The 41724-nt window shown below is 67.6% G+C and carries 34 protein-coding genes; 22 read left to right on the top strand and 12 right to left on the bottom strand.

Annotation, left to right across the window (positions count from 1 at the left end):
* The 3 genes from ACQG3P_RS17310 to ACQG3P_RS17300 all read right to left on the bottom strand — a co-directional run.
* Positions 1-1995, bottom strand: a 1995-nt coding sequence (locus tag ACQG3P_RS17310) for an EAL domain-containing protein (RefSeq protein WP_426805746.1), incomplete at its 3' end; no start/stop codon positions are given.
* 90 nt (positions 1996-2085) lie between these two features.
* Entirely contained in the window at positions 2086-3270 is a 1185-nt protein-coding gene (locus ACQG3P_RS17305) for an NAD(P)/FAD-dependent oxidoreductase (protein WP_426805745.1), read from the bottom strand.
* 10 nt (positions 3271-3280) lie between these two features.
* Positions 3281-3835, bottom strand: coding sequence for a YaeQ family protein (locus tag ACQG3P_RS17300; RefSeq protein ID WP_426805744.1), 555 nt, complete (start codon positions 3833-3835; stop codon positions 3281-3283).
* 42 nt (positions 3836-3877) lie between these two features.
* Here ACQG3P_RS17300 and ACQG3P_RS17295 point away from each other — a divergent pair, with 42 nt between their 5' ends.
* The 16 genes from ACQG3P_RS17295 (at position 3878) to pcaC (ending at position 19752) form a co-directional block, all read left to right on the top strand.
* On the top strand, positions 3878-4762 hold the full coding sequence (locus tag ACQG3P_RS17295; protein WP_426805743.1) for a pseudouridine synthase: 885 nt from the start codon (positions 3878-3880) through the stop codon (positions 4760-4762).
* A gap of 321 nt (positions 4763-5083) precedes the next feature.
* Positions 5084-5293 (top strand): cold-shock protein, encoded by a 210-nt coding sequence (locus ACQG3P_RS17290; RefSeq protein ID WP_068851222.1) that lies wholly within the window; start codon positions 5084-5086, stop codon positions 5291-5293.
* 103 nt (positions 5294-5396) lie between these two features.
* Complete coding sequence (locus ACQG3P_RS17285) at positions 5397-6089, top strand: glutathione S-transferase (protein WP_320458529.1); 693 nt, start codon at positions 5397-5399, stop codon at positions 6087-6089.
* A gap of 37 nt (positions 6090-6126) precedes the next feature.
* Positions 6127-7692: a protein adenylyltransferase SelO gene (locus ACQG3P_RS17280; RefSeq protein ID WP_426805742.1), complete on the top strand. Its 1566-nt coding sequence runs from the start codon at positions 6127-6129 to the stop codon at positions 7690-7692.
* A gap of 299 nt (positions 7693-7991) precedes the next feature.
* A complete protein-coding gene (locus ACQG3P_RS17275) occupies positions 7992-9494 on the top strand; it encodes a right-handed parallel beta-helix repeat-containing protein (RefSeq protein WP_426805741.1) in 1503 nt (500 codons plus the stop codon).
* Between the two features lie 22 nt (positions 9495-9516).
* On the top strand, positions 9517-10812 hold the full coding sequence (locus ACQG3P_RS17270) for a carbohydrate porin (protein WP_426805740.1): 1296 nt from the start codon (positions 9517-9519) through the stop codon (positions 10810-10812).
* Between the two features lie 35 nt (positions 10813-10847).
* The gene (gene aroD / locus ACQG3P_RS17265; protein WP_426805739.1) at positions 10848-11702 is read left to right on the top strand and encodes a type I 3-dehydroquinate dehydratase; all 855 of its coding nucleotides are present in this window, start codon (positions 10848-10850) and stop codon (positions 11700-11702) included.
* Positions 11703-11745: 43 nt separating this feature from the next.
* Positions 11746-13065: an MFS transporter gene (locus tag ACQG3P_RS17260; protein ID WP_426805738.1), complete on the top strand. Its 1320-nt coding sequence runs from the start codon at positions 11746-11748 to the stop codon at positions 13063-13065.
* 140 nt (positions 13066-13205) lie between these two features.
* Positions 13206-13895, top strand: coding sequence for a 3-oxoacid CoA-transferase subunit A (locus ACQG3P_RS17255; RefSeq protein WP_426805737.1), 690 nt, complete (start codon positions 13206-13208; stop codon positions 13893-13895).
* A complete protein-coding gene (locus tag ACQG3P_RS17250) occupies positions 13892-14539 on the top strand; it encodes a 3-oxoacid CoA-transferase subunit B (RefSeq protein WP_426805736.1) in 648 nt (215 codons plus the stop codon). Before ACQG3P_RS17255 ends, ACQG3P_RS17250 begins: the two co-directional genes overlap by 4 nt.
* 7 nt (positions 14540-14546) lie before the next feature.
* Positions 14547-15755: a 3-oxoadipyl-CoA thiolase gene (gene pcaF, locus ACQG3P_RS17245; RefSeq protein WP_426805752.1), complete on the top strand. Its 1209-nt coding sequence runs from the start codon at positions 14547-14549 to the stop codon at positions 15753-15755.
* A 106-nt stretch (positions 15756-15861) separates the two neighbouring features.
* Positions 15862-16572, top strand: a complete 711-nt coding sequence (pcaH, locus tag ACQG3P_RS17240; RefSeq protein ID WP_426805735.1) for a protocatechuate 3,4-dioxygenase subunit beta — start codon at positions 15862-15864, stop codon at positions 16570-16572.
* A 4-nt stretch (positions 16573-16576) separates the two neighbouring features.
* Complete coding sequence (gene pcaG, locus ACQG3P_RS17235) at positions 16577-17140, top strand: protocatechuate 3,4-dioxygenase subunit alpha (protein ID WP_426805734.1); 564 nt, start codon at positions 16577-16579, stop codon at positions 17138-17140.
* A 68-nt stretch (positions 17141-17208) separates the two neighbouring features.
* Entirely contained in the window at positions 17209-18552 is a 1344-nt protein-coding gene (locus ACQG3P_RS17230) for a 3-carboxy-cis,cis-muconate cycloisomerase (RefSeq protein ID WP_426805733.1), read from the top strand.
* Positions 18553-18573: 21 nt separating this feature from the next.
* A complete protein-coding gene (gene pcaD, locus ACQG3P_RS17225) occupies positions 18574-19350 on the top strand; it encodes a 3-oxoadipate enol-lactonase (protein WP_426805732.1) in 777 nt (258 codons plus the stop codon).
* Between the two features lie 18 nt (positions 19351-19368).
* Positions 19369-19752 (top strand): 4-carboxymuconolactone decarboxylase, encoded by a 384-nt coding sequence (gene pcaC / locus ACQG3P_RS17220; RefSeq protein ID WP_426805731.1) that lies wholly within the window; start codon positions 19369-19371, stop codon positions 19750-19752.
* A 27-nt stretch (positions 19753-19779) separates the two neighbouring features.
* Here the strand turns inward: pcaC and ACQG3P_RS17215 are convergent, their stop codons facing one another.
* Together ACQG3P_RS17215 and ACQG3P_RS17210 are read right to left on the bottom strand one after the other, a co-directional pair.
* Positions 19780-20634: an IclR family transcriptional regulator domain-containing protein gene (locus tag ACQG3P_RS17215; RefSeq protein ID WP_426805730.1), complete on the bottom strand. Its 855-nt coding sequence runs from the start codon at positions 20632-20634 to the stop codon at positions 19780-19782.
* Positions 20635-20733: 99 nt separating this feature from the next.
* The gene (locus ACQG3P_RS17210; protein WP_426805729.1) at positions 20734-23157 is read right to left on the bottom strand and encodes a membrane-bound PQQ-dependent dehydrogenase, glucose/quinate/shikimate family; all 2424 of its coding nucleotides are present in this window, start codon (positions 23155-23157) and stop codon (positions 20734-20736) included.
* Positions 23158-23449: 292 nt separating this feature from the next.
* Here ACQG3P_RS17210 and ACQG3P_RS17205 point away from each other — a divergent pair, with 292 nt between their 5' ends.
* Positions 23450-23986, top strand: coding sequence for an adenine phosphoribosyltransferase (locus tag ACQG3P_RS17205; RefSeq protein WP_426805728.1), 537 nt, complete (start codon positions 23450-23452; stop codon positions 23984-23986).
* Here the strand turns inward: ACQG3P_RS17205 and dbpA are convergent, their stop codons facing one another.
* Both dbpA and ACQG3P_RS17195 read right to left on the bottom strand, forming a co-directional pair.
* Positions 23987-25363, bottom strand: coding sequence for an ATP-dependent RNA helicase DbpA (dbpA, locus tag ACQG3P_RS17200; RefSeq protein ID WP_068851234.1), 1377 nt, complete (start codon positions 25361-25363; stop codon positions 23987-23989).
* A 16-nt stretch (positions 25364-25379) separates the two neighbouring features.
* On the bottom strand, positions 25380-26444 hold the full coding sequence (locus ACQG3P_RS17195; protein ID WP_426805727.1) for a YeiH family protein: 1065 nt from the start codon (positions 26442-26444) through the stop codon (positions 25380-25382).
* A 114-nt stretch (positions 26445-26558) separates the two neighbouring features.
* Here ACQG3P_RS17195 and ACQG3P_RS17190 point away from each other — a divergent pair, with 114 nt between their 5' ends.
* Together ACQG3P_RS17190 and ACQG3P_RS17185 are read left to right on the top strand one after the other, a co-directional pair.
* Positions 26559-27461, top strand: a complete 903-nt coding sequence (locus tag ACQG3P_RS17190) for a LysR family transcriptional regulator (RefSeq protein WP_426805726.1) — start codon at positions 26559-26561, stop codon at positions 27459-27461.
* Between the two features lie 36 nt (positions 27462-27497).
* Positions 27498-29387, top strand: coding sequence for an ATP-binding cassette domain-containing protein (locus ACQG3P_RS17185; protein ID WP_426805725.1), 1890 nt, complete (start codon positions 27498-27500; stop codon positions 29385-29387).
* A 340-nt stretch (positions 29388-29727) separates the two neighbouring features.
* Here the strand turns inward: ACQG3P_RS17185 and ACQG3P_RS17180 are convergent, their stop codons facing one another.
* Together ACQG3P_RS17180 and ACQG3P_RS17175 are read right to left on the bottom strand one after the other, a co-directional pair.
* Positions 29728-30189 (bottom strand): c-type cytochrome, encoded by a 462-nt coding sequence (locus ACQG3P_RS17180; protein WP_068851246.1) that lies wholly within the window; start codon positions 30187-30189, stop codon positions 29728-29730.
* A gap of 8 nt (positions 30190-30197) precedes the next feature.
* Positions 30198-30593 (bottom strand): c-type cytochrome, encoded by a 396-nt coding sequence (locus tag ACQG3P_RS17175; RefSeq protein WP_068851249.1) that lies wholly within the window; start codon positions 30591-30593, stop codon positions 30198-30200.
* 206 nt (positions 30594-30799) lie between these two features.
* Here ACQG3P_RS17175 and ACQG3P_RS17170 point away from each other — a divergent pair, with 206 nt between their 5' ends.
* The 3 genes from ACQG3P_RS17170 to ACQG3P_RS17160 are packed head-to-tail and all read left to right on the top strand — an operon-like array spanning position 30800 to position 38552.
* Positions 30800-31948, top strand: a complete 1149-nt coding sequence (locus ACQG3P_RS17170; protein WP_068851252.1) for an efflux RND transporter periplasmic adaptor subunit — start codon at positions 30800-30802, stop codon at positions 31946-31948.
* Complete coding sequence (locus ACQG3P_RS17165) at positions 31945-35460, top strand: efflux RND transporter permease subunit (protein WP_426805724.1); 3516 nt, start codon at positions 31945-31947, stop codon at positions 35458-35460. The genes ACQG3P_RS17170 and ACQG3P_RS17165 overlap by 4 nt, the downstream gene beginning before the upstream one ends.
* A complete protein-coding gene (locus ACQG3P_RS17160; protein ID WP_426805723.1) occupies positions 35457-38552 on the top strand; it encodes an efflux RND transporter permease subunit in 3096 nt (1031 codons plus the stop codon). Before ACQG3P_RS17165 ends, ACQG3P_RS17160 begins: the two co-directional genes overlap by 4 nt.
* 118 nt (positions 38553-38670) lie before the next feature.
* Here ACQG3P_RS17160 and ACQG3P_RS17155 read toward each other — a convergent pair whose 3' ends face one another.
* From ACQG3P_RS17155 to ACQG3P_RS17145, 3 genes are read right to left on the bottom strand one after another with little or no spacing between them, the layout of a single operon-like run.
* Positions 38671-39906 (bottom strand): TraB/GumN family protein, encoded by a 1236-nt coding sequence (locus ACQG3P_RS17155; protein ID WP_068851262.1) that lies wholly within the window; start codon positions 39904-39906, stop codon positions 38671-38673.
* Positions 39899-40429, bottom strand: coding sequence for an N-acetyltransferase family protein (locus tag ACQG3P_RS17150; protein WP_426805722.1), 531 nt, complete (start codon positions 40427-40429; stop codon positions 39899-39901). The genes ACQG3P_RS17155 and ACQG3P_RS17150 overlap by 8 nt, the downstream gene beginning before the upstream one ends.
* Positions 40430-40452: 23 nt before the next feature.
* Entirely contained in the window at positions 40453-41340 is an 888-nt protein-coding gene (locus tag ACQG3P_RS17145) for a carbon-nitrogen hydrolase (protein ID WP_095364215.1), read from the bottom strand.
* Positions 41341-41724: the final 384 nt, after the last annotated feature.

The raw sequence follows: 41724 nt of genomic DNA, 5'->3' as shown, positions 1-41724 counted from the left end.
TAACAACAGACTCATCGAGCCATTGTCGGCGACGAACTCGGCGATCGTGCGGATGTTGGCTTCCTGCGCGCGCGTGGTGATTTCGGCGATCTTCTCGCTGTTCTCGCGGGTGCGGGCGAAATCGCTGGTGAAGTCGCGGTCGAGCTTGAGGAACTGCGGCTGGAAGTGCGCCAGCAGCTGGAACGAATCCAGGCCCGAGCCGAACTGCTCCAAGCCGATCCGGCAGCCCAGCGGTGCCACGTCGGCCAGGAACTGCTGCGCGTTGCGCAGGTGGGTGAACACCTTCGCTTCCGGTGCATGCAGCCACAGCCGCTCGCCCGGTACGCCGTGCGCCTGCAGCTCGCGGCGGATGGTGGCCACCATCTGCGGGTCGTTGAACGACTCCGGCGTGATCTTCACCATCATGTGCGTGGCATGGCCTGCGCGCTCGCGCTCGCCCAGCACGCTGATCGCATGCGCCACCACCCAACGGTTGATGTCCGCCAGCAGCCCGTGTTCCTCGGCAATGCCCAGGAAAGCGGTCGGGCTGAGCAGCTCGCCGTTGTTGTCCAGGCGCAGGTACGCCTCGTACAGCTCCAGCGGTTCGCCGCCCAGGTTGAGCACCGGCTGGTAATGCAGCTGGAAGCCGTCGCCGGCCAGCGCCTCGTTGATCCGGGCCACCCAGCGCTGGATGCGTTCTTCTTCCACGCGGTCCACTGCCGCCGGATCGAAGATCCGGCTGGTGTTGCCCAGCTCCGATGCGGCCTGCTGGCATTCGGTGGCGCGCGCCAGCACCTGGCCGATGCTCGCGATCTTCTCGCCGACCTGCACACCGCCAATGCTGACCGTGACCGTGGCCGAACGCTCGCCGATGCTGAACACCTGCGCCGCGAACGCCTCGCGGATCCGGTCCGCCAGTGCCTCGGTCTGGGCGAACGCACCTTCGGTCAGCACCGCCAGGCTGTGCTCGCCGAAGCGGGCCAGCTGCGCGGTGTCGCCGACGGTGTCGGCCAGCACCCGCGCCAGCGCTGCGATCAGGGCATCGGCCGAGTCCAGCCCGATGTCCGGCAGCAGGCGCGCGTAGTGGTCCGGTTCGATCAGCAGCAGCCCGAACCGGCCCTCGCTGCGGCCGGCCTGGGCCACCGCGTTTTCCACGTGCAGCATGAAGGTCTGGCGGTTGAGCAGGCCGGTGACCTGGTCGCGCTGGCGCAGGTCCTCCACCTCGCGGGCCAGCTCCGGGTCGAATTCCATGCGGCGGCGGAACACCACCTGCAGGCAGCTTTCGCCTTCATAGGTGGCCGGGGTGAATTCCATCGTGGCGGCGAACACCGCCCCGTCCTGGTTGCGCGCGTCCACCTGGTACTGCGGCGGCGGCGCTTCGCCCTTGCTCAGCGACTTGAGCAGCTGCTTGAAGCCGTCCACGTGCTGCGGGGCGACCATGTCCAGCAGCGAGATGCCTTCCACGTCGTCAAACGATTCGAACCCGAACATCTCCAGGTACGCCTCGTTGGCGCGGATGTGCATGCCTTCATGGACGTAGGCGATCGGGTCACGCGAGGAGGAGATCAGCGCGTCGCAGCGGCGCTCGGTCTCGCGCATCTGCGCCTCGATGCGGCGCAGGCCACGGCGCGCGTGCAGGTCGGTCCACTCGTTGCGCACCACCGCCAGCAGGTGCTCGGGGCGGCTGCGCAGGGCCACCGCGCGGATGCCGTTGGCACTGGCTTCCACCCATTCGGTTTCGTTGATGGTCTCGGCCAGCAGGATCATCGGAATGTCCTTGCCGCTGGCCGCGATCTGCTGGGTGACCTGCAGCAGCGGGATGCTCTGCGCGGGCGCGGCCAGCACCAGGTCGATCGGCTGGCCGCCGATGATCTGGCCCAGCTCCTCGACGTTCTGCGGGCGCGCCGGGCGCACGGCAATGCCGCTGTTGCGCAGCATGCTGACGATGGTTTCGGCGTTCTCGCCGCTGTCATCCACGATCAGCAGGCGGACGGTAATGTCATTCGCGTTCTGCATTCACTACTCCCCGGACTGCAAACTTGATACACGATGCATGTGACTTCGTCCATGCCGGCGGCGGGCGCCGATCACGGAATGAAAGGGCCGCTACACGACCTGGCCGGCGGCATGGCCGCTGGCCCAGGCCCACTGGAAGTTGTATCCCCCCAGCCAGCCGGTGACATCCAATACTTCGCCGACGAAATGGAGCCCCGGCACCAGCTGCGACTCGAACGTGCTGGACGACACCTTGCGGGTGTCCACGCCCCCCAGCGTGACCTCCGCGGTACGGTACCCTTCGGTGCCGCTGGCCACCAGTGGGAAATCCTGCAGCAGGGCGGCGGCCTGGCGCAGTTCGCGCTCGTCGATCTGGCGCACCGGGCGGTCCGGCAGCCAGTGTTCGCACAGGCGCAGCGCCAACCGGCGCGGCAGCACCTCGGACAATACCGTGCGCAGCTCGGCCGCGCCCCGGTCGCGTTTCATGGTGCGCAGCCAGTCTTCGGCATCCTGTCCGGGCAGCAGGTCCAGGCGCAGGTCGTCGCCCGGTTGCCAGAACGAGGAGATCTGCAGGATCGCCGGGCCGCTGATGCCGCGATGGGTGATCAGCATCGAGTTGCGGAACTCCATGTCGTTGCAGCGCGCCGCGATCGGCAGCGCGACCCCGCTCAGGTCATGGAAGCGCTCCTGGTGCTTGCCGCTCAGGGTCAGTGGCACCAGCCCGGCGCGGGTCGGCAGCACGTCGTGGCCGAACTGGCGGGCCAGCTCGTAGCCGAAGCCGGTGGCCCCCAGGCTGGGGATGGACAGGCCGCCGGTGGCGACCACCAGCGAGGCGGCATGGAAGCGGCCCTGCGCGGTCTGCACGTGGAAGCCGTCCGCACCGCTCTCGACCTTCTCCACCGCGCAGTCGGTCCGGATCTGCGCGCCGGCGGCGGTGCATTCGTCCACCAGCATGCGCACGATCTGCTTGGACGAGATGTCGCAGAACAGCTGGCCCAGCTCCTTCTCGTGGTAAGCGATGCCGTGCCGCTCGACCATGTCGATGAAGTCCCACGGCGTGTAGCGCGCCAGCGCGGACTTGCAGAAGTGCGGGTTGGCCGACAGGAAGTTGGCCGGGGTGGTGCCGGTGTTGGTGAAGTTGCAGCGGCCACCGCCGGACATCAGGATCTTCTTGCCGACCTTGTTGGCATGGTCGATCACCTGCACCATGCGCCCGCGCCGGCCGGCGGTGAGCGCGCACATCAGCCCGGCAGCGCCGGCACCGATCACCAGGACATCGCAGCGGATCGTACTCATCGGCGCTGGATCAGGCCTGCGGCTTCTGCTTGCGCCAGGTCGGGGTGAAGGTCAGTTCCTTCGTGTCCGAGATCAGCCGCACTTCGCCGTCCTGGATCATCACGTCCCAGCGCATGGTGCGCTCGATCTGCTCGCCAAGCTCGGTGACGAGGTCGCCCGGCAGGTCCATGACCTCCAGCGACGACAGCTTGTTCAACGCCGCGCTGTTGCGCTTCCACCAGGTGTCGGTGAGGTTGCTGCTGCCGTACATCACCAGCTGCACCGCGCGGGCACGCCCACTGGCCTTGCGCAGGCGGGATTCGTCCGGTTGACCCAGGTCGATCCACAGCTCGATGTCGCCGGTGTAGTCCCGGCGCCACAGGTCCGGCTCGTCGTCCACGCTCAGTCCGCGGCCGAATTCCAGCCGTTCGTCGGCGTTCAGGGCAAAGGTCAGCATGCGCACCATCAGGCGCTCATCGGTTTCCGACGGGTGCTGGGCCAGGGTCAGGTTATGGGTGGCGTAGTAGCCGCGATCCATGTCGCTGATCTGCAGTTGGGCCTTGCGGATGGTGGCGGTGAGGGCCATGGGGGTACCGTAAACAAAGAGCACCATGATAATGCGTGGGGTATGCACCCGTCCGATCCGATTACCGGCCACGTTGCCGCCAGCCGCCTGCAGTTGCCCCCGGGCGACTGGCGCTGCCTGCTGGATGGGCTGTGTGCGCGGTTCCCGCGCATCGACCGTACCCAATGGCAGGACCGGTTCGCGCGGGGCCGGGTGCGCGATGCGCAGGGCAGGGCGCTGGCGGCCGACCACCCCTGGCAGGTGGGGCTGGAGATCCACTACTTCCGTGAGGTGGCGGACGAGCCGGTGATTCCGCACCAGGAGGCCATCGTGCATGTCGACGCGCACCTGCTGGTGGCCGACAAGCCGCATTTCCTGCCGGTGACCCCGGCCGGCGGGTACGTGCAGCAGACCCTGCTGGCGCGGCTGGTGGCGCGGACCGGCAATTCCGACCTGGTGCCATTGCATCGATTGGACCGATTGACGGCCGGTCTGGTGCTTTTCTCTACATGCCCTGAGACGCGCGATGCATACCAGCGGCTGTTCCGGGAGCGGCGCATCGTAAAGACCTATGAGGCCATTGCGCCGGGACTGCCCGGGCGGGCGTTCCCGCTGGAGCGGCACAGCCGGCTGGTGCCGGGCGAGCCGTTCTTCCGGATGAGCGAGGCCCCGGGCGAGCCGAATGCGCGGACGCGGGTCGAGGTGATCGACGCGGCGGGCCCGTTCTGGCGCTATCGCCTGCATCCGGAGACCGGCCGCAAGCACCAGCTGCGCGTGCATATGGCCGCGCTGGGGGCGCCGATCTGCGGGGATGACCTGTATCCGGAACTGAACCCGGCCGGGCAGGGCGCTGCTGCACCTGTGCTTCAGCTGCTGGCGAACGCCCTCGCGTTCGAGGACCCGCTGACCGGCGAGTCAAGACAGTTCAGCAGCGGGCTGAACCTTTAGGGCCGCTGGGCCTGCCGTTTGGCTTCAATTAAGGCGGAAAATACATGAATAGGGTGTCCGAATTCGTGTAGCATTCCCCAATCCCTTGTCCTGTCAGGCGGGAGGGGGGAGGTGGCTGAATAACCCAGCTATCGCTTTTTCGGTAAAAGACGCGTATCGTCCCCCACACTGTGTTTGCTAGGGTCACCGTGAATCGTGGCCTGATGCGGTTGATCTCACGATCCGCTCATCGATCCGCTTTACCAACGCCTGCAACTCAGTCTCGGCTCCGGAAATCCGGTGGTCGCGATTATTTCAACTTATGTTTCAGGAGTTAGTTACATGTCTGATCGTCAGAGCGGTACCGTCAAGTGGTTCAACGATGCCAAGGGCTTCGGCTTCATCACCCCGGAAAGCGGCCCGGACCTGTTCGTGCACTTCCGTGCCATCCAGGGCACCGGCTTCAAGTCGCTGCAGGAAGGCCAGAAGGTGACCTTCGTCGCCGTGCAGGGCCAGAAGGGCATGCAGGCTGACCAGGTGCAGGCCGCCTAATAGGCTCCTGCCACCGCAAGGTGCCAATAAACGCCGGAAGCGAAAGCTTCCGGCGTTTTTTATTGCGGGTAGCATGGGCGTTTGCCCCCCTGCGGACCTGCCGATGATCAAGGTGCACCATCTGGACCACTCGCGCTCACAGCGCGTGCTGTGGATGCTTGAAGAGCTGAACCTGCCGTACCAGCTGGTTACCTACCAGCGTGACCCGAAAACCTGGCTGGCCCCGCAGGCGCTGCGCGACATCCATCCGCTGGGCAAATCGCCCGTGCTGCAGGACGATGCCCTGGTCCTGGCCGAATCCGGCGCGATCCTGGAATACCTGGCTGACCGCTACGATAGTGGCCGCCAGCTGTCGCCCGAGCCGATGCCGGCGCAGGCCGCCGAGCGCGTGCGCTATCGCTACTGGATGCATTACGCCGAAGGTTCGGCGATGCCGCCATTGCTGATGAGCCTGGTGTTCGCGCGGGTACGCAAGGCACCGATGCCGTTCTTCGCCAAACCGATCGCGCGCGGAATCGCCGACAAGGTGATGAAGGGTTTCGTAGGCCCGCAGCTGAAGCTGCACCTGGACTGGATGGAGCGCGAACTGGCCAGCTCGCCCTGGTTCGCGGGTGAGCGCTTCACCGCCGCCGACATCCAGATGAGCTTCCCGATCCAGGCTGCGGCCGCGCGCGCCGGCAGCATGGAGCGCTACCCCAAGCTACAGGCATACCTGGCCCGGATCGCACAGCGCCCCGCGTTCCAGCGTGCCGTGGAGCGCGGTGGCCCGCTCGACCTGGGCGCGGGCGCGGCCTGAGCTTGCGGGGGCGTTCCGACGCCCCCACCTTGTCGTGATGAGCACTGAACCGCTGCGCTTCGACAACCGATTCATCCGGGATCTGCCCGGCGACGACGAAACCGGCCCCCGCGTGCGCGAGGTGCGCGGCGCGGCGTGGTCGGCAGTGATGCCCACGCCGGTAGCCGCGCCCAGGCTGCTGGCGTACTCGCCTGGACTCGCGGAGCAGTTGGGTCTGGACCAGGATCTGCTGGACAGCCCCGATTTTGCCCGCGTGTTCGGCGGCAACGCCCTGTATGACGGCATGCAGCCCTGGGCCGCCAACTATGGCGGGCACCAGTTTGGGCACTGGGCCGGCCAGCTCGGCGACGGTCGCGCCATTTCACTGGGCGAGCTGGTCGCGCCGGAGGGTGCGCGCTGGGAGCTGCAGTTGAAGGGGGCGGGGCGCACGCCCTATTCGCGCGGCGCCGACGGCCGTGCCGTGCTGCGCTCGTCGATCCGCGAATTCCTCTGCAGCGAAGCGATGCATCACCTGGGCGTGCCGACCACGCGCGCGCTCAGCCTGGTGGCCACGGGTGACAGCGTGGTGCGCGACATGTTCTACGACGGCCATCCCGAAGCGGAACCGGGTGCGGTGGTGTGCCGGGTGGCGCCCTCGTTCCTGCGCTTTGGCAGCTTCGAGCTGCCCGCGTCGCGCGGTGACGTGACGTTGCTGCGGCAGCTTGTAGACCTGTGCATCGCGCGCGATTTTCCCGAACTGGACGATGCCGGCGAACAACGGTACGCCGCCTGGTTCGCGCAGGTCTGCGAGCGCACGGCGGTGCTGGTGGCGCACTGGATGCGGGTCGGCTTCGTGCATGGGGTGATGAACACCGACAACCTGTCCATCCTCGGCCTCACCATCGATTACGGCCCATATGGCTGGGTGGACGACTACGATCCCGACTGGACCCCCAACACCACCGATGCGCAGGGCCGCCGTTACCGCTTCGGCACCCAGCCGCAGGTGGCGTACTGGAACCTGACCCGGCTGGCGCAGGCGCTGTCGCCGCTGTTCGAGGACGTGGCCCCGCTGCACGAAGGTCTGGCGCGGTTCCAGGCCGTGCATGCGCGCTGCGAGCGTGACGACATTGCCGCCAAGCTCGGCCTCGCCGAGTGCCAGGATGCGGACCTGGCATTGATGGCCGACTGGCTGACGCTCCTGCACGACGGCGAGATGGACATGACGCTCGCGTTCCGTGGCCTGATCGACCTCGATCCGCAGGCGCCCCGGCTCGCCGTACTGGAAGAAGCGTTCTACAGCGATGCGCGACGTGAGGCCGTGCTGCCTGCGCTCCAGCAGTGGTTGCATCGGTATGCGGCCAGGCTGCAGGCGGACGCCCTCGACCCAGTGCAGCGCCGGGAGCGCATGGCCGCGGCCAATCCGCTGTACGTGCTGCGCAACTGGCTGGCGCAGGAAGCCATCGAGCTGGCGGGGCAGGGCGACCTCAGTGGCGTGCACACCCTGCAGGAAGTGCTGCGTCGTCCGTATGAGGTCCAGCCCGGGCGTGAACACTATGCGGCCAAGCGGCCGGAGTGGGCGCGCAACAAGGCCGGCTGCTCGATGCTGTCCTGCAGTTCCTGAGGGGCACCTACGCGCCGCAGAGCAGCCCGGACATGGCACCGCCGCAGTGGCGGCTGTCCGGTGGGGCGCGTCTGACAGGGCCGCGCGCGCGCGGCGCTTACTACCATGGTAGTACGCTGAAAGTTCGATAATCGCACGCGTAGTCGATAACCGCACTTGAATGGTGCGGTGCGATAAACCTACTTTCGTTCCTGTTCCACGCGATCCACCCCTGACGGGCGAGGGCAGCGCCAACACGGTGCTGAAGTCAGGTGCAGGGGAGACCGCCGGATTTCCCTTCCCCTGCGCGGAGTGCTGGCATGCGCTGTCGTCTGTACGATCTTTCCCTGTCCCTGTTTGCCGTGTTCCCGTCGCTGGCGCTTGCGTATCAGGCCGAGCCGCCGCGCGAGGCGCTGCAGCTGCTGCGCGTGGACCGCTACGCCGACGACGCCAATCCCGGCTCGCTTCGCTGGGCGATCACCACCGCCAACCAGGCGCCGGGCCGCTACCGCATCGAGATCGCCGCTGTGGGCGATGCGCCTTATGTGATCCGCCCGTCCTCGCCGTTGCCGGAAATCATCGGGCCGGTGCAGCTCGTGGGTGCGCCCTGGGCCAGCGAAGGAAATTTCGTGGCGATCGATGGCGCCGGCTACGTGCCCAGCACCGGCACCGATGCCTGCCCGGGTGCAGAACCGGGACAGTCCGGTACCAATGTCCGCACCACCACGCTGCCGGGCCTGGTCCTGCGCGATACCCGGGGCGTGGAACTGGTCGGGCTTGAGATCCGCAACTTCTGCATCGGAGTCCTGCTCAATCGCACCCGCGACAGTGAGATCCACGACAACCGCATCGTCGCCAACAAGGGCGGCGCCGGCATCATGCTCACCGGCGACGATGGCAAGGGCCAGTCCACCGCCACCACCACCGTCCACAACCGCATCGTCCGCAATGTGTTCCTGGACAATGGCGACGGCCTGGAACTGACGCGTGGCGCGGCATGGAACCTGGTGGCCGACAACGTGTTCCAGTCGACCCCGGCCAACCCGGAGCCGTCTCAGGGGATCGAGATCCTGTGGGGCAACGACAACACGGTGGTGCGCAACCGCTTCCTCGACTATTCCGATGGCCTTCAGATCAACTGGGGCAATCGCAACTACATCGGGGCCAACACGTTCAGCGGCAACTCGATCGGCGTGAGCGTCACCGGCAGCGGCAACGTCGTCGATGGCAACATCATCCAGGGCAATGGCATCGGCATCGCCGTGCGGCCGCAGCCGATCAGCGCGCCGAACCGGTTCAGCGCCAACCAGATCAGCGGCAATGTCCTGCCGATCACCCGTTGCGAAGCGGGTGGTGCCTGCGCCGACGGGCAGCCGCGAGGTGCCATTGTGTTCGGCGTTCCCGGCCTGGAGCACGCCGGTTTCGTCGGCTCGCGCGGTCGCGGGGTCGACGCCGATCCGGCCAAGCGCGCACGCATCTGCGGCGGTGCGGACGCCACTGATTGCCAACCTGTCCCCAACCTCGGCCAAGCCGCACCCCGCCTGCAGGCCGTGCAGGGTCACGGCGCGGCGCGGACCGTCAGCGGGACCTTCAGCGGCGTGCCCGCACAGCGCTACCTGCTGGAGGTCTTCGGCAACCGTGCCGCGCGCGGCAACGAGGCTGAGCGCCTGCTCGGGACGCTGGCCGCCGTCACCGATGCGAACGGGCAGGGCAGCTTCACCCTTGAGCTTCCAGACACCGCCGACATCACCACGCTGACTGCCACGGCGACCTCTGCCCAGGGCGCCACGTCGCCGCTGAGCGCGCCGCTGCCGCTGCGCTGACTTTCCGATCACGAGAGAACCGATGGGTATTCCACACCGCACTTCCCTGGCCGCGATCATTGCCGGCACGATGCTGCTTCCTGCCGTGGCGTGCGCGCAGGCCGCCAACCGTTACACCGGCAACACCCTGACCGGTGACTGGAGCGGCACGCGCACCGATCTTGCCGACCGCGGCGTGACCTTCCGTGGCGATTACGTGGGTGAGGCAATGGGCGTACTCGACGGGGGCTATGGCGAGACCGGCGCGCGCTACGCACAGCAGCTGCGCGTGGGCATGGACCTGGACATGGGGCGGTTGGCTGGCTGGGAGGGCGGCATGTTCCATTTCACTCTCAACGACCGGCGCGGCAACAGCACCTCGGCTGATCTGGTGGGCAACCGCTTCCCCATCCAGGAAGCGTACGGTGGCCAGTACACCCGGCTTACCGAGCTGAGCTATGACCAGACGTTCAACGCCGGGCAGTCCTATTTCAAGCTGGGCTTCTACGCGATGGGCAACCAGTTCGGCCTGCACAGCCTGCTGACCCATTTCGTCAACGCGGCGTTCTGCGCGCACCCGCTGGCGATGTCCGGCAACAGTGGCTGGTACAACTATCCGACTGCGCGCTGGGGCGGTGAAGTGGCCCAGCAGGTGAGTCCGGCGCTGAACGTGCGCACTGGCTGGTTCCAGGTCAATCCAAACCTCGGCGGCAACATCGAACGCAATGCGTTCCGTCCGTTCGTCTCGGGCACCACCGGTTCGCTGATTCCCCTCGAGATGACCTGGACACCGGACAAGGGCGGCGCCCGCCCAGGGGTGTACAAGTTCGGCGGCTACTACGACACGTCGCGGGTGAACCAGCGTGGGCTCGATACCTCGCCCACCACCGGCCGCCACGGCGTGTACCTGCTTGCCGAGCAGCGCCTCACCCGCGAGACCGGCGACCCTCAGCGCGGCCTCACCGGCTTCGCGCAGTACATGGTCTCCGACACCGACACCGCGCAGATCCGCCGCTGGTATGCGCTGGGCGGTGTTTACCAGGGCATTGGTCCGCGCCCGCAGGACAGCATTGCGCTGGGCTACGTCGGCGCGGACATCAACCGCCGACTGATCGATGCGCGCCGCGCAGATCTTGCCGGGATGGGCGTGCCTGCCGATTCGCCGCTGTACAACCTCAGCCAGGCCGAGGAGCTGTTCGAACTCTCCTACAGCGTCCAGGTCAATCCGTGGCTGATGATCCGCCCCGACCTGCAGTACATCGTCAATCCCGGCACGTTCGCCTACACCCGCACCGACAACGCGTGGGCGTTCGGTGTGCAGGCCAAGGTGATCTTCTGATTCACCGTCTTCTTCTCTCAACCGTGGTGACCCGCATGCGCGTGCTGACTCCCTTCATGATCGCCGCCGTCCTCGGCAGTGCCGCCGCCGTGGCACAGGCCGCGCCCACTGTTGCGGTGACCCCGTTGCAGGTCGGCGCGCTGCGCATTGGCGAGGGTGCTCCGCGCACCATCGTGCCGATCACCGGCGCCATCGCCGAGCAGGCCCTGCAGCAGGCTACCGCCATCGCCGCCAGCCACGCCACGGACCTGGCCGAGTGGCGCATCGACTACCTGGACATCGCCACCGACGCCAAGGCACTGGTCGCGCTGGGCCAGCGCATCGAACGCACGCTGGGTGGCAAGCCGATGATCGTCACGTTCCGCACCAAGGCAGAGGGTGGCAGCAAGGCAATCAGCGATGCCGACTACGGCGCATTGAATGCGGCGCTGCTGCGCGGCGGCTTCGCGCAGCTGGTGGACGTGGAAATGTTCCGCGACCCGGCGGTGGTGGCAGCGCTGGTTGCACAGGCGCACCAGGCCGGGGTCAAGGTGGTGATGTCCAGCCATGATTTCCACGCCACCCCGGCGCGCGAGGAAATCGTTGCGCGGCTGCTGCGCCAGGAGGCGCTCGGGGCCGACGTACTGAAGATCGCGGTGATGCCGCACGACGCCGGCGACGTACTGACGCTGCTCGATGCCACTTGGCAGGTGCGCCAGCGCAGCAGCAAGCCGCTGCTGACCATGTCGATGGGCGGAACCGGCGTGGTCTCGCGCCTGGCCGGCGAGACCTTCGGCCAGGCGATGACCTTCGGCATGATCGGCACGCCGTCCGCGCCGGGTCAGGTCGAGGTCGAACAGCTGCAGTCGGTACTCGGGGTCATCCACGCCTCCAGCCAAGTCGGCCGTTGAAACCCCCGCGGCTTTTCCGCACCACCTCGTCGCAGGACCTGTCATGACCCACGCTTCCGCCGCCGCCTCGCCGCTCGTGCTTGAACGCATGAGTCCCTTCCAGTGGACCGCCATTGCCGTCTGCGTGCTGCTGAACATGCTCGACGGTTTCGACGTGATGGTGATGGCGTTCACGGCCCCGCACGTGTCAACCGCATGGGCGCTGTCGGGCAAGGTGCTGGGGATCATGCTGAGCGCCGGGCTGGTGGGCATGGCAATGGGATCGTTCCTGCTGGCTCCGCTGGCCGATCGCTGGGGCCGGCGGCCCATGATCATGTGCTGCCTGGTGATCCTGACGCTGGGCATGTCGCTGTCCGCACTTGCGGCCAATGCCTGGCAGCTGGGGGTACTGCGGGTGTTCACCGGCATCGGCATCGGCGGCATGCTGGCCGGGGTAGGGGTGATCTCTGCCGAGTACGCCAATGCGAAATGGCGCAGCACCGCCGTGGCGCTGCAGGCCACCGGCTACCCGATCGGCGCCACGCTGGGTGGCCTGCTGGCGGCATGGATGCTGAAGCACTTCAGCTGGCATAGCGTGTTCCTGGTCGGTGCCGGGGCATCGCTGCTGTGCATCCCGCTGGTGCTCGCGTGCCTGCCTGAATCGCTGGATTTCCTGGTCGCGCGGCGCCCGCGCAATGCGTTGCCACGGCTGAACGCGCTGCTCCAGCGCATGCACATGCCGACACTGCAGGCGCTGCCCATCGCGGCACCGCGCGATCGCCGGCGCAGCGGCTATGCGGCGCTGTTCGTCGGCGACCTGCGGCGCGTCTCGATCCTGATCGCGGTGGCGTTCTTCCTGCACATGTTCGCGTTCTACTTCGTGCTGAGCTGGACGCCGAAGCTGCTGGTGTCGGCCGGCGTATCGGCCCAGCAGGGCATCACCGGTGGCGTGCTGCTCAACCTGGGTGGAATTGTCGGCGGCAGCCTGTTCGGTTGGTTCGCCTCGCGCTGGGCGCTGTCGCGGTTGACCGGTGCCAGCCTGCTGCTGGCGATGCTGGCGATGCTGGTCTTCGCTGGCTTCAACACCGACCTGGGCATCGCGTTCCCCGTTGCCTTCGTGATCGGCGCGGCGTTGTTCGGGGGGATGGCAGGGCTGTACGCGGCGGCGCCGGTGGTCTTTGCCGCCGACGTACGCACGACCGGGCTGGGTTGGGCGATCGGTATCGGCCGGGTCGGCGCCATCCTGTCGCCGCTCAGCGTGGGTCTGCTGGTGGACGCCGGCTGGTCCGCTGCAGGGCTGTACGTGCTGTGTGCATTGCCGCTGGCACTGGCGGCATGGGCGTGCATGGGCCTGCGGGTCGGCATTGGTCAGGCGCGAACGTAGGAGGTTCGACGAGACGTGCGATTATCGAACCATGTATCCGATTATCGGATTGACGTTGGAGGGCCCGGTGCCCACCATGGTCGGGTCCGGATTTCCAATGTGCGTCGCCGGGCCGTCCGGGCCCGGCAAGGAGCAATGCAGTGATCGACAAGATCGTGGCCAGCGCTGAAGCAGCGGTAGCCGACATCCACGACGGGGCAACGGTGATGATCGGCGGGTTCGGTACCGCCGGCATGCCCGATGAACTGATCGATGCCCTCATCGCGCAGGGCGCGAGCGGGCTGACCGTGATCAACAACAATGCCGGCAACGGCGATGCTGGGCTGGCCGCGCTGATCCGCCACGGCCGGGTCCGCCGCATCGTCTGTTCGTTCCCGCGCCAGGCCGATTCGCAGCATTTCGACGCGGCCTACCGCGCCGGTGAGATCGAGCTGGAACTGGTGCCGCAGGGCAACCTTGCCGCGCGCATCCACGCGGCCGGCTCGGGACTCGGCGCGATCTTCACTCCCACCGGCTACGGCACCGAGTTGGCGCACGGCAAGGAAACGCGCGAGATCGACGGCCGCCATTATGTGCTCGAGTATCCGCTGCATGCTGATTTCGCGCTGATCAAGGCCGATCGGGGCGACCGCTGGGGCAACCTGGTGTATCGCAAGACCGCCCGCAACTTCGGCCCGCTGATGGCGATGGCCGCGCGCTGCGCGATCGTGCAGGTGCGCGAGGTGGTGGCGCTGGGAGAGCTTGATCCCGAAGCGGTGGTGACCCCCGGCATCTTCGTGCAGCGCGTGGTCGAACGTGCCGATGGTGCCGCTGCTGGAGCGCACGCATGAACCGCCTGAGTCGTGAACAGCTTGCCGCGCGCGTCGCGCGCGATATCCCCGAGGGCGCCTACGTGAACCTGGGCATCGGCCTGCCGACGACGGTTGCCAACTTCCTGCCCGCCGACAAGGAGATCTTCCTGCAATCGGAGAATGGTCTGCTCGGGATGGGGCCGGCACCGGCGCCGGACGCCGAGGACCCCGACCTGATCAATGCCGGCAAGCAGCCGGTGACGCTGCTCACCGGCGGCTGCTATTTCCACCACGCCGATTCGTTCGCGATGATGCGCGGCGGCCATTTGGACATCTGCGTGCTCGGAGCCTTCCAGGTCTCGGCGCAGGGCGACCTGGCCAACTGGAGCACCGGCGCCGCCGACGCGATTCCGGCCGTAGGCGGGGCGATGGACCTGGCCATCGGGGCCAAGCAGGTGTTCGTGATGATGGACCTGCTGACCCGGCAGGGCGAAAGCAAACTGGTGGCCGAATGCAGCTACCCCTTGACCGGCCTGCGCTGCGTCTCGCGCGTGTATACCGACGTGGCGGTGTTCGACCTGGGCAAGGACGGCGCACGCGTGCGCGAGATGGTCGAAGGGGTCACCCTGGACCAGCTGCGCGAACTGACCGGCCTGCCGCTTCAGTTGCTTGAGGAAACCTGACATGCACCTGCACGAGACGTACCTCATCGACGGCATCCGCACGCCGATCGGCCGTTACGGCGGCGCGCTGTCGGGCGTCCGCGCCGACGACCTCGGTGCGATTCCGCTCAAGGCGCTGCTCGCGCGACACCCGCAGCTCGATCCGGCGCGGATTGACGAGGTGTACCTGGGCTGCGCCAACCAGGCCGGCGAAGACAACCGCAATGTGGCCCGCATGAGCCTGCTGCTGGCCGGCCTGCCGGTGACGGTGCCTGGCAGTACCGTCAACCGCCTGTGCGGCTCGGGCTTGGACGCCATCGGTACGGTGGCCCGTGGTATTGCCGCCGGCGAGCTTGGCCTGGCCATTGCAGGTGGCGTCGAGTCGATGTCGCGCGCGCCGCTGGTCATGGGCAAGGCGGCCACGCCGTTCGCGCGCGACCAGTTGCTGGAAGATACGACCATGGGCTGGCGTTTCATCAACCCACGGCTGCGTGAGCTGCACGGCGTGGAAACGATGGGCCAGACGGCGGAAAACGTGGCCGAACGCCATGAGATCTCCCGAGCCGACCAGGATGCCTTTGCGCTGCGCAGCCAGCAGCGCGCCGCCGCCGCGCAGGCACGCGGTTTCTTCGAAGGCGAGATCGTCGCGGTCGACGTGCCCGGCCGCAAACGCGGCGAGACCCTGACAGTGGACCGCGATGAACATCCGCGCGCGGACACCACGCTGGAGGCGTTGGGCCGGTTGAAGCCGTTGTTCCGCGATCCGGGTACCGTGACGGCAGGCAACGCGTCGGGCATCAATGACGGCGCGGCAGCCCTGATGCTGGCGTCCGGCGCGCAGGTGCAGGCACTGGGACTTACCCCGCGTGCTCGCATTCTGGGCTTTGCCAGCGCAGGGGTCGAGCCGGGGCTGATGGGCATGGGCCCGGTGCCGGCCACCCGCAAACTGATGGCGCGGCTGGGGCTGTCGATCAACGACTTCGACGCGATCGAACTCAACGAGGCGTTCGCATCGCAGGGACTGGCGTGCCTGCGCCAACTCGGCCTGGCCGACGATGCGGCGCACGTCAACGTCAATGGCGGCGCCATCGCCCTCGGGCACCCCTTGGGCATGAGTGGCGCGCGCATTGCGCTCACGCTGCTGCGCCAGCTGGAGGCCAGTGGCGGTCGCCGTGGCCTGGCGACCATGTGCATCGGGGTAGGGCAGGGCGTGGCCCTGGCCATCGAGCGCGTGTGAGCCGCCCCCGCCTTCTTTCCATTCACGGCGGCTGCCACGCCCGCGTGGCAGCGTGCCGGTGCACGTCAGCCGCGGCCGCAGGGTCGCCCGCCATCTGGAGTACGCCATGAGCGATCCCACCGACCTGCGCGGTTACCGCAGGCCCTACCCCGGCAGCCAGCCGGCGCGCATCCACCTGCCGTATGCGTCCACCCGCCTGCGTGGTCCCAGCCGCGATCCGATCCACATTCCTGCTACGTTGTCGGAAGTAACCGGACCGACCCTGGACCGGCTGACGCTGGGTCCACATGCGGCCGACCTCACCGCGGGCTTCCCGGGCCAGCCGCTGGGCGAGCGCATCGTGGTCAGCGGCCGGGTGCTTGACGAGAACGGACGCCCGGTCCGCAACAGCATCGTCGAGGTGTGGCAGTGCAATGCCGCCGGCCGTTATCTGCACAAGGGCGACCAGCACGATGCACCGCTGGACCCGAACTTCAAGGGTACCGGCCAGGTCCTTACCGACCAGGAAGGCCGCTACCGCTTCACCACCATCAAGCCGGGCGCCTATCCATGGCGCAACCACTACAACGCGTGGCGGCCGGCGCATATCCATTTTTCCCTGCATGGCGACGGCATCGGCCAGCGCCTGGTCACGCAGATGTACTTCCCCGGCGATCCGCTGCTGGAGTACGACCCCATCTACAACTGCGTGGATGACCCCAAGGCGCGCGCCCGCATGGTGTCCTCGTTCGACTGGGAAAACACCGCCAACGAATTCGCGCTCGGCTACCGTTTCGACATCGTGTTGCGCGGTCGCAAGATGACTGTGTGGGAGTAACCAGATGAGTTTCCAATCCACTCCGTGGCAGACCGTGGGCCCTTATTACCGGCTGGGCCTGGAACCGTTGTACCGGGTCGAGATTGCACCGGCCGCCGCTCTGGGCGAACGCATCGAGGTGCGCGGCCAGGTGTTCGACGGCGTTGGCGTGCCGGTCTCCGATGCCGTGCTGGAGATCTGGCAGGCGGACGCGCAGGGCATCTACGCCCATCACGAAGACCCGCAGCATGCGCAGCACGACCCCGCATTCCAGGGTTGGGGACGGGTGCCGACCGACGCACAGGGCGGGTTCTGCTTCACCACCGTGAAGCCTGGCCGCGTGCCAGGCCCACGTGGCGAACCGCAGGCACCGCATCTGATGGTGCTGGTGTTCATGCGCGGCCTGCTGCGCGCGGCGAGTGCGAGACTGTATTTCAGAGATTCGCCGGACAACGTCAGCGACCCGATCCTGGCGCAGGTGCCGGCGGCGCGACGCGACACGCTGCTTGCGCACCCCACCGGCATGGGCCAGTACCGCTGGGACGTGCACATGCAGGGTGACCAGGAAACGGTGTTCTTCGACTATTGAGGACTGCGTCCACGCCCGGTTCTGCCGGGTGCGGATAAGCTGTTCCCACTCTGGATGGAAGCTGGTTGATGCGCGATTCCCATGCCCTGCTAGGTAGCCTGTTCGGCGATCCCGAGGTGGACGCCTTGTTCACCGATGCGGCGCGGCTGCAGGCGATGCTGGATGTCGAAGCCGCGCTGGCGCGCGCGCAGGCGCTTTGCGGGGTGATCCCGGCCGAGGCGCTGGCGCCGATCCAGGCCGCTTGCAAAGCCGAGCTGTACTCGATGGATGCACTGGCCGCCGGTACGGCGCTGGGCGGCAATCCGGCCATTCCGTTGGTCAAGGCGCTCACTGCGACGGTCAGGCAGCACGACGCCGATGCCGCGCGTTGGGTGCATTGGGGCGCGACCAGCCAGGACATCATCGACAGCGGCGCGGTCCTGCAGCTGCGCGCCGCGCTGGACCATGTGCAGGCACGTGTGCAGGTGTTGTGCGCCGCGTTGGCCGGGCTGGCCGATGCCGAGCGCGGCACCGGGTTGCCTGGGCGCACGTTGCTGCAGCAGGCGGTGCCGGTAACCTTCGGACTTAAGGCGGCCGGTTGGCTGGACGCGCTGCAGCGCAGCCAGCGACGTCTGCAGGCGCTGCGGAGCGACACATTGGTGCTGCAGTTTGGCGGCGCTGCCGGAACGCTGGCCTCGCTGCAGACGCGCGGGCTGGAGGTGGCTGAGGCGCTGGCTGCGGAGCTGCAGCTGCCGGTGCCGGCGCTGCCTTGGCACGCCTCGCGCGACCGTATTGCGGAACTGGGCAGTGCCTTCGCGTTACTGACCGGCACGCTGGGCAAGATCGCCACCGACATCGTGCTGTTGATGCAGTCCGAAGTGGCCGAGGCGTTCGAGCCGACTGCAGAAGGCAAGGGCGGCTCATCGGCGATGCCGCACAAGCGCAACCCGGTTGGCTGCGTGGCGGCCATCGCGGCGGCCACGCGTGTTCCCGGGCTGCTCTCCACTCTGTTCGCGGCGATGCCGCAGCCCCATGAGCGTGCGGCCGGACAGTGGCATGCCGAATGGGAAACCGTTCCGGAGATCGTGCGCCTGTGTGCCGGCAGCCTGGCCCAGGTCAGCTTGGTGGTGCAGGGGCTGCAGCTGGATCGTGCGCGCATGCTGGCCCATCTGGACAGCCACGGCGGCCTGCTCTACGCCGAGGCGGTGGCCGTGACCCTGGCCGAGACACTGGGCAAGTCCGCCGCGCATGCGCTGGTGGAAGACGCATCGCGCGGCGCGCTGGCCGGATCGCGGCATCTGCGCGAGGTGCTGCAGGAAATGCCCGAGGTCACCGCGGAGCTTTCCGCCGCGCAACTGCAGGCCTTGTTCGCACCGGACAGCTGGCTCGGCATGACCGATGCCTGGATCGACCGCGTGCTGGCGCGCCGTTGACCCTTTCACCTGGAGCACTGCATGGCCTTTCTCGCACTTGACCAGCATCGCCTTCATTACCGCGTCGACGGTCCAGGCGATGCGCCGTGGCTGACGTTCTGCAACTCGCTCGGCACCGACCTGAGCATGTGGCACCCGCAGGTCGAGGCATTGTCGGCACACTTCCGGATCCTGCGCTACGACTGCCGCGGCCATGGTCTGTCCACTGCACCGCCGGGACCCTACGATATGACGGCACTGGGCGCCGATGTTATCGCGCTGTGGGACCATCTGGGCGTGCAGCGCAGCCACTTCTGTGGTCTTTCCATCGGCGGGTTGACCGGACAATGGCTGGGGATCAACGCGGGCGATCGCCTGCAGACGCTGACGGTTGCCGCCACCGCTGCGAAGATCGGCACGCCCGAAAACTGGCAGGCGCGCATCGCCCAGGTCGAGCAGGGTGGACTGGCGCCCCTGCGGGCCGGCACCGCCGAACGCTGGTTCACGCCTTCGTTTGCTGCGACCCACGGCGTGCTCATCGACGACATCCTGCAACGCTTCGAGTCCACCTCGCTGGCGGGTTACATGGGCTGCTGCAATGCCGTGGGTACGGCGGACTTCCGCGACCAGCTCGACCGCATCACGGTGCCTACGCTGGCCGTGGCCGGTGCCGACGACCCGGTATGCCCGCCGGCCGACCTGCAGCAGATTGCCGTGGGCGTCTCGCACGGCAGTACGGTAGCCGTTGCGGGCCGGCACATCTGCAATCTCGAATCCCCTGCGGCGTTCACCGCCGCGCTTGTCGCGCACCTGCGCTGATCACCGGAGTCCCCGAGCATGGACGAGAAAGAACGTTACGAAGCCGGCCTGTCGGTCCGCCGCGAGGTGCTGGGCGATGCCCACGTCGAGCGCTCGCTGCAGGCCCGCACCGAGTTCACCGCCGAGTTCCAGGAGTTCATCACCCGCACCGCCTGGGGCACGGTATGGACGCGCGATGGCCTGCCGCGCCACACGCGCTCTTTGTTGACCATCGTGATGATGGTGGCGCTGGGCCACGATGAGGAGTTCAAGCTGCACATCCGTGCGGCCCGCAACAACGGGGTTACTCCGCAGGAAATCAAGGAAGCACTGCTGCAGGCCGCCATCTACTGTGGGGTGCCCGCGGCCAACCACGCCTTCGCGCTGGCCCGGCCGATCCTCGAAGAACAACAGGGCGGGTGAGGCCGGGCGTGGCCCGGCGCCGCGCCCTCACTGCAGCAGCGTACCCAGCCGTTGTGCTGCGTCGCGCAGGCGGGGCAGCAATTGAGACTGCATCGCGCCCAGGCTGATGCGCCCGGCCTGGGTGCCGATATTCAGCGCCGCGATCACCTCGCCACTGCGCGCGCGCACCGGTACCGCGATCGAGCGCAGGCCGATTTCCAGCTCCTGGTCGACCAGCGACACCTCGTCCCGGCGCACGCGTTCAAGTGTTTCCTGGAACTCATCCATGCGGGTAATGGTGCGCTGGGTACGCGGCCGCAGCGGGTTGCGTTCCAGGTAGTTCTCCAGGGTGTCGTGCGGCAGCGCCGCGAGCAGGATGCGTCCCATCGAGGTGCAGTAGGCGGGCAGACGGCTGCCGGCGCGCAGGCCGATCGACATGATCCGCACGGTTTCGGCACGCGCCACGTACAGTACGTCGTCGCCATCCAGCACACCCAGCGAGCAGGATTCGTGCAGGTCGTCGCGCAGCGCATCGAGGACCGGTTGTGCGGCGGCGGTCATGGACGATGATGCCACGTACGCCCCGCCCATGCCGAGCACGCGCGGCAGCAGCACGAAGCCGCGACCCTGTTCGCCCACGTAGCCCAGTTTCTCCAGCGTGTAGAGCACGCGGCGCACGGCCGCGCGTGAGATCCCGGTCTCGCTGCTGATCTGCGCCATCGTGACTTCGCGCGGATGCTGCGAGAACACACTCAGCACCACCAGCCCACGGCCGAGCGAGGTCATGAAATCCGGGTCGCCCTGGTTGTCCTGGATCAGCTGCATCAGCTCGTGGCTGAGGCCGCGATCCTGCGGTGGGGCAGGAGCACGCTTGGTGCGTCGGCTGGGAGGTGAGGCGGGCATGGCGATGTTTCGTACTCGGTGACCGTGCATGGTAAGGGCTGCACGCGGCGAAACGAAGCCGGGTGCGCCGCGGCCAGGTGGCCGCGGCGCAGTCAGGCCTCAGTGCGCGGACGGCAGCGCGTAGGCGATCACGTAATCACCACGATCCGGCGACTGGCGCGCACCGCCGGCAGAGATCACCACGTACTGGCGACCGCTGTTGGGGGAGACGTAGGTAATCGGGGTGCCCTGGCTGCCCACTGGCATGCGTGCCTTCCACACTTCTTCGCCGCTGCGGCTGTCGTAGGCGCGCAGGTAGTAGTCCTGGGTGCCGGCGAAGAACAGCAGGCCGGACTGGGTGGCCAGCGAACCGCCCAGCGTCGGCATGCCGATCGGAATCGGCAGGCCCATCTTGATGCCCAGCGGCCCGGTGTCCTTCACCGTGCCCACCGGCACCTGCCAGACCAGCTGGTGGGTGGCCAGGTTGATCGCCGACAGCGTGCCGAACGGTGGTTTCTGGCAGGGAATGCCGAGCTTGGACAGGAAGCGGTCGCGCAGCGAGCCATACGGCGTACCGGTCTGCGAAGCGGCACCCATTTCAACGCCACCGGCACCAGCGGTCATCTGTGCGCGAGGAATCAGCCGCGTCCACAGGCCCAGGCGCATGTCGTTGACGAAGAGATAGCCAGTGGTGGGATCGAGCGATGCGCTGCCCCAGTTCATGCCGCCCAGCGAGCCGGGCCACTGCAGCGCCAGATCCTCGCCCGGCGGCGTGAACATGCCGTCGTAGCGCATCTGCTTGAACTGGATGCGGCACAGCATCTGGTCGATCGGCGTCGCGCCCCACATGTCCGATTCGGTCAGGGTCTGCGCACCAATCTGCGGCAGCCCCACCGACAGACGCTGGGTGGGCGAGTAGCGTTCGCCCTCCGCGCTGCCCCGCGGCGCCTCGATGTCACGCACCTCGGTGATCGGCACGCCGGTGACGCGGTTGAGCATGAACACCTGGCCGGCTTTGGTCACCTGCAGCAGTGCAGGCAGGGTGCCGCCCTTGCCGTCCGGAACATCGGTGAGGGTCGGCTGCGCCGGCAGGTCGTAGTCCCACAGGTCGTGGTGAACGGTCTGATAGACCCAGCGCTCCTTGCCGGTGGCCACGTCCAGCGCAACAACCGCCGAGCTGTATTTGTCGTCCTGCGGCGTGCGCTGGCCCGCCCATTGGTCCGGCGTGGTGTTGCCGGTGGGGAGGTAGACCAGGCCCAGTTGCGCATCGTAGGCCATCGACGTCCACACATTCGGCGTGGCGCGGGTGTAGTGGACCGACGCGTCCAGCGGCACGTCCGGGGTTTCCTTCGACAGATCCCATACCCAGGTCAGCGCGCCGGTGCGCACGTTGTAGGCACGCACCACGCCCGAGGGCTCGTCCACCTCGATGTTGTCGGCCACGCGGCCGCCCACGATCACCAGCTCGCCGGCCACCAGTGGAGCAGCGGTCAGAGTGAAGAAGCCGGGCTTGATCTCGCCCATGCCGATCTTCAGGTCGACCACGCCGTTGTCGCCGAAGTCGGGGCAGGGCGCGCCGGTGGCGGCATCGAGCGCAAACAGGCGGGCATCGATGGAGGTCATCAGCAGGCGCCGGGCGCACACCGCCGGTGCGGCAGGGGCGCTGGCCGCGGCCGGATCAACCGGTGTCGGTGCAGCCACGGTCGGCACGCCGACCTGCGGCAGGCTGGCGTCGAAGTAGCCCAGGCCGCGGCAGCGCTGCCAGTTCGGCGCGGTGGCCTTGGGATCAAATGACCAGCGCTGCTGGCCGGTGTCGGCGTTGATCGCCACCACGTGGTTGTGCGGGGTGCACACGTACAGCGTGTCACCGATCTGCAAAGGGGTGTTCTGGTCTTCGGCACCGAAGCCGTCGCTCTGCGGCACATCGCCGGTATGAGCGGTCCAGGCCACCTGGAGCTGTGCGACATTGGCCGGGGTGATCTGGTCAAGCGCGGCGAAACGGGTGCCGGCGGTGGTATTGCCCCAATGCATCCAGTCGCGCTGTTCGCTGCCCTTGGCGACCGGCACCACGGCCGGACGCGGGCCACTGGCGGCCACTACCGGGCGTGGTTGGAATGCCGCGAATGCAGTGCCAAACAGTCCAAGCAACAGTACGGCCGCCACTCCGTATGCGCCACGGCCGGCAGGTTGGCTGCGGCCACGGCGCAGCACCGGCCAGGCCAGCGCGACCAGCAACGCCAGCACGGCGGGCATGACCAGTCGCGACACCAGCGGCCAGAACTCGAGCCCGACATCGACCAGCGCCCATGCCACCGTAGCCAGGAAGGCCACCCCGTACAGCACCGCGCCCATCGCGCGCCGCGCCAACAGCAGGGCGCCGGCCGCGCCGGTGGCCGCGCCCATCAAGAGGAAGTACCAACTGCCGCCCAGTTGCGCCAAGCGGAACCCGCCGACCAGCAGGACAAGGCCGACCAGCAGAACCAGGATGCCGAGCAGGACCACCAGGAAGCGGCCCAGGGCCGGGTGTTTTGCGTTGTTGTCCACGTTGCATGAACCTCTACAGGAAAACCCCGCGAAAAATGCAGGGCAGGCCCGCGCGCGCCAGGCGTGGCGGGGACCGGTGGCCGGCATATCCCGGTCCCGCGCTGCTGCTGCGGGGCGCCCCGAACCTTAATGGAGGTGGGAGAGCGGCCTGTTGAGGGCGATTATCGCACCGATGTGCGAATTACGGGAGGGTCCGGAGCGTCATGCGTGAAACGCTGCGGCGCGCGGTCCGCACGCCGCGTCGCCGGGCCATAGCGTTTACCCTATGCCACCCTCTGGTTGCACACTTCCCATGACCGACTCTTCCTCCACCCCCGCTTGGGCGCACCGCCTGCGCGACGTCGCTGATTTCCCCAAGCCGGGCATCCTGTTCAAGGACATCATGCCGCTGCTGGCCGATGGCGATGATTTCGCCGCCGCCATCGATGCGATGGTCGCGCCGTGGCGCGAGGCACGGCTGGATGCGGTGATGGGGATCGAGTCGCGCGGCTTCATCCTCGGCGCGGCGATGGCCCGCGTACTGGGCGTGGGCTTCGTGCCCGTGCGCAAGCCGGGCAAGCTGCCCGGTCGCACGCTGAAGCAGGACTACACGCTGGAATACCGCACCGACAGCATCGAAGTGCATGCCGATGCATTGCCGCCGGGCGCGCGCGTGCTGGTGGTGGACGATGTGCTCGCCACCGGTGGCACGCTGCTGGCCGCGCTGTCGCTGGCCAGGCAGCTGCAGGTCGAGGTGCTCGGCGCCGCCGTGCTGGTCGAACTGGCCGGCCTCGGCGGCCGCGAACGCTGGACCAGCGATGTGCCGCTGGTCGCGAACCTGGTGTACTGATTACATCTTCCGCACGCGGAAACGCCGGCCCTTGATCTTGCCCGCTTCCAGGCGGGCGATGGCCTTGCCCACGTGTTCGCGGGCGATCGCCACGTAGGAACGGGTGGCGTAGATGTCGATCTTGCCGATCACCTTGGCCGACAGCCCGGCATCGCCGGTCAATGCACCCAGGATGTCGCCGGGACGCAGCTTGTCGGTCTTGCCGCCGTCGATGCGCAGCGTTTCCATCGCCGCCTGCGGCAGTACCGCCGGGCGCGCGGTGGCCAGCGGGGTCTTCTGCCAGTCCAGCGGCTTGCCCTGCGCCGCTTCCAGCGCATCGGCGCGGTTGCGTTCGCGGTGGGTCACCAGGCTGATCGCCAGCCCGGTGGCGCCGGCGCGGCCGGTGCGGCCCACGCGGTGTTCGTAGGTTTCAATGTCGGTGGGCAGCTCGTAATTGATCACCGCCGCCAGGTCCTGCACGTCCAGCCCGCGCGCGGCCACGTCGCTGGCCACCAGCACGTTGCAGCTGCGGTTGGCGAAGCGCACCAGTACTTCGTCACGGTCGCGCTGTTCCATTTCGCCATGCAGCGGCAACGCGGAGAAGCCGAACTGCTGCAGCGATACGGCCACGTCATCCACGTCGCGGCGGGTGTTGCAGAACACCACGGTCGATTCCGGCGTGTACTTCAGCAGCAGGCCGGCCAGTGCCTTCTGCTTGCTGGCCAGGTCCACTTCGCAGAACAGGTGGCGGATCGCCGGGGCGTGGTCGGCGCCTTCCACGGTCACCTCCACCGGATCGCGCAGCAGCACGCGCGCGATCTCGCGGATCTCGTCGGGGTAGGTGGCCGAGAACAGCAGCGTCTGGCGGTCCTTGCTGGTGCGTCCGGCGATTTCGCGGATCGGTTCTTCAAAGCCCATGTCGAGCATGCGGTCGGCTTCGTCCAGCACCAGCGTGGTCACCCCGCCCAGCTTCAGGGCGCGCTTGCGGCCCAGTTCCTGGATGCGGCCGGGCGTGCCGACCACCACGTGCGGGTCGTGCGCTTCCAGCGACGCCAGCTGCGGCGCCAGCGGCATGCCGCCGGTCAGCACCACCAGCTTGAGGTTGGGAATGCCGGTGGCCAGCTTGCGGATCTGCTTGCCGACCTGGTCGGCCAGTTCGCGGGTGGGGCACAGCACCAGCGCCTGCGCGCGGATCACCGCCGGGTCCAGCGCCTGCAGCAGCCCCAGTCCGAAGGCCGCGGTCTTGCCGCTGCCGGTGGGCGCCTGGGCGATCAGGTCGCGACGGGCGAGGATGGCGGGCAGCGCCTGCGCCTGCACGGGAGTCATCTGGGTATAGCCCAGCGCGTCGATGCCCGCCGCCAGCGAGGCCGACAGGGGCAGTTCGGAGAATTCGTTCATGCCACATTCTACCCGCTCAGCCGATCAGCCAGTGAACCGCCAGGTTGATCCCCAACCCACCAACGAGCAGCCATGCAAACAGCAGCAGCGCCAGCAGCAGTGGCTTCGGCCCCGCCCGGCGCAGGGCGGACACGTGGGTGGTCAGGCCCAGCGCGGCCATCGCCATGGCCAGCAGCACGGTATCCAGGTCGATGGCCGCGCCGACCACGGCGGGCGGCAGCAGGTGCAGCGAGTTGATGCCCGCCACCGCCACGAAACCGAACGCAAACCAGGGCACCACGATCTTCGCCCGCGCCGCGCCGGGCTGCGTCGCATGGCCGCGGGCCAGCAGCAGCGACAGCGCCACCAGGAACGGGGCCAGCATCATCACGCGCACCATCTTGGCGATCACGGCGGTATCGGCGGCGCCTTCGCTGACCGCGCGCCCGGCCGCCACCACCTGGGCCACTTCATGCACCGTCGAGCCGGTGAACACCCCATAGGCCTGTTCACCCAGCGCCAGCCAGGCGTGTTCCAGGTTCAGCTGGTACAGCGCCGGATACAGGAACATTGCCAGCGTGCCGAACACCACCACGGTCGACACCGCCACGGTGGCCTGTTCGGCGCGGCCGCGTACCACCGGCGCCGCGGCCATCACCGCGGCCGCTCCGCAGATGGCGCTGCCGGCGCCGATCAGCATCGCGGTATCGCGGTCGATCCCCAGCCAGCGGGTGCCGGCCCACCACGCCAGCCCGAAGGTGCTGGTCAGTACCAGTGCGTCCATCAGCACGCCGCCTGCGCCGACCTGGCCGATGTCCTGGAAGGTCAGGCGCATGCCGTACAGGACGATGCCGGCGCGCAGCAGCCAGTGCTTGGCGAAGCCCACACCGTCTGCCGACGATGCCGCCAGGTGCGGGTACACGGTGTTGCCCAGTGCGATGCCCAGCACGATGGCCAGGGTGAGTGCACTGATGCCGTGCGCCTCCAGCCATGGCACGGAGGACAGGCCGATGCCCGCCGCCGCCAGGATGGCGGTCAGCAGCAGGCCGGGCAGCCGGCTGCGCCAGCGTTGGAATGCACCCGGGGTGGGGGCGCTCGCCATTGAAATGCTCACGGTTCGCTCTCGTCGAAACAGGGCTACAGCGTGCGCTTGACCATTCAACTGGTAAAACGCATTGTTTGTGTCGAATCAACCGATAAAGAAGGTTAATCCACGATGCGTCTGACGCTGCGCCAATGGCAGGTTTTCGTGAGCGTGGCCGATGCCGGATCCACCGCTGCGGCCGGCGCCCAGCTCCAGCTGTCGCAGTCGGCCACCAGCGCCGCCCTCAACGAACTGGAGGGGCAGCTTCCCGCACCGCTGTTTGACCGGATCGGGCGCCGGCTGGTGCTCAATGCCACCGGGCGCGCGCTGCTGGACCCGGCCCGCGCGCTGCTGGTGGCGGCGAGGGAGCTGGAACAGCAGGCGGGGGCAGGGCAGTCGCACGCGGCCGGCACGCTGGCCCTGCAGTTGCGGATAGGCGCGAGCACCACCATCGGCAATTACCTGCTGCCGACCCGGGTGGCTTCGTTGCTGGCGGCCAATCCGCAGGCCCAGGTGGACCTGCGGATCGGCAACAGCGCCGACGTGGTGGCGGCGGTGCAGCGGTTGGAGGTCGACCTGGGTGTGATCGAAGGACCGTGCCACGAAAGCGGCCTGGAGGTGCTGCCCTGGCAGCGCGATGCCCTGGTCATCGTGGCGGCGGCCGCCTCGCCGTTGCCGGATGCGGTGGATGTCGCGTCACTGGCCGCGGCGCGCTGGCTGCTGCGCGAGCCCGGTTCGGGCACCCGCGAGGCGGTTGAACAGGCCCTGCTGCCGCACCTGCACCACTTCGGGCGCGCCATGCAGCTGGGCAGCACCGAGGCGATAAAGCAGGCGGCGGCTGCGGGACTGGGCCTGGCCTGCCTGTCGCGGCACGCGGTGGCCGACCTGGTCGCGCTGGGCAGCCTGCGGGTCCTGCAGACCCCGCTGCCGCCCCTGTCGCGTCAGCTGTGGGTGGTGCGCCACCCGGGCAAGCGGGTGCCGGCGGAACTGGCCACGCTGCTGGGACTGCCGGCATCCGCTTTTGCGTACGGCTGAGCGACGCCGCAGGCCGCCAGCCCGTACAATGGCGGGATGCCTCTGATTACTCTGCAAAACGTCGACTTCAGCGTCGGCGGCCCGCTGTTGCTGGAAAAAGCCGAACTGTCGATCGAGCCGGGCGAACGCATCGCCCTGATCGGCCGCAACGGCGCCGGCAAATCCACCCTGCTCAAGCTGCTGTCCGGCGACCACAAGCCCGACGACGGAGAAGTGCGCGTGCAGCAGGGGGTGCGCATCACCCGGCTGGAGCAGGAAGTGCCGCACGGCGCGGCCGGCAGCGTGTTCGACGTCGTCGCCGACGGCCTGGGCGAGCTGGGCCAGTGGCTGGCCGAATTCCACCACCTCAGCGTGGCCGACGAGTTCGATGGCGATGCGCTGTCGGCGGTGCAGGCCAAGATCGATGCCGCCAACGGCTGGGGACTGGACCAGCGTGTGAGCGAAACGCTGACCAAGCTCGACCTGGACGGCGATGCCGAATTCGCGCGCCTGTCCGGCGGCATGAAGCGCCGCGTGCTGCTCGGCCGCGCGCTGGTGTCCGCGCCGGACCTGCTGCTGCTGGACGAACCGACCAACCACCTGGACATCGAAGCCATCGACTGGCTGGAAATGTTCCTCAAGAACTGGAACGGCAGCGTGGTGTTCGTCACCCATGACCGCCGCTTCCTGCGTGCGCTGGCCACCCGCATCGTCGAGATCGATCGCGGCCAGGTCACCAGTTGGCCGGGCGACTGGGCCAACTACGAACGCCGCCGCGAAGAACGCTTGAACGCGCAGGCACAGGAAAACGCGCGCTTCGACAAGATGCTGGCGCAGGAAGAAGTCTGGATCCGCCAGGGCATCAAGGCCCGCCGCACCCGCGACGAAGGCCGCGTGCGCCGCCTGAAGGCGATGCGCAGCGAGCGTTCGCAGCGCCGTGAACTCGGCGGCAACGTGCGCATGGAAGCGTCGCAGGCGGAGAATTCCGGCAAGAAGGTGATCGACGTCAAGGACATTTCGTTCGCGTTCGGCGAGCGGGTGATGGTCAAGGATTTCAGCACCACCATCCTGCGCGGCGACCGGATCGGCCTGATCGGTCCCAACGGCAGCGGCAAGACCACGCTGCTCAAGCTGCTGCTGGGCGACCTGGCGCCGGACAGCGGCGAAGTGCGCGCCGGCACCAACCTGCAGATCGCCTACTTCGACCAGTACCGTTCGGTGCTGCGCGAGGACTGGACCGCGATCGAGAACGTGGCCGAAGGCCGCGATTTCCTCGAGGTCAACGGCAAGCGCAAGCACGTGCATGCGTACCTGCAGGATTTCCTGTTCACGCCCGAGCGTGCGCGCGCACCGATCACCCGCCTGTCCGGTGGCGAGCGCAACCGGCTGCTGCTGGCCAAGCTGTTCGCGCAGCCGTCCAACCTGCTGGTGATGGACGAACCGACCAACGATCTCGACGTGGAAACGCTGGAGCTGCTCGAAGAGCTGCTCGGCGATTACACCGGCACGCTGCTGCTGGTCAGCCATGACCGCGACTTCCTCGACAACGTGGTGACCTCCACGATGGTGATGGAAGGCGATGGCGTGGTCGGCGAGTACGTGGGTGGCTACACCGACTGGCAACGGCATGCGGCACGCGTGGAAGCGGCAACGGCCGCGGCGCCGGTGCCTGCGACCAGGCCGGCTGCCGCGCCGGCAGCGGCGGCACCGGCGGCATCGGCGGCACCCAAGCGCAAGCTCAGCTTCAAGGACCAGCGCGAGCTGGAGCAGCTGCCGTTGAAAATCGAAACGCTGGAAAAGGATGTCGAAGGCCTGACCGCCGCGATGAACGATCCCGCGTTCTACCAGCGCAGCGCGCCGGACATGGCGGCGCATACCCAGAAGCTGGGGGCGGTGCAGGCTGAGCTGGATGCGGCGTACAAGCGGTGGGAAGAGCTGGATTCCTGACGCGCGTCCCCGGGTAAAGGCAGCCGACTAACAGTCGGCTCTACCGGGGCTGGCGTATCCGGATCGTCATGCGTTCGTTCCGGACGCATCCGGATCGTCGTGCGTTTGCTCCGGACGTATCCGGATCGTCGTGCGTTCGTTCCGGACGTATCCGAATCGTCATGCGATCGCCAGCAATTCGTAGCGCCGACTGTCAGTCGGCGACCGCGCGCAGCGCGGCAAACCATCCCGGCGCGTGATCGACACGCGCTCAATATCCTGCCGGCGTTCAAACCCGACCGAAACCCTCCGTCCGGCGTTCATGACCCCGGAAAGGAGAGCAGCCACGCAGGGCGTGGCTCTACTTCAGCCCGTGCAGATCCCGCAACTGGCTCGGCCGCGAACCGAAATACGCGGCCAGGTCGGCAATGTCCTGGTCGCTCAGGTCGGTCGCCTGACCGGTCATCAGCGGATGCTGGCGGTCCCCGGCGCGGTAGGCCTGCAGGGCGTGGGCCAGGTAATCGCCGTACTGCCCCCCCAGCTTCGGGTAGGTCGGATCGATCGGCTGGTTGCCGTCGGCGCCGTGGCAGTCGATGCAGCTCTGCCCGGTCGCCTTGCCCTTGACCTTGGCCCGCGCTTCACCGGCGGCGATGCGGCCTGCCGGGAGGCCGGCGGAGGAGCCTGACCCGTGCTCACCACTGGCGTGGCCCGGGTCGGCGGCGGAATCTGCGCTGTTTTCCACCTGCGACTGCGAACAGGCAGCCAGCAGCAGGGCAACGGACAGGGCGATGGCGTGACGCTTGAAGGGCGTGGCTTTCGTCATGAGCGCGCTTATTTGACGGTGGACAGGTAAACAGCGAGATCGGCGATCTCCTGTTCAGAGAAACTCATGGACTGCGCCTGCATCGTGGGATGCCGGCGTTTGCCCTGGCGGTACTCGCTCAGCGCCTGGCTGAGGTACTGCTGGGTCTGCCCACCGATCTTGGGCACCCGGTAGCTGGGGTACGCGTTCTTGTAGCCGGTGATGCCGTGGCACCCCTGGCAGGTGTAGGCCAGCACGCGGCCATTGTCGAAGCTGCCGGTCAGGGCAGGCGGGGCGGCGGGCGCGGCTGCCGGGGCAGCGGCGGGTGGCGCGGGTACGGCAGGAGCAGGTGCGGCCTGGACGGCAACCCCGAAGGGCAGGAGGACGGCCAGAGCAAGACAAGCGGCGAGCGGCTGCGGGCGCATGATGTCGTTTCCGGTATACGGGTTCTGGTCGTTCCGGCGTGGGGTACGGAACTGACCCGAGTATAGCCTGCGTTTTCATCTAGCTGAAACCGGGCAATGCCGACGGGTGGTCGCAGGTCACCATGACCTTTGGGATATGGTGTTGTCGTGACGTGGTGCATTACTTTGCTACCACACCTGCTCACGCATCCTTCAGGGACACGACGATGTTGCGAATCTCTCTTCTGCCCGGCCGCACCGGAACCTGCGCCGCGGCGCTGCTGATCACTACGACTCTGCTGCTGGGCGGTTGCGGCGCCGGTGGCCCCGCCGGCGATGCCGCGGCGGCCGAGAAGGATCCCAAGGCCGAAAAAGCCCCCGACGCCGTCCCGGTGGAGGCGGTAGCGGCCAGCCGCCGTGCGGTCGCCGCCAGCTACACCGGCACCGCCGCGCTGGAAGCGCGCGCCGAATCGCAGGTGGTGGCAAAAACGTCGGGCGTGGCCCTGGCCGTGATGGTCGAGGAAGGCCAGCAGGTCCGCGCCGGGCAGCCGCTGGTGCGGCTGGACCCGGACCGGGCGCGCCTGGCCGTGGCCCAGAGCGAAGCGCAGATGCGCAAGCTGGAGAACAGCTACCAGCGCGCCCAGAAACTGGTGGGCCAGCAGATGGTCAGCGCCGCCGATGTCGACCAGCTGCGCTACGACCTGGAAAACGCGCGCGCGCAGTACCGCCTGGCGACCCTTGAGCTGTCTTACACCACGGTGGTGGCGCCGATCTCCGGCGTGATCGCATCGCGCTCGATCAAGACCGGCAACTTCGTGCAGATCAATACGCCGATCTTCCGCATCGTCGACAACTCGCGGCTGGAAGCCACGCTCAACGTGCCCGAGCGCGAACTGGCCACGCTGCGTGCCGGGCAGCCGGTGACCCTGGTGGCCGATGCGTTGCCGGGCAAATCCTTCCCCGGCACCGTGGACCGTATTTCCCCGGTGGTCGACGCCGGCAGCGGCACCTTCCGCGTGGTCAGCGGCTTCGGCGAAGATGCCGCCGGCCTGCAGCCGGGCATGTTCGGGCGCATCCGCATCGACTACGACCAGCGCGCCGACGCGCTGGTGGTGCCGCGCCTGGCGCTGCTCGACGACGGCGACCCGGCGGTGTTCCGCGTGCGCGCGGGCAAGGTTGCCCGCGTGCCGGTCAAGCTGGGCTACGCCGAAGGCCCGTGGGTGGAGATCCGCGAGGGCCTGGCCGAGGGAGACAAGGTGGTGACGGCCGGCAAGGTCGCCCTGCGCGACGGCACCGCCGTGCAGGTGATCGGCGACAAGCCGGCCACCGCGGTGGCCAGCAAGGCCGCCCCGGCCAAGGCGGAGACCCGCCAATGAGTTCGGCCGGGCACGACCACGGCAACGAACCGCAGCCGGGCGAAGGCCCGGCGGCGCCTGGTGGCGGCCTGGTGGAATTCGCCACCCGCCGCCGCGTCACCATCTTCATGTTCATGATCACCCTGGTGCTGTTCGGCCTGATCGCGCTGGGCAACCTCAAGGTCAACCTGCTGCCGGACCTGAGCTACCCCACGCTCACAGTGCGCACCGAATACACTGGCGCTGCGCCGACCGAGATCGAAACGCTGATCACCGAACCGGTCGAAGAAGCCGTGGGCGTGGTCAAGAACCTGCGCAAGCTGAAGTCGATCTCGCGCACCGGGCAGAGCGATGTGGTGCTGGAGTTCGCCTGGGGCACCAACATGGACCAGGCCAGCCTGGAGGTGCGCGACAAGATGGAAGCGCTGAACCTGCCACTGGAGGCCAAGGCCCCGGTGCTGCTGCGCTTCAATCCCTCCACCGCGCCGATCATGCGCCTGGTGATCGCGGCCAAGGACGACCCGGCCAGCGATGCCGACGCCGTGCGCCAGCTCACCGCGCTGCGCCGCTATGCCGATGAAGACCTGAAGAAGAAGCTCGAACCGGTGGCCGGCGTGGCGGCGGTGAAGGTGGGCGGCGGCCTGGAAGATGAAATCCAGGTCGACATCGACCAGCAGAAGCTGGCCCAGCTCAACCTGCCGATCGATACCGTCATCAAGCGGCTGAAGGAAGAAAACATCAACATTTCCGGCGGCCGCCTGGAAGAAGGGTCGCAGCGCTTCCTGGTGCGTACCGTCAACCAGTTCGCCGACCTGGAAGACATCCGCAACCTGCTGGTGACTACCCAGGGCAGCAACGGCAGTGCCGCCGACGCGGCCATGCAGCAGATGTTCGCCATCGCCGCCTCGACCGGTTCGGATGCTGCGGTCGCCGCCGCCTCCGCCGCGCAGAGCGCTTCCAGCAGCAGCTCCACCACGGTGGCCAACGGCGTGCCGGTGCGGCTGAAGGACGTGGCCACGGTGCGCCAGGGCTTCAAGGAACGCGAAGCGATCATCCGCCTGGGCGGCCGCGAAGCGGTGGAACTGGCCATCTACAAGGAAGGCGATGCCAACACGGTGGCCACCGCCGAAGCACTGCGCGCCAAGCTTGAGCAGATCAAGGCGCAGATTCCCGGTGATGCCGAACTGACCACCATCGAGGACCAGTCGCGCTTCATCGAGCACGCCATCAGCGACGTCAAGAAGGACGCGGTGATCGGCGGCCTGCTGGCCATCCTGATCATCTTCCTGTTCCTGCGCGATGGCTGGAGCACGTTCGTGATCAGCCTGTCGCTGCCGGTCTCGATCATCACCACGTTCTTCTTCATGGGCCAGCTTGGGCTGAGCTTGAACGTGATGTCGCTGGGCGGGCTGGCGCTGGCCACCGGCCTGGTGGTGGACGATTCCATCGTGGTGCTGGAAAGCATCGCCAAGGCGCGCGAGCGAGGCCTGGGCATCCTGCAGGCGGCCATCACCGGTACCCGCGAAGTCAGCATGGCCGTGGTCGCCTCCACCCTGACCACCATCGCGGTGTTCCTGCCGCTGGTGTTCGTCGACGGCATCGCCGGCCAGCTGTTCCGCGACCAGGCGCTGACCGTGGCGATCGCCATCGCGATCTCGCTGCTGGTGGCGATGACCCTGATCCCGATGCTGAGCTCGCTCAAGGGCCGCCCGCCGCTGGCGTTCCCGGAAGAGCCCGCGCATGCCGCATGGCAGCCGCAGCGTCGCTGGCTCAAGCCGGTCGCTGGGAGCCGCCGCGGTTTCGGCGCGCTGGTCCGCTGGACCGTGTTCGGCATCGCGTGGGCCATCGTGCGCGTGTGGCGCCTGCTGGTGGCGGTGATCGGCCCGGTGATGCGCAAGGCCAGCGACCTGGCCATGAAGCCGTACGCCGGTGCCGAGCGCGGTTACCTGCGCCTGCTGCCGAACGCACTGGCCCACCCGGGCAAGGTACTGGGCATGGCGGCGCTGGCCTTCGTGGCCACGCTGGCACTGGTGCCTATGCTGGGCGCGGACTTGATTCCGCAGCTGGCCCAGGATCGCTTTGAAATGACCGCAAAGCTGCCGGCCGGCACGCCGCTGAAGCAGACTGATGCGCTGGTGCGCGAGCTGCAGCTGGCCCACGCCAAGGACGACAGCATCACCTCGCTGTACGGCGTGAGCGGCAGCGGCACACGGCTGGATGCCAGCCCGACCGAGAGCGGGGAGAACATCGGCAAGCTCACCGTGGTGATGGCCGACGGCGGCAGTGCCCGCACCGAGGCGGCCATCACCGAGCGCCTGCGCACTTCGATGCAGGGCCACCCGGGCGTGCAGGTCGACTTCGCGCGGCCCGCACTGTTCAGCTTCTCCACGCCGCTGGAAGTGGAGCTGCGCGGGCAGGACATGGCCACCCTGGAACGTGCCGGGCAGGCGCTGGCCGCGCGGTTGCGCAGCAACCCGCACTACGCCGACGTGAAATCGACCGTGGAAGAGGGCTTCCCGGAGATCCAGATCCGCTTCGACCAGGAGCGCGCCGGTGCGCTGGGCCTGACCACGCGGCAGATCGCCGACGTGGTGGTCAAGAAGGTGCGCGGCGACGTGGCCACGCGCTACAGCTTCCGTGACCGCAAGATCGACGTGCTGGTGCGCGCCCAGGAAGGCGACCGCGCCAGCGTGGAGAGCATCCGCCGGTTGATCGTCAACCCGGGCAGCACGCGCCCGGTGACGCTGGACGCGGTGGCCGACGTGGTGGCCACCAACGGCCCCAGCGAGATCCACCGGGCCGACCAGACCCGCGTGGCAGTGGTGTCGGCCAACCTGCGCGACATCGACCTGGGCGGCGCGGTGCGCGAAGTACAGGACATGGTCGCCAACGACCCGCTGGGTGCCGGCGTCAGCATGCACATCGGTGGGCAGGGCGAGGAGCTGGCCGAATCGGCGCGCTCGCTGATCTTCGCCTTCGGTTTGGCGATCTTCCTGGTCTACCTGGTGATGGCCTCGCAGTTCGAATCGCTGCTGCACCCGTTCGTCATCCTGTTCACCATCCCGCTGGCGCTGGTCGGTGCGATCCTGGCGCTGATGCTCACCGGCAAGCCGATCTCGGTGGTGGTGTTCATCGGCCTGATCCTGCTGGTGGGGCTGGTGACCAAGAACGCGATCATCCTGATCGACAAGGTCAACCAGCTGCGCGAGGCCGGCGTGGCCAAGCATGAAGCGCTCGTGGAAGGCGCACGCTCGCGCCTGCGCCCGATCATCATGACCACCCTGTGCACGCTGTTCGGCTTCCTGCCGCTGGCGGTGGCGATGGGCGAGGGTGCCGAGGTACGCGCCCCGATGGCGATCACCGTGATCGGCGGCCTGCTGGTGTCCACGCTGCTCACCCTGCTGGTGATCCCGGTGGTGTACGACCTGCTTGATCGCCGTGGCGATGCCTATTACCGCGAACGTGGCCGCCATCACCACCGCGGTACGCCCGATGCCGGCAGCGCCGGTAGTGCGGCCCAGGAGCCGGCATGAGCATCGCCGAGTTCTCCATCCGCCGCCCCATCACCACCATCATGTGCTTCGTCTCACTGGTGGTGGTGGGCCTGATCGCCTCGTTCCGGTTGCCACTGGAGGCGCTGCCGGACATCTCCGCGCCGTTCCTGTTCGTGCAGGTGCCCTACACCGGCTCGACACCGGAAGAAGTGGAGCGCACCATCATCCGGCCGACCGAGGAAGCGCTGGCCACGATGACCGGGATCAAGCGCATGCGCTCCCAGGCGACCGCCGAAGGCGCCAGCATCTTCATCGAGTTCACCGACTGGGACCGCGACATCGCCATCGCCGCCTCCGACGCACGCGAGCGCATCGACGCGATCCGCAGCGACCTGCCCGATGACCTGCAGCGCTACAACGTGTTCAAGTGGTCCAGCAGCGACGAGCCGGTACTCAAGGTGCGCCTGGCCAGTGCATCGGACCTGACCGGTGCCTACGACATGCTCGACCGCGAGTTCAAGCGGCGGATCGAGCGCATTCCCGGCGTGGCCCGGGTGGAGATTTCCGGCGCGCCACCGAATGAGGTGGAAATCGCGATCGATGCTGATCGTCTGACCGCGCACAACCTGAGCATCAACGAACTCAGCGACCGCCTGCGCACGCTCAACTTCTCCATCTCGGCCGGGCAGATCGACGACAACGGCCAGCGGGTCCGGATCCAGCCGGTCGGCGAGATCACCGACCTGCAGGAACTGCGCGACCTGGTCATCGATACCAAGGGCCTGCGCCTGGGCGACATTGCCGACGTGCGGCTCAAGGCGGCGCGCATGAACTATGGCCGCCGCCTGGATGGCAATCCGGCGGTGGGCCTGGACATCTACAAGGAGCGCAGCGCCAACCTGGTGGAAGTCTCGCGAGGCGCGCTGGCCGAGGTGGAAGCCATCCGCCGGCAGCCGTCGATGCGCGATGTGAACATCAAGGTGATCGACAACCAGGGCAAGACGGTGACGTCCTCGCTGCTGGAGCTGGCCGAAGCTGGCGCGGTCGGCCTGCTGCTGTCGGTGACGGTGCTGTTCTTCTTCCTGCGCCATTGGCCGTCGACGCTGATGGTGACCCTGGCGATCCCGATCTGTTTCGTGATCACCCTGGGCTTCATGTACTTCGTCGGGGTGACCCTCAACATCCTGACCATGATGGGCCTGCTGCTGGCGGTCGGCATGCTGGTGGACAACGCCGTGGTGGTGGTGGAAAGCATCTACCAGGAACGCGAGCGCATGCCCGACCAGCCGGTGCAGGCCTCGATCATCGGCACCCGCAACGTGGCCATCGCGCTCAGCGCCGGCACCCTGTGCCACTGCATCGTATTCGTGCCCAACCTGTTTGGCGAAACCAACAACATCAGCATCTTCATGGCGCAGATCGCGATCACCATCTCGGTCTCGCTGATGGCCTCGTGGCTGGTGGCGGTGAGCCTGATCCCGATGCTGTCCGCGCGCATGCAGACGCCCAAGCTGGTGCATTCGCAGACCGGCGTGATCGCCCGCCTGCAGCGCCGCTATGCCCAGCTGCTGCAATGGACGCTGGAACACCGCGGCTGGAGCGTGTTCGGGATCATCATGGTGGTGCTGGTCAGCCTGGTGCCGATGAAGCTGACCAAGATCGACATGTTCGGTGGCGAAGGTGGCACTGATGTCTTCATCGGCTACAACTGGAAGGGGGCCTTCACCCGCGCGCAGATGTCCGACGAGATCATGCGGGTGGAGCAGTACCTGGACCAGAACCGCGAGAAGCTGCACATCACCCAGGTGTATTCCTGGTACAGCGAACAGGAAGGCAGCAGCACGATTGTCACTCTGGACCAGAAGCACGCGGGCAACATGGCCGCCGTGCAGGAGTCACTGCGCAAGGGACTGCCGCGCTCGGCGCGGGCCGATTACATCATCGGCAACCAGGGCGGCGATGGCGGCGGTGGCGGTGGCAGCAAGGGCGTGGAAGTGCAGCTGGTCGGTGATTCGACCCAGATGCTGCAGGAGATCGGCGAAGACGTGGTGCCGTTGCTGGCCCAGCGCAAGGAACTGCGCGATGTGCGCATCGACAATGGCGAGAAGGGTAGCGAGCTGTCCATCCATGTGGACCGCGAGCGTGCCGCTGCGTTCGGCTTCAATGCCGAGCAGGTTGCCAGCTTCGTCGGCCTGGCGCTGCGCGGTGCACCGCTGCGCGAGTTCCGTCGCGGTGACAGCGAAGTGCCGGTGTGGGTGCGCTTCGCCGGTGCCGAACAGAGCAGCCCGGAAGACCTGGCCAGCTTCACCGTGCGCACCGGCGACGGTCGCTCGGTACCGCTGCTGAGCCTGGTCGATGTCAGCATCAAGCCGTCCGCCACCCGCGTGGGTCGTACCAACCGCCAGACCACGTTGACCATCAAGGCCAACTTGGCCGAGAAGGTGACTGCGCCGGAAGGCCGCAAGGCAATGGAGGAGACGCTCAAGCCGATGAGCTTCCCGGCCGGCTACAACTTCACCTTCGACGGCGGCGACTTCGGTGACGACAACGAGGCCATGCAGCAGATGCTGTTCAACCTGGTCATCGCGCTGGTGATGATCTACGTGGTGATGGCGGCGGTGTTCGAATCGCTGCTGTTCCCGGCCGCCATCATGAGCGGGGTGCTGTTCTCGATCTTCGGGGTGTTCTGGTTGTTCTGGCTCACCGGTACCTCGTTCGGCATCATGTCCTTCATCGGCATCCTGGTGCTGATGGGGGTGGTGGTGAACAACGGCATCGTGATGATCGAGCACATCAACAACCTGCGCCGGCGCGGCCTGGCGCGCACCCAGGCGCTGGTGGAAGGCTCGCGCGAGCGCCTGCGCCCGATCATGATGACGATGGGCACGGCGATCCTGGCGATGGTTCCGATTTCGCTCACCGACACCCAGCTGCTGGGCGATGGCCCGCCGTACTACCCGATGGCGCGTGCCATTGCCGGCGGCCTGGCGTTCTCCACCGTGGTCAGCCTGCTGTTCCTGCCGACCATCTACGCCATGCTCGACGACATGAGCATCAACGTGGCCCGCATCGTGCGGAGGGCGAGGGGATTGCCGCCCAAGGGCAGCGATGCGGTGATCGAACCGGCATGAATGAAAAGGGCCACGCAATGCGTGGCCCTTTTCGTATCGACCAACGGTCGATACCTACCGAGGTCGAACAACGTTGTTGCGCACTGGTAGGTACCGACCGTTGGTCGGTACGGCGCCGTCAGCCGCCGACCTTGTTCCAGACCTGGAAGCCAGTGAGCCACAAGCCCAGCATGCTGCCAAGGTTGGTCAGCATGAAGGTCAGCACCACCCGGGTGACGCGGTTGCGGTACCAGCCGCGCACGCTCTGCGCGTCATCGCGCAGCTTGAGGAAATCCTCGTACGCCGGCTTGCGCAGGCGCGCCTCGACCAGCGCGGCAAAGGCGCCGGTCGGGATGCTCAGGCGGAATGGCTTGAACGGTGCCACCACGATCGCGGTGAGGATGCTCAGCGGGTGGCTGCCGGCCAGCAGGCAGCCCAACCCCGCCAGGCCGCCGGTGTACATCGCCCACACCGCCAGCAGCTCGGTGCCCACGCCCAGTCCACCGCGATAGAACCCGACGGCAATACCGGCCAACACCACCGCCAGGATGGTCAGCGTGATCCACGGAATGTTGCGCTTCTTCGGCACGTCTTCCAGCGACGCGCGCAGCGGGCCGGGCGCTTCGGTGTCCGATTCCAGGTACTTCGCCAGCCCGGCCAGGTGGCCGGCACCGACCACGGCCAGCACTTCGCGCTGGGCCGGATCGTGCACTTCGCGCAGGCGGGTGGCCATGTAGCGGTCGCGCTCGCCGATGATGGTTTCGTACAGGGCCGGGCTTTCGCTGGCGAACTCGCCGAAGCTCGCTTCGAGCATGTCACCCTGCTTGAGCTTCTCGATCTCGTCTTCGCCGACGTCGTCGGAGGCGAACAGGCCGGCGCCCAGGCCCATGACCAGTTTGATCTTGCCGAAGAAGCCCAGCCGCTGCGAGGCGCGCTTGAAGGTCAGGCCCACTTCGCGGTCGATCAGGTGCACCGGCAGGTTGTGCGCGTTGGCCAGGCCGACTGCGCGCTTGAGCTCGGCACCGGGCTCGATGCCCAGCTGCTCGGCCAGCCGCCGCTGGTAGGCGGCCAGGGCGAGGTTCGCGGCGAACAGCGCCACGCGGCCCTTGCGGATCACTTCGACCAGGTCCAGTTTGGCCAACGCATCGGGATTGGTCAGCGCCTGCAGGCGCTGCGGATCCAGCTCCACCGCGACCGCATCGAAGCGGCCGCTGTTGATGGCCCGTTCCACCACCTCCACGCTGGCCTGCGAGACGTGCGCGGTGCCCAGCAGGGTGTAGCGCACGCCGTCGCGCTCGACCACGCGCACGGGCTGGCCGGCGAACAGGGTGTCGCCGTTGTCGTCCATCAGGTTTTCAGTCATTTCATCATTCATTCGAAGGGGCGCTGTCGACACCGTCGCCGAGCGCGCGCTGCATCTGCACCGTATCCAGCCAGCGCCCATGCTTGCGGCCCAGGCCAGGGAAAATGCCGACCAGGTGGAAGCCGAAGCGTTCGTGCAGCTTGATCGATGCGGTGTTGGTCGGTTCGCCGATCACCGCCACCATCTGCCGGTAGCCACGCGCGACGCAGGCGTCGATCAGGCCCTGCATCAGCGCGGTGCCAACGCCCTTGCCCTGGAACGCGGCATCGACGTAGACGGAGTTTTCGACCGTCCACTGGTAGGCGATACGCCCTCGGTAGGTGTTGGCATAGGCGTAGCCGGCCACGTGGCCATCAACCTCGGCCACGATGTACGGGAAACCGCGTGCGACGATGTCGTGCATGCGCCGCTGCATCTCGGCCGCATCCGGAACGTCGTACTCATAGGTGTTGACGAAGTCGGTTACTTCCACCGCATAGATGGCGGTGATGGCCGCAATGTCGGCATCGGTGGCGTCGCGCAGCAGCACGGTCACGGGGCAGGGTTCCTGTGGGAAGGTCAGTCGATGTAGCGCTTGAGCAGGTCGCCATAGGCGTCGATGCGGCGGTCGCGCAGGAACGGCCAGATGCGGCGCACGTGTTCGCTGCGCTGCAGGTCGACATCGCAGACCAGTACGGTCGGTTCGCCACCGGCTTCGGCGATGAACTCACCCTGCGGGCCCAGCACGTGGCTGTTGCCCCAGAACTGGATGCCGGAGGCGCCCAGCGGCGACGGCTCATGGCCGACGCGGTTGCAGCTCAGCACGGGCACGCCGTTGGCCACGGCATGGCCGCGATGGCTGAGCACCCAGGCATCGCGCTGGCGGCCCTGTTCGTCCTTCTGGTCATCCGGATCCCAGCCGATGGCGGTGGGGTAGAGCAGCAGTTCGGCACCGGCCAGCGCCATCAGGCGCGCGGCTTCGGGGTACCACTGGTCCCAGCAGACGAGTACGCCAAGGCGACCCACCGAGGTATCGATCGGCTTGAAGCCGATGTCGCCGGGGGTGAAGTAGAACTTCTCATAGAAGCCGGGATCGTCCGGGATGTGCATCTTGCGATACTTGCCCAGCAGGGTGCCGTCCTTCTCGAAGACCACGGCGGTGTTGTGGTACAGGCCGGCGGCGCGGCGCTCGAACAGCGAGCCGACGATCACCACGCCATGCTTCTTCGCAAGCGCGCCAAGGCGCTCGGTGCTCGGCCCGGGGATCGGTTCGGCCAGGTCGAACTCATCCACCGATTCGTGCTGGCAGAAGTACGCACCGTTGTGCAGTTCCTGCAGCAGGACCAGCTTGGCACCCTGGGCAGCCGCTTCAGCCACGCGCGTTTCGATCACGGCCAGGTTGGCGGCCGCGTCACCGTGGTTGCGCTCCTGGATCAGGGCGACGGAAAGGGTGTGGCGTGAGCTCATCCGGGGCGGGTCCTGCAGGGGGAAAAACGCAGTTTATCGCGGATGGGTGTGTGCGGCGTGCTGGTTGTTAAACCGGTGCTGTTAACGCCTTCAGTAGCCGGGTTTGCGGATCGCCGGGCGTTGCCCGGCTGCTGGTGGCTTCAGGCGAACAGCCTTGGGGCAGCGGCTCCGAGGCTTGGCGGGACGGTGCGGGTTTGCGGGGGACGCCGTGAACCCATCCATGGGGGCTTGGTCGCCGCATCCATGCGGCTCACACCCCCGCAAACCCGCCCCGACCCGCCTTCGACAGTTGGCCGGAGGCCAGGGGAAAGCAACGGCCGCAGCCAACATCGACTGCGTCTTCGTTCTGGGATCTGGCATTTGATCTTCCATGGCCACCAACAA

Source organism: Stenotrophomonas sp. SrG (genome assembly GCF_050031795.1).
Taxonomy (GTDB): Bacteria; Pseudomonadota; Gammaproteobacteria; order Xanthomonadales; family Xanthomonadaceae; genus Stenotrophomonas; species Stenotrophomonas rhizophila_A.
Note: the sequence above shows the minus strand (reverse complement) of the source record. Positions and strands in the feature narration are given on the sequence as shown.

Bases quoted from the DNA above. Each gene is read 5' to 3' on its own strand.
- ACQG3P_RS17190 (WP_426805726.1), top strand. From the start codon at position 26,559: ATGCGTCTGACGCTGCGCCAATGGCAGGTTTTCGTGAGCGTGGCCGAT.
- ACQG3P_RS17230 (WP_426805733.1), top strand. From the start codon at position 17,209: ATGCGCGATTCCCATGCCCTGCTAGGTAGCCTGTTCGGCGATCCCGAG.
- ACQG3P_RS17300 (WP_426805744.1), bottom strand. From the start codon at position 3,835: ATGGCCCTCACCGCCACCATCCGCAAGGCCCAACTGCAGATCAGCGAC.
- ACQG3P_RS17305 (WP_426805745.1), bottom strand. From the start codon at position 3,270: ATGAGTACGATCCGCTGCGATGTCCTGGTGATCGGTGCCGGCGCTGCC.
- pcaC (WP_426805731.1), top strand. From the start codon at position 19,369: ATGGACGAGAAAGAACGTTACGAAGCCGGCCTGTCGGTCCGCCGCGAG.
- pcaG (WP_426805734.1), top strand. From the start codon at position 16,577: ATGAGTTTCCAATCCACTCCGTGGCAGACCGTGGGCCCTTATTACCGG.
- ACQG3P_RS17155 (WP_068851262.1), bottom strand. From the start codon at position 39,906: ATGAATGATGAAATGACTGAAAACCTGATGGACGACAACGGCGACACC.
- pcaH (WP_426805735.1), top strand. From the start codon at position 15,862: ATGAGCGATCCCACCGACCTGCGCGGTTACCGCAGGCCCTACCCCGGC.
- ACQG3P_RS17260 (WP_426805738.1), top strand. From the start codon at position 11,746: ATGACCCACGCTTCCGCCGCCGCCTCGCCGCTCGTGCTTGAACGCATG.
- ACQG3P_RS17285 (WP_320458529.1), top strand. From the start codon at position 5,397: ATGATCAAGGTGCACCATCTGGACCACTCGCGCTCACAGCGCGTGCTG.
- ACQG3P_RS17180 (WP_068851246.1), bottom strand. From the start codon at position 30,189: ATGACGAAAGCCACGCCCTTCAAGCGTCACGCCATCGCCCTGTCCGTT.
- ACQG3P_RS17280 (WP_426805742.1), top strand. From the start codon at position 6,127: ATGAGCACTGAACCGCTGCGCTTCGACAACCGATTCATCCGGGATCTG.
- ACQG3P_RS17270 (WP_426805740.1), top strand. From the start codon at position 9,517: ATGGGTATTCCACACCGCACTTCCCTGGCCGCGATCATTGCCGGCACG.
- ACQG3P_RS17205 (WP_426805728.1), top strand. From the start codon at position 23,450: ATGACCGACTCTTCCTCCACCCCCGCTTGGGCGCACCGCCTGCGCGAC.
- ACQG3P_RS17290 (WP_068851222.1), top strand. From the start codon at position 5,084: ATGTCTGATCGTCAGAGCGGTACCGTCAAGTGGTTCAACGATGCCAAG.
- aroD (WP_426805739.1), top strand. From the start codon at position 10,848: ATGCGCGTGCTGACTCCCTTCATGATCGCCGCCGTCCTCGGCAGTGCC.
- ACQG3P_RS17195 (WP_426805727.1), bottom strand. From the start codon at position 26,444: ATGGCGAGCGCCCCCACCCCGGGTGCATTCCAACGCTGGCGCAGCCGG.
- ACQG3P_RS17160 (WP_426805723.1), top strand. From the start codon at position 35,457: ATGAGCATCGCCGAGTTCTCCATCCGCCGCCCCATCACCACCATCATG.
- ACQG3P_RS17215 (WP_426805730.1), bottom strand. From the start codon at position 20,634: ATGCCCGCCTCACCTCCCAGCCGACGCACCAAGCGTGCTCCTGCCCCA.
- ACQG3P_RS17175 (WP_068851249.1), bottom strand. From the start codon at position 30,593: ATGCGCCCGCAGCCGCTCGCCGCTTGTCTTGCTCTGGCCGTCCTCCTG.
- ACQG3P_RS17170 (WP_068851252.1), top strand. From the start codon at position 30,800: ATGTTGCGAATCTCTCTTCTGCCCGGCCGCACCGGAACCTGCGCCGCG.
- dbpA (WP_068851234.1), bottom strand. From the start codon at position 25,363: ATGAACGAATTCTCCGAACTGCCCCTGTCGGCCTCGCTGGCGGCGGGC.
- ACQG3P_RS17295 (WP_426805743.1), top strand. From the start codon at position 3,878: ATGCACCCGTCCGATCCGATTACCGGCCACGTTGCCGCCAGCCGCCTG.
- ACQG3P_RS17145 (WP_095364215.1), bottom strand. From the start codon at position 41,340: ATGAGCTCACGCCACACCCTTTCCGTCGCCCTGATCCAGGAGCGCAAC.
- ACQG3P_RS17250 (WP_426805736.1), top strand. From the start codon at position 13,892: ATGAACCGCCTGAGTCGTGAACAGCTTGCCGCGCGCGTCGCGCGCGAT.
- ACQG3P_RS17165 (WP_426805724.1), top strand. From the start codon at position 31,945: ATGAGTTCGGCCGGGCACGACCACGGCAACGAACCGCAGCCGGGCGAA.
- ACQG3P_RS17185 (WP_426805725.1), top strand. From the start codon at position 27,498: ATGCCTCTGATTACTCTGCAAAACGTCGACTTCAGCGTCGGCGGCCCG.
- pcaD (WP_426805732.1), top strand. From the start codon at position 18,574: ATGGCCTTTCTCGCACTTGACCAGCATCGCCTTCATTACCGCGTCGAC.
- ACQG3P_RS17275 (WP_426805741.1), top strand. From the start codon at position 7,992: ATGCGCTGTCGTCTGTACGATCTTTCCCTGTCCCTGTTTGCCGTGTTC.